Raw genomic sequence first — 57,671 nt, 5'->3', positions numbered from 1 at the left:
GGCGCTGGTGCGGCAGCTGGGGGGTGAGCAGGTGGACTGGCAACTTGAGTATGCACAGCCTTTGATGCGTGGGGTGGATACCTTCCGTGCCTATGTGCAGGGCTGGTATAGCGGTGAGCTGCAGGATGTGATTTTTTTTGAGCGGCCAGACCCTGGTATCAAACAAAAGGTATGCTCGATTCTGGCGGGTTACGCCTGGGATATCGACAACCCTTATGTGGCTCAGCCCCAGAGACGGTTAAAGACGCTGGCGGAGGTGTGCCGGCAGGCGAATTGACTTTTACTGCGCTTGATTACGCATTGATAAAATAAAAGGAGAGCCTGGGCTCTCCTTTTTGCTGTGCATCAGCGGCAGTCAGTGTCAGTTGCGAATCGTGATGCTGTCTATCTGCGCCGGATCGCGTTGTGGCTTGGGCAGCTTGAGTGCTGCCAGTTTGGCCAGACCTGCCTGAGTGATACCGCCTTCAAATTGTGGTGTGCTGTCACCCGGGTAAATCACCGCCTTGCTGCCCGGATTCCAGTCTCTGAAGAAGTCGCTCAGATCGGTTTGCGCGGCGTAGGAGGCGCACAACATCAGCTGATCACTCTTGCCCAGACTTTTGTCGGCAGACAGTCCATGACACAGGTTGTTGCCCGGCAGGATAAACTCACCATCGTCGGCATTGCGGCTTAAACGGTGCATCAGCTTGAACAGGTTCCAGCCTTTCACGCCCTGAGTTTCATCATAGTAGGCAGGCAGGTTGCCGGCGTACCAGGCGGTAATATCGAACTCGGTTTCGGCCCACTCTTTAAGCTGGGCAAACATCACCAGACGCTCACCGGCGCCGCCCATGGCCCAGGCATGGCCCCGCTCGGCGGCCACAAAGTCAGGCGCGATACGGATATCCTGCTCCACCCGGCTCATCCTGCCATGGTGCTTGTCCTGCATATACAGCGCCAGCAGGTTGTTGACCACTTCGGTGGCACCATCCACATTGAATGGCGCTTCGGCGGCGTTATGACCCACTTCGTGCCACAGCAGCCAGGAGTTCAGCGGTGCCAGACGAATGTTGCTGCCTTTGCTGTCAAAGCTGCTGTTCATCACCGGATAGCCGGAATGCGCGGCGCCGACACTGATAGCCACATCGTTGACGAAGTGATGACGGTTGTTCGGGATACTGGCGTCGGTGGCCTTGCGGTTGGCCTTACCGGTCAGCCCTTCATCTCTGGCATAGAAGTCATTCAAATCGGCGGCGAAAATATCCAGCTCGTTGGCAAAGGTAGCCACATTGCCCTGATAGTTCTGTGCCAACAGGTTGGCTTTGGGGGCGGTATACACAAAGCTGTCAGACACCACTTCACCGATTGGCGCCGGAGAGTTTTGCGGGTTGACCCAGCGACCGTCTTTGAACAGCGGCGCATCCACAGTGCCGGTGAAGGTCAGGGTAACGGTATCCTGACGGCCCTGCACATAGATCAGTCCGCCATAAGGCACTGTCATGGTGTGACTGTTACCCAGCTCTCCTGAGTTCAGGGTAAAGCTTTGGGTCATACGCGGTGGCCGTTTCAGGCCCAGCTCATGTTTTTCCCGGCCGGTCAGGTCGTCGGCCAGAGCCACGGTCACAGTAACAGGTGCACTGGTGCCGGACACCGACACGGTAAAGGGTTCATGAGCCACGGCCCACTGGCCGGTTGGCTGGCGGTTACCGGCAAACCAGGCAGCGGTGCGATTGCTCAGATCCAGCGTGATCTGGCCTCCGCCCTGAGTACCGCTGGCTTCACCCGGGAACTGACGGATATCTGCCTTGATATCCAGATCCCAGAAGGTCCGGCCCAGCATCAGACGGGTCAGAGGTTTTTCCATGTAATTCAGCGGATAACCGGGGTTCATATAACCCTGGTACTGGCCCTGATCGTCACCCCAAATCATCTTGTGACTCAGCAGCTGCTGTTTCAGCTCATCCGGGCAGAAAGTGCCGCCACCGGCACGGTTGTCACTGTAACAGTTGAGGAACTCGGTAAAGCGTTTGAAGCCCAGTTCATCCTCTGCGGTGGCTTCATAGCGGTAATCCAGATTGTTCCACAGCCATACTGTCATGTTCTGATAGATGCGGGTCAGATCCACGCTCGACAGACGCTCACCCTGTTTGCCCTTGCTGCGGAAGTACAGCTCGTGCTGATACAGGCGCTCGATATTGGTGCCCAGATCGGCGGCTTTCACCATGGCGCGGGCCTGAGCATCGCCCAGATCCAGTTCGGTATAACGGGGCACAAACATGCCGCCGGTGACCGGGATGCCATTACCTGGACGATACTCCAGACAGTTGATTTCATAGTGATAGTTTGGATCTTCACACTCAGCATAAGCCTGGCTGCCATCCGCTTTGGTGAACGCCGCCAGGATGCGGGCTTTTTCTGCGGCGATTTGCTCGTCAGTCTTGCCTTCTTCATCGATAAAGGCGGTGTAAGTGACCGGCTGCTCTTCGGCATTGAGCTCAGTCCATTTAGCGACTTCCAGCCTGGGCTTGTCATCCGGTTTGTTCTGCTCCTGATACAGCCAGATCACCTTGCCCTCGCCATCGATACGATAGGGCAGCGTCGGGGTACCATCTTCGCCCTGCACCGCGGCGTAGCGCTCAATCACCCAGATGCCCTGGCCGCGCTGGCTTCTTACCCGATCCGGATAACCGCCGCTTGGGCCGTTACCGTTGGCCACCACTGAGCCACCCATGCCAAAGGCGATACCGGCGCTGTCCAGCAGGCGCGCGACCGCTCCGGCATCCTGGGTATTTTGAATGGTCTCTATCAGCAGTATGTTGCCGCCCTTGCTGACATACTCAATCAGCGCCGTGGCATCATCCTGAGTCAGCTTGGGACGGCTTAAGTCGGCGCGCATCGGCAACTCATAATGGTTGCCATTGGGGTTAATCAGATACTCAAAACCATTGATGATCAGCAATGGCATGGACACGGGATCCAGACCGGCAAAGCTGCTCAACTGCTCTGTGGTCACACCAAAGTCATCGGCAATCACAAAGGCTTCCTGTTCACCGGCCACCTGGCCGTGACGCTTGAAGTACACATGGGGAATGTTGGTGCCCACGGTAAAGCCGGTTTGTTTGCCGGTCAGGTAACGGAAGCTGTTCTGGAAGAAGTGCTTCATGTCGTTGCTGTCACTGGTTTTACGACACTGGCCTTTATCGTCGATGCCGCCTTCCCAGCTGAAGCCGTTCGGACATACCAGCACAGAGTTGTATCTGGCGTTGCCCATCACCATCACTTTGCCCTGACCGATTTCACCTATGCTGATGAAAGGCAGGTTATAGGTTGCCGTCTGCCCACCGACACGTTCAGGGACCACTGTGGATGGCGCTTCGGTGATATAGGCGAGGGAATCTTTATCCCAGGCTTTGTTGGCGCCAAAAGGCAGCCAGTAGTTATTGTCATTGCGCGCCATCAACACCGGAAAGGCAGTATTGGCGATATTCACTGCGGCCTGACCACGGGCACTGCCGGTGCTGCCGTAGAAGTTGGTGCTGTCGTGGAACACGTGGAAGCGTTCAACCTGCTGCCAGCCATCGGCCAGCGCCTGTGGGCTGCTGCCCCACAGTTTTTGAATGTCCGCGAGGATCTGGCTGTTGTCGTCAGCCAGGCCGGTAGCGGTGCGCGCCCGGGCGGCAGGCTCGCTGGCATAGCTGACCGCAGCCGTGCACTGGTTGAGGCACAACCGGGCGTCGATATCGGCGGCCAGACCCTGTTCAAACTGACGGGTAAATTCCGCCGGGATCAGCTGACTGGTGCCGTCGCCCAGATCCAGGGATCGGCTTTCACTGCTCAAAGAGAGCGAGATGATCTCGTTGATCACATTCGGATACGTTGCAAAAACCTCAGTGACCTGGGCAGGCAGTTCCCAGCGATCGCCTTGATCCTGGGCATAACGGCTGATGAGAGCCTGGGCGTTGCGGCCACGATCGCCGTCGGCCAGCTGGGTCAGCGTAAAGCTTTGCTGATTACCGCGCACACTGCCCAGTTCAAAGGTATCGATACCGAAACTGACGCTGTCGCCCCAGATAAACTCAAATTCACCCAGGGCGTTGGTCACCCCACGACTGCCGCGACTGAAATAGGCGATACCGGCGACAGGTTTGCCCTGCTCATCGGTCAGCACGGCTTTGGTGGGAATGGCTTCCTTGGGCTGGTATTGATAGTTGGACTCGGCATCGGCGGCCACAAATCCGGCATTCAGATCCGGGGATGCGCCCGGGGTCACCGAAGGCTTGATGTCCGGTACATGGGTGGAAGGCTGTTTGTCGGTCTGGCTGTCGTTTTCCTGCTGCTGCATCAGCTCGGCAAAGGCCGGGGCCGGCATATCCAGATCATGCTGCCAGTGGTTTTCAAACTTGAGCGTTTGCAGAGAATCCAGCTGCAAATCCACCTGTTGACCGCGATTTACCCCCAGAGTGTTGATCAGGGTAATGGCGTTGCCGGCGGCATCCGGGCGTTCGATAAATTCATTGGCCTGGCTCAGGTGCAGGGTTTTGCGCTGGGTCGGGGTGACTTCGCGGGCGGCAGCATCAGGCTGCACATCGGTGAAGCTGGCGAGGGTCACATTGTTCAAGTGACAGCTGACATCGTCACCGGCCTTGATCTCAAACTGACTGGCGCTCTGGCCATTACAGCTGACGCCTTTGCCCAGCAGCAGTTTACCGTCCAGCGACAGACTGGCCGCCAGCGTTTGTGGAATTTCAGGTTCAGGAATTTCCGGACCTGGCGGCTCAGGAATTTCCGGGCCGGGAGGGGTGACGGGAGCGTCATCGCTGCCGCCACAACCGCCAAGCAGGGTCAGCAGTGACAGTGCCAGAATAGATTTTTTCATGATTTTCCTCGGTTGAAGCGGCCAAAGGCCATGGCTCAGGTTCAGTTGTTGATATGTGAATAAGGCGGATGAAGAAACCGCGAACTTGAGCCGGGTAACACGCAGCGGCGGAATTTTACATTGAGGCAGGGATTATCACTACTTATTTAATTAAATCATGGTGTTAAATTATTTGTTGGTGAGGTGGAAAACTGCTTGAAACTTGACACTCTGTAAACAGAGTGTCATCGGACCTGCTCTGTGATAGAGCATTATTGGTTTTGGCGCTGCCGCTCAATAGCCGGGATCGTTGCCGGCGATTTGCGGGTAGCCGGGCAGGCAGGAGAAAAAGCTGTCTGACCAGACCGGAGTTATCACCCCGGCAACAAGGGGTACAGATGAGATATCGTGCTGATCTGTGGTTTGCTGACCGGAGGGTTTTGATGCTTCCGCACCATGCTCTGCATGGGCATGTCTGAATTGGCCTGCGATGCCGGGTTGCGCTTGCTGCTGACTGCCTGAATCGGTTGGTATGGTCATGATTATTTTCCCTTTTTATATTCGTTTCCCCGATGTTTGGCATCACCGGTAATGCCTGCTTTGGTGATGAATTCCCTGTGCCGGGGCGCTCATGGGTTATGGCGTTGCCTGTGCTGCCACGAAAAAAATGTGCCAATAATTTTTATCTTTAAAAACAGTAAATTAACTACATTGTCTGGTTGGGCAGGGTGTTATTGACGTGTCAGTGACAAGCCGGTGACGGGTTATAACCAGCAAAACCGTCTGCAGTCGGTTTTGTTTGTGGGTTTTGATTCTGGTTTGTCAGGAGATGTTGGTGAGATAGTTTGGTTGTTGCATTGCTCAGTGGCGTTTTAAGGTGTTAGGTTGAAGTGCTGGGGCAATGATGTGCTGCGATGCAAGGAGGAAGTATGGTTGACGTACAAACACTGAATTTCAGACCGGCCAATCTACGCCATATCGGGCATCGTCAGGTGCTGACTGCGACCGTTATTTTTCACCCAGAGCCTGCAATGATTGGTGCTGTGAGCCAGCTTGGCGTCAGTCAGGAGCGCCTGGATATCAGCAGGCTGACACCTGAGTTTCAGTTGCCCTGCGGCGCACGACAGGCGCTGGCCGATCCTTATCTCAGCCGTTCACCGGTTTGTTTGACCAAAGTTGCTGCAGGCTGGCAACTGGATGCTCAGGGCAGCAGCACCCAAGTGACAGATGCTCAGGGTCATAGTGTTGATTTTATGCAGCTTAAAGATGATGCGTTACGTTTGGGGATAGTGCTGACGCTGTCCGGACGCATAGTGCTGCTGCTTCATTCCTGCCTGCCCAAAGAACCTGTGCCTGCCGATCTGGTTCCTGAGTTACTGGGCTGCAGCGACAATATTCATCAGGTTCGGCGGCTGATCGGCAATGTCGCCAATCTCAAATTGCCGGTACTTGTCCGTGGTGAGTCGGGGACGGGCAAAGAGGTGGTGGCTCAGGGGATTCACCGGGCGGGTCTGCGTTGTCACAAGCCATTTATCAGCGTCAATATGGCCTGCATCCCGCGGGAATTGGCCAGCAGTGAACTGTTTGGCAGCGTGAAGGGAGCATTTACCGGTGCCGCCAGTCGTGACGGCAATTTTCAGCAGGCCGATGGCGGCACTCTGTTTCTGGATGAACTGGGAGAAGCACCGCTGGAGGTGCAGACCGCGCTGCTGCGGGCGCTGGAAACCGGCATAGTGCAGCCGGTGGGCAGTGAAAAACACCGCCAGCTGGATGTCAGGTTTGTGGCCGCCACCGATGCCAATCTGGAAAAGCTCATTGGGGCAGAATCTTTCAAGCTGCCTTTGCTGCAGCGCTTGTCGGGGCTCGTGATTGAACTGTTGCCGCTCAGGCAGCGACCCGAGGATCTGGGCATATTGTTCAGTCATTTCCTGATCCGCGCTTTGCTTGATACCGGGCAGGAACACAAGTTAATCAATGCTGAGGATGATTCCTACAGTTATTGGGCCTGGCTGTTTGCGCGCTGTGTCCGCCTCAACTGGCCCGGCAATGTGCGTCAGTTAAGGCATACCGCTAATCAGCTGGCACTGGGATTGATGAGCTGTGATCGGCTGGCCACCTTTGACTGGCTGACATTTGTTGATGGTATCGCCGATGAACTGACTTTAGGTGAGAGTCCAGTGACACAGCTGAACGCCCGGTGTGAGGTTAAGCCTCTGCGGCGCAAACCCCGTGATGTGGCTGATGAGGAGATCGTCGAGGCACTGCAGTCCAGTCACTGGCAGATCAAGCTGGCGGCTGACGCTCTTGGGATCTCCCGCGCTGCCCTGTATTTACGAATCGATGCCAGCCCTGAACTGCAGCGGGCCAGTAAGCTGTCTGAGGGGGAGCTGCACAAGTGTTTTCGCCAGTGCGATGGTGACCTGGAGCTGATGGTGGAAAGATTGCAGGTATCCAAACAGGCACTGAGAAGACGTTTAAATGAAATTGGAGTGGATTGTCCCTGATGCAGGCGCAGCCGGAATCTATCGGTCCTTATCTACTTGAAACAGAACTTGGCAGCGGCAGTCATGGACGGGTCTACAAAGCCTGGGATCCCAGGCTTTCCCGCTGGGTGGCGATTAAGCTGCTTTATGATTTTCAGGCAGATTCACTTACCTCAGAGGCGAAACTCCTCGCTGAACTTAATCACCCCAATATTGTGGTGGTATATGACCTGATCCTGGATAAGGGGTTGCCTGCACTGGTGATGGAGTATTTGCCCGGTGACAATCTGGCTGCCCGTTTACGACGGCTTGGGCCGCTGAGCTGGCAGCAGTCGATGGAGTATCTGTGTCAGTTGCTTGCCGGGTTGGCGGCAGCCCACGGGCGGCAGATTATTCATGGCGATCTCAAACCAGAAAATCTGCTGTTTGATACTCAGGACAGACTCAAGATTGGCGATTTTGGTATTGCCCGGCGGGAATGGCAGCCGGGACAGGCGTTTGGCAGTTGCCTGAGTGTCAGCCCGGAGCAGATCCGCGGCGAATCTGCCGGACAGAAGAGTGATATCTATGCCGTTGGTCTGCTGCTGTATCGCATGCTCACCGGCAAGCACCCCTTTGATGAGGGGGATGATCAGGCGCAGATGTTCGCCCGTATGCTCAGCCAGCCTTGTCCCAAGGTGCCGGGAGTTCCCTCCGATATCAATCAATTGCTGAGTGAGTTGCTGACGGTGAATGCTGAGGCGCGCCCCTCTGCTGCGGTGTTGCTGGCTCGGTTGCGGCCTCCTGTCAGTCAGGATCCCACACTGAAACAAATCCCTGTGATACCACAGCAAAAGCCTGTTTCCCGACACTTTGGCCGGTATGGACTGGGAATCGTCGTGGTCGCGCTGGTGCTGGCCTGTGTCTGGTTTTGGCCGGTGACGCCGGCTTATGTATTGGTGCCAAGACCGAGGGTGATCGACGGCGCTGAGCTTGCGGATATGCCGCTTATCCGCGCTGCTGTATTTCAGGGACTGACAGAGGCTCTGAGTCGACAGGATAATGTTCGTATGCTTGAGGTGCTTGATGAGAGCCGGGAGAGCTCTGAGTTATTCAAACAAACTGCCGCCGATCAGATGTTGATCAGCGAACTGGCCTGTCAACGGGATGAATGCGCTCTGACACTCAGCCATGTCGATGCTGAATCCCGGTTGATCAAGCGGGATACTCTCAGGTTTCCTACTGATAACCTGCTGTTTATCGGTGACTATGTGCAAAGTTACTGGCAGGTAGAAAAGAGCCCGCAGGCTCAGGCAAGCAATGAGGTGGATTACCGTAACTTGTTGACTCTGCATGAGTCTTATCAGGCCAAAGAGATAGGGAGCAGCGATTATCTGAGCTTGTTGGAGCCCTATGGCTGTCGCTTTCAGCTCAGTTGCGGGGAATTGCTTAGCTTGTACCGGAAGCAGGCCAGAAGCCAGCGGCAGTCAGAGTGGCTAGATAGAGCTGACCAGTTGATTGAGAGCGCTGATTTTGGTTTTCCCCCCCGGTTTTTGGACATTGAATCCATCAAGTTAGCTTTAATAAGACAGGATTTTGAAAAAGCCGACGAGTTGCTGACTTCGTTGGAGGGGCTCTTTTACACTGACGATCTGGTTTTAGGGCTAAGGGCTCGGTGGTATTTTCAGCAGGGATTTGACGTTAAAGGCATTGCGATGATGGCTAGACTCGCAGAACAACGGCCCTCGGCATCCAATCGATTTAACTATGCGTTAATGCACTATCGATTGGGACAGTATGATGAGGCAGTTAAAGTGTTACGGTACCTCAACACAGATATGCCTGGTTACACTGGATCTAAAGAGTTGTTGGCCGATATTTTATTTAAGCAAGGGAGGTGGGCGGAAGCTGCAGCACAATATAGAGAGTTACTTGGCATCAAAGAACTAAGAACTTGGACAAACTACGTGAATTTAGGTGCAGCATTGGCGATGCAAAACCAACTGGTAGAAGCTCAACAAGTTCTCAATAGTGCCTATCAATTGGGGCCAAATATTCCTGTGGTGTTGCTAAATCTTGCTGACGTCAGTTTTCTTCGAGAGCAGAAGCAAAAATCCAGCGAGTATTACAACAAGATTTTTGAGCTTTATAAGGATGAGTCACCTAAAGATAGTTGGGACTATATAATTATTGCTTTGGCTCATGCACGCCTGAATCAGGTTGAGGGAGCCAGGACTGCCCTTTTGAAGGCTATAAAAGACTCTACTGGGGAGCCCTTACTGAGCTTTAACATTGCTTTGGTTTATCTTTTTCTTGGAGAAAAAGAAATCTGTTATGACTATTTGGAGCAGGCCATTGACGCTGGCCTGCCTGTAAATTGGCTACAGTCTCCGTGGTTGGTTTCTTTGGCGGGCGAAGACAAATTTAACCATCTCAGATTATCTATGCAGGCTAATTTAGACTAGTGTTTCGGCACGTTTTTAAAGTTCTGCCGAAACACTGGTTTTACTACTAACCTTCATCCCAATCACGACCTGCAATCACAGGATCATGTGAAAAGTAGATCTGACCCTGAGGATCTCGGACCACAAATCTGAACCCAACCTTGTTGCCATCGTGTGGACCATATTTGCCATCCGGATGTCGCCAGAATACCGAGGGGCGAACCTGGATTTGCAGCAGGTAAGGCTCCACCAGTTTGGTGGCCACCGCATCCTGATACGCTATGGTGCGGTTACCGGTGACAAACAGCATGCCATCAAATACCTGACGTTTTTCCACTGAGCCCGCCGGAGCAAACTCAAGGTCGTTATACTTGTCTTCCAGTTTAACCAGAATATCTATGGGGTCATGCAGTATGGTCTCGATCAGCTCCAGCTGGAAGTCGTTATACATTAGCCGCCAACTGTCGGGATCTTTGGGATGACCGATATTCAGCACCAGATTGGGTGTGGTATTGCCATCCTTGGGGCAGTTATCCAGCACCAGCTTGGTGACAGTGTTCGATTTCAGATATGTCGTCATGGTTTCCCTCCTGATTGAGTTCATCACGCTGCCAGCTTTTAGCTGAAAGCAGTTACAACTCCCGTGCCAACCTCTAAAAATGGCGCACTTCGTGGGGATTTTTCATTGTACTGGTGTAATGGTCTAAGTAATAGGCGTGTTATGTGACAAACTGACATGTCAGTTTCTGTGGCTGACACGCTATTCTGAATTTATCCGGACTGAGATAGACTGCCGCCACGAAATGACAAATAAATACAACAGATAACACTGCTATGCCTTACCAATGGATCCTGTTTGACGCCGATGAAACCCTGTTCAGTTTTGATGCTCTCAAAGGGCTTAAGCTGATGTTCTCCCGCCATGGTGTCGACTTTACCGATAATGATTACCGCGACTATCAGGCGCTGAATCAGCCGCTGTGGCAGGCCTATAACGCGGGTGATATCGATGCCATTACACTGCAAACGACCCGTTTTACTGCCTGGGGCGATAAACTGGGGACCACGGGGCAGCAGTTGAACTCAGACTTTTTGCAGTCCATGGCCGATATCTGCGCGCCACTGCCTGGCGTGCGTGAGCTGCTGGATTCGCTCCATGGCAAGGCCCGTCTTGGCATTATCACCAATGGCTTTACCGAGCTGCAGCGCGTCCGCCTGGAGCGCACTGGTTTGGCCGATGCTTTTGAGCTGCTGGTGATCTCCGAAGAGGTGGGGGTTACCAAGCCCAATGTTGGCATCTTCCAGCATGCACTTGAGAAAATGGGACAGCCTGATAACAACAGGGTGTTGATGGTGGGGGATAACCTGCATACCGATATCCTGGGTGGCATCAATGCCGGGCTGCACACCTGCTGGTACAACCCGCATCAGCAGCAGGGTGACGAAGCCATCGCCCCGACTATGGTGACTGAGCACCATGATGAGCTTCGCCAGCGGCTGGTGGCCTGATATAGATACTAGGCACTAGGTACTAGGCCCTAGAACCTAGAACCTAGAACCTAGAACCTAGAGCCTGATCTTTAAAACTCCGCCATCATGGCTTTGTAACGGCAGTCATCTTCATACATCTGCTGGAATACCCGGTATTTGGCATCGTAGAAGCGTTTGCTGCGGTCGGCCTGTGGCGTTACTGTCTTGCCGATGCGGCTCATGGCGTTCATGGCATCCGGAATATCAGCATAGAAACCGGCGGCCACTGCGCCCAGCATGGCACTGCCCAGCAGCACGGCTTCTGATTCTTCCGGCAGCAACATGGCGCAGCCGGTGGCGTTGGCGTGTTCCTGAATAAACACCGGGTTCTTGGTGCCACCACCGCAGCCCATAATGGTATCTATCTGATAACCCGCGACATTCTTCTCTTCGATGATATGCCGTGTGCCCAGCGCAATGGCCTGAATGGTCGCCAGATACTGCAGCGCCATATCTTCCAGGGTTTTGTTCATGGTCAGGCCGGTCATGGTGCCGGTCAGATGCGGATTGGCCCGGGGCGAGCGGTTACCGTGGAAGTAGGGCAGTACATGCCTGTCTTTGGTCAGAAAGGCGATCTCTTCCTTGCTGCCCGCCAGCATCAGCAGCTGATCATTGAGCAGTTCATAGATGGTCTGCCCCTTGGCCTGCGCCTGAGTCAGCGCCTGCTGGTGGAACGGATGAGCCGTAATCACATGGTCGATCAGTGCGCCGGTGGCTGACTGACCGCCTTCGTTCAGCCAGTAACCCGGGATCATGGCACTGTAATAAGCGCCCCAGATACCATCGATAAAACGGGCGGTTTTGGAGACTGTCATATGGCAGGTTGAGGTGCCGCCGATCAGCGCCAGACGCTTGTTGAAGTCGGCCGCTTCACCTGTCATGCCGGCCGCGCCGAGCACACCGATGCCACCTGCGTGGGCATCGATGATCGAGGTGCCGACTTTAGTGCCGGTCGCCAGTCCCAGCTCCTGGGCGGCATGCAATGTCAGGCCGTTGCCTATGGGTTCACCCATGGGACGGATATCCGAGCCAATCGCCTGCGCGTTGTCAGTCAGCAGATCATCAAGATCGATGGATTCAAAGTAGCTCTTGTCCCACTTGCCTTCATGGCCCAGATAGGTCCACTTGCATACGGTGGAGCACAGGGAGCGGCTGTCCTGGCCGGTGGCTTTCCAGGTCAGAAAGTCAGGCAGGTCGAAGAAGTAACCGGCATTGCTCCAGGTGGAGGGCATATTCTCTTTCAGCCACAGCAGTTTGGGTGTTTGCATCTCAGGGGAGATGGTATTGCCCACAAACGCCAGCACCGGATGCTTACCGGCATTGATGCGGTCGGCCTGAGCAATGGCGCGGTGATCCATCCACATAATGATGTTCTGCTCGCGGCGTCCTGTCGGGCTGACAGTCAGTGGCTGGCCACGCTTGTCCAGCACCACCATGGAGCAGGTGGCATCGAAGCCGATGCCTTTTACCTGGATCGGATCGATGTTGGCCTGAGATACCGCGTCGCGCACTGCCATGCACACGCACTGCCAGATATCGTCCGATGATTGTTCCACGAAATTGGCTTTGGGTTTGAAGATTTGAATGTCGCGCTTGGCTTCGCCTGCCTTGCGTCCCTGACTGTCGAACACGCCGGCCCGTGCGCTGCCACTGCCGACGTCCACTCCGATAAAATAGCTGCTCATGACCAATTCCTATGCGTTGTCACTGATGTTGTAAAAAGCAATCTGCTTCACTTGTTGTTCCCGTTGCAGCGCAAATTATTTTTTGGCTGTGGGCAGTTGCAGGGCAATAAACAGAATAAGGATGCCGCCCCACAGTGCCATAGTCAGATAGCTGGAAACCCCCAGCAGGTTCAGGCCACTTTCCAGTGTCTGCAATACCACCAGTGCCAGACAGATACCGATAATCCGGCCAAAACCGCCATCCGGGTTAATCCCCCCCAGCACGGATGCCAGAATGGCGACCAGCAGGTAGGACTCGCCGTAGCCTGCCTTGGCCGAGTTGAATTTGGCCATCATGATAATTGCCGCCACCCAGCACAGGATGGAGGACAGGATATACACATACACCAGGGATTTTTGGGTGTTGATACCGGAAAAGCGGCTGGCCTTTTCATTGGAACCAATCAGGTAAATGGTGCGCCCCAGTGGGGTGTGCTCCAGAATGGCCCACAGACCCAGGGCAAACATGCCGAACAGAATAAGCGGCATAGGGATGCCCGCCAGCGAGCCGTTGCCCAGCGTCTGTAGCGCATCCGGGAAACCGGAAATCACGCTGCCCTCGGAGATCAGCACGTTCAGACCATTGATAAAGGTCATCATGCCCAGGGTTGCCAGAATCGGGGACACGCCGATATAGGCAATCAAAAAGCCATTGGCCAGCCCCACCAGTACCGCGGTAATCAGACCGGCAGCCAGCGCGGCCAGCAGCATGATGGCACTGTCCGGGTTCTGGGTAATGATGCTGGCCATCACCAGCGCACAGGCGTTGGTGGTGGCAATGATCGACAGGTTGATACCACCGGTCAGCATACACACGGCCATTGCCAGCGCCAGAATACCCAGCAGTGGCATTTGCGAGGACATGGACTGCAGGTTCGCCAGCGAGAAGAAAGTGCTGCCTGAGGTAAACGCCATCAGCAGCAGGATTGCCGCCAGGATCACCAGCAGATAACGGATGTTTTTGTCCGTCGGCAGTTTCAGGGAATTCATTATCGCGTCCATCAGGCCTCCTGCTTCGCCTGTTGTTTTTCATTCAGCGCAGTAATGCTGATACTCAAAAGGATGATGAGACCGGTAACCACTGTGTGCCAGTAAGACGGCACACCCAGCAGTGTCAGGCCGTTTTTCAGAATGGCCAGCAACGCCACCCCCAGCACTACGCCCAGCAGCGTGCCTTTGCCACCTGTCATGCTGGTCCCACCCAGCACCACAGCTGCCAGCACGGTCAGCTCAAAGCCCATCAGGGAGTTGGGGGCAACCGACTGGGTGATTTGGGTTTGCACCACGGCGGCAATGCCCGCCAGTGCGCCCATGTAGCCGTACACAAACAGGTTCAGGCCAAACAGGTTGATACCGATACGACCGGCGGCATCGCTGTTGCCGCCCATGGCATAGATCTGACGGCCGATGCGGGTCTTGTTCATCAGCAACGCGGTGAGGGCGATACAGGCCAGCAGCATCAGAATGGGCAGATTCAGGCCATAGTCGTAGCCATCGCTGCCGGTGAAGCTGAGCAGCTCCACGCCATTCATAAACCAGTCGGGGAAGCCATACAGCCACTCGCCATCGGTGAAGTAAATCAACAGGCCGAAATACACATTCAGCATGGCGATGGTGATGATAATGGCCGGTACTTTCAGCTTGTACACCAGGGTGGCGTTCAGCATGCCCAGTACCATGCCCACGACTGCTGCCATGGCAAAGGCCAGCGGGAAGTTGCCGCCATTGGCCAGAATGTAGCTGGCGGTCAGGTATTGGGCGATAGCAGCCGTGGCCGGGAAGGAGATATCAATGCCTCCGGCAATCAGCACCACAAACAGACCACAGGCCATAATGCCCAGAATGGCCGAGCTGACGGTCATATCGAAGATATTGCCCAGGGTCAGAAAGTCCTCTGTGCCGGTGCTCAGCCCGGCGACCAGCAGCAGGATCAGCGCCGCCAGATAGAATTCATGTTGTTTCAGCAGATGCTTCATCTTATTCAGGCCAGCAGCGCCTTGCATACAATCAGGCATTCACGGCCTCCATAATGTCTTGCTCGGTGCAGCAGGAGGGTTTGAACTCATGGGTAAAGCGTCCTTCCTTCATCACAATCACTCTGTGGCTGTTGTAGAAAACTTCAGGAATTTCATCGCTTACCATCAAAATTGCCATGCCTTTGGCGGCCAGATCTCTGGCGATTTGGTAGATGCTTTCCTTGTTGGCGATATCCACGCCCACGGTTGGCGCATCCAAAATCAGTACCTGAGGCTCGGCGGCAATCCACTTGGCAATGGCGATACGCTGGGCGTTACCGCCGGACAGGCTGGTAACCGGCAGCTTTGGATCTGACACCTTGATTGACAGCGACGAAATCAACTTGCTCACCAGTGATCTGGCTTTGCCATGATCCAGCACGCCATTGCGCGACAGCCTGGGCAGAATCGCCGCCGTGGTGTTGTCGCTGATGCTCTGGGCCATCACCAAACCTGTGGTCATTCTGTCTTCGGTGACATAACCAATGCCATGCTCAATGGCATCGCGGTTGTGGCGGAAAAATACCTGCTCACCATTGATACAAATTGCGCCCCGATCCGGGCGGGTCATACCGAACAGTGACAGACACAGCTCGCTGCGACCCGAGCCCAAAAGGCCGGTAATCGACACGATTTCGCCGGCGCGCAGCGTCAGATCGATATCTTCAAACTGACCTTTCCTGGTGAGCTTGCTGGTGGACAGGCGGATGTCGCTGCCATCGGCTTTCGGCGTAAAGTCACCAATGGGGCTGAACTCGAAGCGCTGGCCTGTCATCAGGAACGCCAGTTCATCACTGTCCACTTCATCAGCCTGGTAGGTGCCTATGGTGACGCCATCGCGGATCACGGTAATGCGGTCAGAAATCTCCATCACCTCATCCAGCTTGTGGCTGACAAATACCACGGTAATGCCGCGGGATTTAAGGTCGGCCACCACTTTGATGAGGTTATTCACCTCGGTGCGGGTCAGTGACGCTGTGGGCTCATCCATAATCACCAGCTTGGCGTCCGCCGCCATGGCGCGGCAGATGGCAACCAGCTGACACTGGGCAATCGACAGCTGCTCCACCCGTTTCTCCAGCGGCAGCTCTACGCCCACGCTTGCCATCGCCTGTTTGGCTATGGCCTTCAGGCGGGCAGTGCTGGCAAAGCCTTTGTGCCACTGCATGTGGTCCTGAATGGCGATGTTTTCATACACGGTCAGGTTGGGGAACAGCGACAAATCCTGATAGATCACTTGAATACCGTGATCGATGGACTGCTGGGGCGTCAGGCGACTGTACTGTTTGCCATCGATACAGATCTGCGCGCCTTTCTCCGGCGCATGCACACCGGAAATCACCTTAAACAAAGTGCTTTTGCCACAACCATTTTTACCCGCCAGACAATGAACCTCACCCCGCTTGAAACTGAGGTTGATATTGGTCAGTGCCTTCACGCTGCCAAAGTGTTTGGAGACATTGTTGAGCGTGATGAATTCAGCGGACTGTGGAGTAGACTGTTGTTCGTTAGACTGTTCGTCAGACATAGAAGATATCCCGCAGGGTAACGAATGAGATAGATATGGACTGCGGCAGCCGGTTAACCCGCGTCGCAGAAAAGATGGCGAAGCTCTGCGCTCCCTGCACCAGGCCAAGGGTTGAAGGCCTGGCGGTGAGCTTCGCCATACAGAGGTAAAGGTTACACCCCGTTGTTAGAAGCCCAGGCTGCGGGCGTTGTCTTTATCGACTTCGAGGATCTTGTTGAACTTAATCACTTTGGTGTCCATGTTCACTTCGGCGGCGCCCAGGTTCTGGATTGCCAGACCGTCTTTGACTTCCTGGCCATCCAGCATCATCTTGGCCACAGACACCAGCGCATAACCCGCATCAGCCGGGTTCCACAGGAAGCCCTTGTCGATTTCGCCGCGCATCAGATAAGGCGCTGCCTGACTTGGCATCAGAATACCGACAGTGTTGATCTTGTCCTTGGCGCGCTTTTTCTTGATGGCTTCACCGGCACCAATCAGACCCAGTGAGCCGTAGGACACAATGCCCTTCATATCCGGGTGGGCTTTCATCAGATCGTTGGTGGCGGCGTAAGAGGCATCCACACTTTCGGCAACCGGCATGCGGCTGGTCACTTCGTACATTTCAGGGTAGGCCTGCTTCTGATAAGCAATCGCCAGATCCGCCCAGTTGTTGTGCAAAGGGACGGTCAGCGAGCCAACGTAAACCGCGTAACCGCCTTTGCCGCCCATGTGTTTGGCCAGCTCATCCATGGTGGCTTTGGCGTAGGCAGTGTTATCCAGAGTTTCGATATCCCAGTCGGCGCCGTGCTTGTCAGGTGATTCATGGGTCAGTACCACAATGCCCTTGTCACGGGCTTTCTTGAATACCGGCTCCAGTACAGTTACGTCGTTGGGCACCACGGTAATGGCATCTACGCCTTTGGCGATCAGATCTTCAATAATCTTGACCTGCTGCGCTGGATCCGGGGTAGAAGGGCCCACCTGACGGGCATTCACACCCAGATCGGTGGCAGCCTGCTCCACACCTTTGTTCATCTGGTTGAACCAAGGGATGCCCGACACTTTGACCACGTTGACGATTTCGTAATCTTTGGCAGCAACACCGGCGGACAGCATTGCCAGAGACAGAGCGGCCACTTTGAAGATGGATTTTTTCACCTTGGTTTACCTCGACTGAAATAGGGTAAGGAGTTGCAGGATGTGTCCTGCTTATTTAGTGACGCAAATATAAGTTTCAGCGGGCAATAAATCCGTCAGGGGGGTAAATAATGTGAGCTGTATCCGCGAATGTGACGACAGCGAAAAATTGAGGAAAAACTGAGGTTAACCAGCGGGTTTGGTGAAATAAAACTACCAAAATCAAGGCTTGATTTAACGGGGTGATAACGCCTGGTAACTGTTTTGCAGCGGCGAAATAAGAGCTGTGGGCCAATGTCTGACCCGTTTCTTATTATGGCTGAATCCCGGGTGTCAGAAATCTGAAGTGGCTCACAAAGTGTAGCCGGAGGGGGTTGGTCAGTGGCGGAAAGGTGGTGGGAAATCGCTTTGTCGGAGCGTAAAAAATGCCAAACCAGGCACTGAGTTGTTGTTGCGTTACGTTATCCGGTAACGAAAAGCCCGCAACTGCGGGCTTGATTTGCTGTCAGGAAAAAGATCAGTTCGATGTGACCTTCTGCCAGATTTCGCTCCATACTTCGCCGGCACTGCCGTCCATCTGCGACCAATCCGCTTCTTCGGAGAAGCCTTTGATGGAAATCTCTTCGTCCCGGGCGGCAATCAGGCTCAGATAGAAGCGGGCCACCACCGCATCACTGTCATCCACGACCTGCGCGGCAATTTCGCTGTTGTCATTGATGCTCCAGCTGAATGGCGTGGTCTCCTCAGTGCCGTCATCATTGTAGTCGGTGAAGTAGCCACCCTGAGCATTGAACACTACCAGGGTATCCAGCGTGCCATCATCCTCATAGATGCCAAACTGGCTGCCAGCCACATCCGCTGTGGTGAAGGCTGGGCTGCTGTCACCCTGACAGGCTGCGACCAGCGCCCGATACTGGCTCAGTGATTTGAGGGTGGTCAGATCCGGCCTGTCGTTGGCATCATCCCAGTTTGAGTCACCCTGACTGCAGGGGGTCAGTGCTGACGGTGGGATAACCGGCTCAAGCAGTGACAGGTCGAGGTGATTGAGAATGTCGTTTTTGGCTGTCTGGTTAAAGACCACTTCATCGTCGAAGCTGCTGCCTGCCACCACAAATTCGCCCTGACGCACGGCGCCTTCATATACGGCCAGCAGGTATTCGCCGTCGTCGTCTCGGTTGCCGAAGTCTTTGACATCATCCGGCAGATCGATGAGCAACAGGGTCTGGGAGGCAACTGTGGTCTGGCGCCAAGTGCCGCTGCCATAGGCGTGTGCCGATTGGGAGTACTGACCACTGCTGTCAGCCCGCCACTTCACCAGATAGTAATTGACGCTGCCGCCTTCCACTAACTCAGCCAGGATATTGTCCTGACCGTCCCAGGCGACATAGGGGCCAACCAGGCTGGCAATATTGCCACCCGAAGCGGTTGCCGAGATCAATGACGCCAGAGAGGTCGCCGGACCGTCCTGACCATCAGCCAGTTTTGACCAGACAGTGTTGCACAGGCCACCGATTCGCTGCTCTGCTTCGCAGTCTTCCCACATATACAGGCTGTACAGATCATTGACTGTGGTGGCATGCAGCTCAAAAGCTTTGGCGCCGGAGGAAAAGCTGATATCCGTCGGTATGGCTTTGTGCCAGGCGCGGGTATTGTCATGATCTTTGAGAAACAGCCGGACATTGAGGGTATCCAGAGTGATTTCCTCAGCTGTCAGTTTTTCACTGTCCTGTGGAAAATCGGGATTGGCCAGGGTGATACTGCCATCATCGCCCAATGCGCTGATTTCAATATGATCAGTGACTAATTGCCAGCCATCAGCAGCCAACAGCAGATCCCGGTAGCTGCTGCCTGCTTCCACAAACTCGCCATCGATCAGGGTGTACTCGGTTTCCGAGGTGGTTGCCGCCGTGGCGTCGTAATGTACGCTGCCATAATCAAGCCAGAAATCGTTATCCTCATGCTCACCGTCAAACCAGTAAATCCCGGTCGTGCTGACTTCGGTAACCAGGTTGGCCGCGGCCGTATTGGCCTGGGCATTCATCACTGCGACCTGCTCCTGCAGGGTTTCAGCGTCCATGCCGGTGGCCGCCGTAACCGCAGAAGACCCGGCAATGGCATCCGGGTCGAACTCACCTTCTGTCGCCGCGACCTGATCCACTATGGTGGGCAGCGAGTTCACCAGCGTATCGACAATCAGATTCAACAAGTCATCGGTGGAGATATTGGCGGCGGTTGCCGCTGCCTGAACTGCCGCCAGATTGCTGGCCATTACCCGCGCGGTAACCTGAGCAACCTGATGTATTTGCTGGTATTGTGCCTGAGTTTCGACGGGCACAGAGGTATCGTTTTGGGCGGCGATAAAGTCAGTGCTGAGCGCCAGCGTGGTATTCAGCAGATTCTGGATTAACGCCTCGGCATCAGCCTGGGTACTCCCCAGCTCGACCTGACTTTGCACCATGGTCGTCAGTGGACTGACAAACCCGTAACCAGCCGGTGCGGTCAGCGAATAGGGGGCTGTCACGGTTTCGCCAGTGTCTTCATCGACCACTGACGCGGTGACTTCCACCAGCAGCGGATAGCTGTCCAGTTGCTCCTGAGTTGCGCTGATTTCAAAGCTGCCACCGGCACCTGAGGTGGCGCTGGGCTCGCCATCGTCACACTGTTTGTTATCGTTCAGATCCAGACAGACAGTCGCGCCAACCAAATAACCATCCGCAACTTTACCGGTCAGGCTGGGAGTAGGGGTTGGCTCGGGTGTTGGGGTGGGTTCCGGCGTCGGGGTGTCGGTGTTGTCACTGCCTCCGCAGGCGACAAGTATGGTGGCCAGTGAGCAGGCCAGAGCTAACTTACGATATTCCATGTTGTGCTGAACTCCTTTGGGTAATGATTAAAATCCCTGTTTCCGGCGCGTCAGAGGGTTATTCCTTAAAAGTGGTTATTGGTGTTGCAGAGGGCGGCGGAAACCCATTAATACTAGTCGAGGATCCCTGAAACTGTGTTTGAAGCTTTGTGAATCTTCTTGTGAGTGCGGGCGCACAGCGGGGTTCTCATACTGCTATGCGGATTGGTATCAATCGGTTCCGGCAGTCCTGTGGAGTCTGTACAGTTATGATTGTTAGCGCCTGATCTGCGGAATATTTTCTCTGCGTGCGGATTGCCGGAAGGCGCAACATTGCACATAATTAGCGCAAAAATTCACCGCCACATCTGATGAAGTCGATGCAGGTTTCTCCCGCGTGTTCCAAACAAAGGCGCAGCAGTCGTTGTGCCTGGCTGAGATTGACGTTAAAACGCAGCCAGCAGGAGGCGGTGGCGTCGTCGGCCATGACGGCAACCAGTGATAATTTCTTCAATGCCTTTGCTATTTTTCTCGGTGCCACTCTGGGGCAGATGGGCTGGGTCAGCGGCCTGCCGCAACTGTTTGGCGCCATCAATCAATTACTGTCGGTCTGGCTGGCCAGCCATTTCTCCCGCAAGTGGTTTATTACCCTGTGTGCTTCGCTGCAGGCGCTGGTGGTACTGGGGATGGGGGCCCTGGCCGCATTTCGGCCTGATCATGGGGTGTGGCTGTTCATCGCGCTGGCGGCGCTGTACCACGGTTTTCTGAACCTGATCCAGCCCCACTGGCGAGCCTGGATGGGCAGTATCGTGCCGGAGCGGCGGCGCGGCACCTTCTTTGCTGCCCGCACCCGGCTGACTATGGGCGCTTCCCTGAGTGTGTTCTTCCTCGGCGGTGGCATTTTGAGCCTGACCGACAGCGCGGGTATGGCCTGGCTGGGGTTCAGCCTGATGTTTTCCATTGCCGCCATGGGGCGCTGGGTGTCGGCCTGGTTACTGTGGCAGATGCATGATCCTGTGCCGACCGAGCAACGTATCCCCGGCGTGTTTACCCGCACTCTGGGGAACTTCCGGCAGGCGTGGAAGGATGTCACCTTCAGGCAATACAGCCTGTTTGTGGCGGGGATGCAGGCCATGGTGGCGATTTCTGCGCCGTTCTTCGCGGTATATATGCTGGAGAATCTGCATTTCAGTTATCTGGAGTATGTCGGCGCCAGCGTGGCTTCGATCCTCACTCAATTCATCACCCTGAGGTATTGGGGTAAATTCAGCGACAAATACGGTAATCGGCTGGTGATGATCATCACCTCCAGCCTTATCCCAAGTCTGCCGCTGATGTGGCTGTTTTCCGATAACTATTTGTATATTTTGGCGATTCAGGCGTTCTCCGGGTTTGCCTGGAGTGGTTTTACCCTGAGCACGGCCAACTATCTGTATGACATCCGGCCGTTTCGTTCCGACTTTGCCACCTATGCCGCCATGCAGGCGGCGCTGAGTGCGGCACTGGTGTTTGTCGGGGCGATCAGTGGCGGCTTGATTGCCAGCCATGCCCAGTCGTTTCTTGATTGGAGTCAGCTGCCGGGGAATCCGATATTCGTGGTGTTTGTGGTATCAACCCTGCTGCGGGCCCTGGTGACCCTGTGGTTTATTCCCCGTTCGGTCGAGCCCAATGTCCGGCCCAGGCCGGGACTGCTCAAGCTGGTGTTCCGTATCCGCGGCTTTAATGCCATTTCCGGGGTGGCGCTGGACTTTCTGACGGTGGCCAGAAGGCGCAATGGCAGGCGACCAAAGCCGCCTGCGCAGGAGTAATCTCAGGCGGTTTTCCGCTCTGCAGGCTGTAACAGCAGCAACACCATCATGCCAAACAGCACGGCACCGAGAATGGAGCCAAAGCGCACGGCATCTTCGCTGATGCCGCTGAATCCTGTGGTTGTGATGCCGTAGAAAATCAGCACCACATAGCTGGAATACATCAGCTGAATGCCGTTGTAGCTGGCCTTGCGCTCAACTGCCCGGCACCCCATCAACAGGGAACAGATCACCGCCGAGCCCATGGTAGCGACAATATTGGCCTGTAAAATACTGAACAGCAGTGGCGGCACCGCATACAGCACACTGGCATAGGTCACCACCAGGCGGCGCAGGCCATAAATGTGGCCTGCAATCGGATCAGGATCTTTGAGGATCAGCGCCACTACCACGGTAATGATGGTGCTCTGCGCCAGGTTGAGATTAATGGTCACCACCAGGGTGAGCATGATAAATCCGGTCTTGAGCAGAATGATCAGTGCCGGAATATCGCGCTTGCGGGCTTCTGCGGCCTTGGGGAAGGTCGACAGCGGCTCGCCACCCGGAAACAGAAAATACGCCAGATAGGCAGTAAAGCCGGCGATCAGCAGATTCTTCAGCAAGGCCCAGGGGATATCGCTGACATCAATGCCTTTTTGCTTGAAGAACACGGCAATCATGGCGGTGGACACAATCAGCAAAATGGCCAGCAGATCCTGAGGGTTTTCATGGGTACGCTGCATGCACCAGTAAAAGGCTCCAAACAGCGCGAAATAGTAAACCACCGGCTGATCAAACAGCACCACGCTGAGCGCCCCCTGGATCCAGGCGGTGACAAACAGCACCACCCCCATCAGGATCACCATGATCAGTGGCGGCGGCTCATGGGTGGTGGTGAGAAACACCGCACACATGGCCGGTCCGAGCAGGGGCAGATCTGTGCCGAATACATACTGCCAGAACAGCAGCAGTACCGGAAACACAGCAACCCTGATCAGCGCATTGGCAGGCCTACGAGACATAAGTCAGGTAACTCCATATCCAGGTCCAGACGTCCAGCAGACGCTCACCGATATAGGATTCACCGGGATAGAAGCTCACCGTCACCCGGCCGCTGTAACGCAGATCCACACCCTCGGGCAGCGGGTCCAGTTTCACATTCACCGGAAAACGCTGGGCATCCGGGCTGGATGTTGGGGAGTTGAGCAGGCCATTGCTGTTATCCACCTGCAAACCGCCATTACCACTGCTACCCCAGCCAATGGTGGTGACTTCACCGGTAAAAATTTGCCCGGGGTAAGCATCAAACACCAGCTTCACCGGAATGCCTTTTTTCAGGTGAGCCAGCGAGTTTTCGGTCACCATAGCGGTCACCCACAGATGCTGATTATTGACAAAGGTCATCAGTGGCTGGCCATTGCTGGCATAGTTGCCGGCCGCCAGATTCATGTTGGTGATCACCCCTTTGCCCGGCGCATTGATATCTGTGTAGGACAGATCCAGCAGCGCCTGCTCCAGCTTGTTCAGTGCAGATTGGATCTGTGGATTGTTCTCGGTTTGTGGTCCCAGTTCCTGCTTGGCTTTTTCCAGTGCTGCGGTTGCCTGGTTCAGATTGGCCTGCGCGGTTTCCAGCGAGGCGGCGCTGTCATCCAGATCGGCCTGGCTCACCAGTCCACTTTTGGCCAGTTCCTGATAGCGCTCAAAGTGTTGTCTGGCGTTATCGACCTTGACCCGGGCGGCGACTTCGGTGGCTTTGGCGGCATCGATGGCAGCAGAGTCGGCATGGAATGACTGGGTCGTTTGCTGCAGCGCCAGTTTGGCTGCCTTCACATTCAACTCAAACGGATGTTTCTCAATCACCACCAGAGGCTGACCCCGATCCACTTCTGTGTTGTCGGTCACCAGCACCTGAGAAATCGGGCCTGAGATCTGCGGCGTGATACGGACTATCTGACCATTCACCCGGCCTTCGTCCGTCATCGGGGTCATGCGGTCGGTCCACAGGGTGTACAACCACAGACACAGCACCGCCAGAAAAATGTAATAGGTAAATTTACGTGCCTGACTGGTGCCTTCTGACTTGTCTTTACTGGCGTCAGGCTTGTCCTTGCTGTTGACCTCAGGCTTGGCGTCGGTAGTCTCAGTCATTGTGTTGCTCCATAGTCGATTGGTTATCAGCAAAGATACTGGTTTTTTTGAATACGATACTCTTTTTGGTTCTGACTTCTACCACCAGGGTGACCACCATGGCGAACAGGCCGACCAGCACGGCCGCGAGCAGAGTAGAAACCCTGACTTCACCGAATATCCGGGTCCAGATAACGGCCAGTACCACAAACCAGCCAAACAATGCCGCTGCATTATTGATGGCAATGCCAAACAAGGTGGGAAACAGCGGCAGAGATAACTGCTCAGATTGTGCCGGATGCTGCTTCTTCATTTGATTGCAAAAGATTTTGGCGGTGATCAGCGTCAGAATTACCCCCAGTCCAAAGGTCAGCGACACAGCCTGTCCCCATACAGAGACTTCACTGGCAGCAATGCTGTTTAGTGATACTGCGACATCTGGGTGATTTTTAAAAAGAAAATAGGCAATTATGCCATTGATGACACCATTGATGATGCCGGAAACAACGGAGTCCTGAAGGCGGATTTGAACATCGCTCATAGTGCTTCCATCTGCTTGGGTGAAATAGATCTAAGTGGAGATATCTTCCGGCATGCTGAGTGTGTGATACCGCTGGAGTGCACTGCGGCGAGGCCTCAATCTCACTTTGTTAAATAAAATGACAGACTCCCGTTAAGGTATCCAGCACATCGTGCCGAAAATACCCGTCGAACCGGGCAATTCTTCCTCTGGACTGACTGAGAGCCATTGTAAATTCTACACAAGATCAGATGGTTGTATGCTTTTTGGGGGATTAAGAGTTGTTAAGATTCAGTCACTTTTTCAGTGATACTGACGAGTGTCGTTTCACTGTTTACCTGCATCCTATGGAGGCTGGCCCTATTGCTTTGAATGTACGGATGCAATCGCTTCCTTTGCTCGGATATACGCGTCGCTTAACGTCCATTCCAGTCCTGAATCCCAGATACAATCATTGTGGCTGATGTGCCAGGTCAAACCTTCCCGGAAGCGGTCTGGATTGGGCTCGATATAGATAGTCCAACCGTTTGCCAGCGTTTCTTCATATTCGTTTGAGTCTTGTGGGAGCATCACTGAACCTCATTGGGTAAGCACTGAGGTCAGTATTGGGGAAAATGTAGGGATGGTCTACGGACTATGAGTCACATTGGTAGGCTTTTTGCGCTTGCTGGCGTGTGAATAAAAAATACCGCAAGCAGTTAAAGTCGTGGGATAGGTACATCCATGTACCTTGCCAGTTCGTCATCCCTGACTCTCGCTCGTAAGCTCATCGCTGCGCGATACTTGCCAACCCACACCTGGGGAAAGGGGACCGTTTCGAAAGGCCCCTTATCCAATCCCCCTGCGACCCGCGACGAAGCGGATAACTCATTGTGCATGTGGCTTCCTTAAACAATCACGTCAGACGCTAATCCCTGATTCGACTGACGTTGTCTCGATATCCTTATCTCGACCACGTTACAGAAGCCAATGCACTGCAGCCGCTTCGAGCGGGAGTGGTGTGATCTGTTATTGTGTGTGCACAAGTCTATGTTTTTATAAACAAAGTATTGTGTTCATTTAATAGGCTATGTAGCGTACAGAGTACTTGGATATTGATAAACGAACGTTGGAGGGGACATGGAAGTGTCTATTGGTGAGGTTTTGAGGTACACCAAGCAGGCCAGTAACTCAAATATGTATCAAGACGGTCTCCTGAATTTTCATTTTTTGACCCATTGTAAACCTTCCCTTCAAGCCATATTTTAAGTTGGACTGTTACTCTATTTTTTGGGAAGAGGATTGCAGCTTTTCCTGTGTATGCAAAATTTTACAAATTTTATTTCAGCCAATTTCCAGGATAGCAGAGGTAAGTTAACAGTAAACAATAATGCTTTTGTTGCAATACATGTAAAAGTTAGTACATCGGTATACTTTAACAAAGCATTTTTTCATTTGGTATGCTAAGGGCAAGACTACAATTGACTAGCTGATTGATTTGATGAGTAAAAATCTATAGTCTAGGTGTACTAATAAAGGATGAGACTTTCAAAAATGATAACCAGTACTTCATTTAGAGCCAATGCCCATCTTCTTAAACTTCTCGGTGATGAATTAATTGGTGATGACCGACTTGCTGTATTTGAGTTAGTGAAAAATGCATATGATTCTGATGCAAAGAGGGTCGATGTACAACTAAACCTCAATGTAGATATGCCTAATATTGTTGTATGGGACTATTCTGGTTGTGGAATGACTTATGATGACATTGTCAATAAGTGGATGGTAATTGGCACAAAAAGTAAAAGATATGAGAATAGAGTTCGTACAAAACGGTTTAATCGAATGCCTCTTGGCGAGAAAGGGGTCGGCAGGTTAGCTGTACACAAGTTAGGTGAAAAGCTGGTTATTAATACCAGAGCTGAAAACTCTGATGAGTATAGGGTAGTAATTGACTGGGCAGAAGTGCTAAATAATTCTAATTTTATCGAAGATACAGTTGTAAAAGTAGAGAAATTAGAAAAACCAGAGTTTTTCTCTGAAGATACTGGGACTAGAATTGAAATATCAAGGTTAAATAATAAGACATGGACTAGAGGTGAGCTTAGGAAACTCAAAAGGCTTATTACTAGTTTAGTTTCTCCTTTTAAAGAAGTTTCAGATTTCGAGGTTAATTATATTGTCCCCGGTAGAGAAAAGGAGTTATATGACGTATTGGATGCGAATGACATTTTAAGCAAAGCGATCTGGAAATATTCTTTTGAAATTGATGAAGATGGACGATTTAGCTATAAATATAATTTTTCGCCACCATCTTCATTCAAAACTTTGATAGATGTTGAAAAGTCAGGTGATGATGGACTCCTAAAGTTACTTCAACCAACGAAGGAAGAAAAAGCGGCTAGAGGAGATAATTCTGAAAGATTAACGCTAAGCAAATCGGAACTTGATGGGATTGGTCCAATTTCAGGTACTTTTTATGTATTTCTTAAGTCAACATCTGTTTTAAATGCCTTTGGAGCTGCACAATCGATAAAAGACTATCTGAAGGAACAGTCTGGGATTAGGATCTATCGAGATGGAATCAGAGTTTTTAACTATGGCGAGACAAATGATGACTGGCTGGAGTTAAATGCAGGAAGAATTAACTTGCCAGGTCTAAAAATTGATACAGGAATGGTTGTCGGGTCAATTGATTTAAATTTAAGCAAGAGTACTGGTCTCAAGGAGAAAACTAATCGAGAAGGGTTTGATGATAATAAATTTTATCGTTTGTTTAAATTGATTTCTACTAGTGTTGTTGAACATTTTCATATTACACATAGAAATGACAGAGAGAGTATTTCTAAGTATTTGAATAATGATGCGATTGATATATCGCCCGCGACCTATAGATTTTCTGAAAATATAGCATCTCTTAAAAATGTAGCTAAGAAGCATAATCTTGGTGATCGCGTAGTGCACAAGATATCCCAAATTGAAAATGATTATATTCAGATGAGGGAGGTTACGCTCAGCTCAGGAGTTGCTGGGCTTAATTTAGCAGTAATATTTCATGAAGTGGAAAGAGGTGTCGATGATCTCAATGATTCGATCAAACGAAGTGATGATTACGCTACTCTGTTAAAAAGAGCTGAACACCTATCTGAATTATTAGAAGGATTTGCACCATTACTTCGGAGAAATGAGCAACGAACATTTAAAGCTAAATCGTTAATTAGTAAAACATTAGGATTGGCAAAGCACAGATTCGAATATCACAATATCATATTATCGAGCCCAATATTAAATGATGAGTCTTCAGATTTTGACATTCATGCACCATTCGGATTATTACAAGCAACATTAACTAATTTAGTTGATAATGCCATTCACTGGACGAAGTTAAAAAGAGAAGAATTAGAGGAAGACTATCAGCCAGCTATTTATGTAGATAGTTTAATTGACTGGTTTAAAGAAGGTCCTGCAATTGTGATTGGTGATAACGGCCCTGGCTTTAGTATTTCACCTGAGGAGGCAGTGCAGCCATTCAAGACCACAAGGCCAGGTGGTATGGGTGTTGGACTCTATTATGCTGACAAGGTGATGGAAAGTATTGGTGGAAGCCTTATCTTACTTTCACCTGATGATGTGGAATTACCGGAAGCCTATGGAGGGGCTATAGCTGTTATGTTATTTAAAAATGGAGATATGAAGTAATGAATTTTTCCGGGTATGTTGTTATTGATGATAATGAACAAGAACTTAATGAAATTCATCAATGTTTGGTAGCTTCAGGTGTCCCATGTTTGTCCATTCAGTATCAGAATGATGATAGTAACTTGAGTGGAATAGATCATGTTGACTTAAGTAGGTTTATACCGAGAGTAATTATCACTGACTTGAACTTAACTGAGGGGAGCCTGGAGCCTGTAAATTTAGCTGGTGCGATAGCTTCTCTTTTGGAAACTTTGATCAAAAGTGGTCCATACATATTGTTTTTCTGGTCTAAAAATAAAGCTAGAGTTGAGCCGGTTGTAGAAATATTGCTAACGCGTTTTGCCGGCAGGTTCCCCTTTCCTTTACATTGGGGGGTTATTGATAAGACTGAAGTCAGATCGAGTCCAGGATTACTTAAAGAAAAGCTTGATTCAATTATCCAGGAAAATCCGATTTTTCATGGATTACTGGATTGGGAATCTCGTATCACTAAAGCTGCTCTAGAAGCAAGCAGATCATTATATGAACTATCAATCCCTGAGGTCATTGATGAAAATTATTTCATAAATCATTCACAAAGGTTATCTGACTTACTTGTTGCTATATCTCATGAGTCAATAGGTAAAAGGAATGCAGAGTCATTTCCAGAAGCTGCCGTTTATAGTGGACTATATCCAGTCTTGAGCGATCTTTTGACGAAGGGTAGTACTCCAACAAGTATTTGGCGGGATGCACTTACAAATATATCAAGTCGAATTACATTGGATGAAAAGCAGAAAGCTGCTTTGAACTCATTTTATCATATTGAAGAAGTTCCGGCTGAGCACTCTAAGTCATGTAAAGGCGTTTTTGTGGAGATATGTTCAGATTTACTTTCTGATGATACTGCAAAAAGAAAACTTGAATTAAAGTTGGGGAGAACGCTTAGTGATATTTTTGAACAAGAATTCATTTCAACCAGTAATATCCAAGGAGATAAAACTTTTCGTGCCGAGAGATTGCAAACCGCTAAGGATAATATTACTTTAGGTTTTGTCGAGTTATCTCCTGACTGTGACCAAGCACAAAAAAAGGTCAAGCTTAACCGTTATCTGATTGCTGCGTTGGTTCCGGAAGAGTTTCGGGAGTTGACAATTTATAAATTTGGTGGAAATATAAAAGATCGTGCACATGATGGTATTTATAGACTTCCTGACATATTGCTTGGCGGAAAAATTTATACAATTCTGTTGAGTTATAAATATCAAATAGGTACAAACCCAAGTGGTGAAATATGTGGACAAGAATATCATAATAAGTGGTTTGGAATTCCTAAGTTCAGATTGAAAGAGCAAATCTTAAATGATATTTCTTATCGATGCTCTCAGCATCTGAGTAGACCAGGAATAGTCGCATTCTTTTGATTAATTTGGGCTACCAGTAGAAGTTGGTAGCTCTTGTTATATCCATTTTTCAATCGTGTCTAAACTACCGATATGCTTTCTTAGTATGTTACATATATCAACTGCAGAAATAATAATTATGGGATGTTTGTCTTCGTTTATTTCTTGATAAGCTTGTTTAGCAACATAGGAAGTAGTCACTAATATACCAAATTGACGATGTCTTAGGCGCGAAATTAATCTAGACAATTCTTTCACTCCTACGCCATTTTTAACCGAATAGCATTTGGCTTCTAATGCGAAATCTATCGATAGTCCTGCTTGGGAGTTTCCTATTCGATATTGGCCGATAGCATCTCGGCCGCCATCCACTGAAGGTCTAGTAACATCACATGTCGTTATATTAGTTATATAAAGCTTTGCAATTTTAACTGCACAATACTCGAAGTCTGTAGGTGAGTATTTATATTTTGAATAGATGGCATCTATTATTTTTTTGTCTTGCAGTTGTAATGGTAATTGCTGTTCTTTAGACCTTATTTTGCTTATTCGCGGTGCCTTAAGGGATCTATATTTTCTATTCTGTAACCAATCTAGCCACAGTTTCGGCGCATGTGAAGAACTTACGGCATTCCCTTGCTTTATATCTTTTAACCAATCTTCTGATATTGCCGGAATATCTAGTATCGTAAATTTTGATTTATAATTCTGGAATCTGAGATTTTCTTTCCCTGTGGCGCGCCAGATGGCAACAAGATCTTCGTCTTCGTTTAGACTTTCTGTTCCCGGCACAGCTAAGCCTAAGAACCTTACATCTCGATAGACCCCTGTTCCTGCGAACACAAATATTGGAGGAAAGTGTTCTAATGACTCTTCACTGTGCGCAGCGTTGAACAGGTTTCGCAGCATTAAGTTGCCTTGCCGTGGAGTGTCGTGGAGTTCTCTGCCCGGTCTTCGATTGTCACCATAGTAGGTGAATACACCTGTCTCGGTATCAAGATGGTCGGGCCAATCAACTTCAGTGAAACTCGTTTTTAAAACTAGAAGTTTCAATGTTTCTACATTTGGGCGTTTACCCAGATGCCTGAATCCCGCACCGTTATCTACGCCAAGTAAACTTGGCAATGGATCATCTGAAGCGTTTCCATTCCTGGAGCCTCGGTATACTTGATCCACAATAAGAACTTTCTGGTAAGTGGTCACAATCCTTTGCCTTACGATCCTGCAGCATCTATGAAACCTTATCTAGTGTTGAGTATTCTATAGATTTGATTTTATTAAATAAAGTCTCAATAACAGTGGAGCAGACTCCGTTGCCGCACATTTTTACTTTGTCTCTCCTATTTCCCACTGCCAACTGGTGACGCTTGGTTGCTCCCATAGCGAGTTTTAACTCTTCTGGCTGGAGCATTCTCAAGTAGGGAATGTCCTCCTTCCATGTTACCAAGCCAAATCGATCAACTGTTGTGATGGTGCGCAAGGGCTCGTCAATACGTTGCCATCCTCCGGCATAATCAGTGCTGTAGTAAACGATTAAAAAATTGACACCTTTGCCAAGTGCTGAGATCCCCCTCTCTGCACGTTCTAAAGTCGCTTTTGCCCTTTTCTCGGTGTAGAGAGGTGTTGACTTGTATTTGCCTGAAAAGTCGATAAACGACTTTGCAGCAGCTTTCTTTGAGCCAAATTCTTCGAAAAGCTCGTCTCGGGTAAAAACGTGCTGGTTTTTGCTGCATACCAAAAACATACGCAGTCTGGATTGTGGGGCGCCGAAATCAGCAGCATTCAATACCAATGGACTGACTGCATAGCCAGCCTGCTCTATGTCAGCAACAAGTTGGTCGTGTTTTTCCCATTTTTTCATACGGGGTACGTTTTCTACGATGACCCAACGAGGCTTGAGAGCGTTGATCCATGGCTGGATTCCCAGTGCGGTTTCACGGCTTTTCTCACAACCAGGTTTCGCGCCACGTGCTATCGAGTGTGATGTACACTCGGGAGAAGTCAGCAAAACATCTGGCTTGTATTTGGCCGCGTACTCGATCGGATCAACGTCTTCAATTTTAGCTGCAAGAACTTCAGCATCTGGAAAGTTGGCTTGGTAATTTTGTGCAGCCAGATCCCAGTAGTCTACAGCTAGTAGTGGTTTACCACCTGCATTAACTGCTCCTCTGGCACCAAAGCCTCCTCCGCAGAAGAGGTCAATAAAAGTCAACATTTCAACGCCTTAAATAAAAACAAAATGCACCTATAAAGGTGCTTCAAAGATTACTACATGATTATCTCAGATATCTGAGTTAGCCGGATTATATAGGCTTGAAACATAAAGTGCATTGGGTATGGTGTTAAGGGACATGCGGTCACGATTTTCCACATATGGCAGTGAATACAAGCAGTCGTTCATATAAATGTCCCGCATTCGGGGTGAGGATACTCGCCCCGAGATGTGGTTGAGAAAGAGGCTCCATGCTTTGGGGTTTCGCTATCGGTTGCATGACAAGCGCTTACCGGGGAAGCCGGATCTGGTTTTCTCCAAGCTTCACGCTGTGGTTTTGATCAATGGTTGCTTTTGGCACATGCATCAGTGCCGCTATTTTCAGTTTCCGGCTTCATCTCAGGTCGAAGACAGAGGGCCGGATTGGTGGCGGGATAAGTTAATCGGTAATCGTCAACGGGACCTGCAGAACCATGAAAAACTGCGTGAATTGGGTTGGCGTGTGCTGGTGCTGTGGGAGTGTGCGATCAAAGGTAAACACAAAATGCCTGAAGATACGGTAATGACGGGCGTTATAGATTGGCTGAAAAGCGATAGTCACTATCTTGAAATACCTTTCCCTGAGGCGTTGAGCAGGCCTTATCTTCCTGACTGATGCCACTTGCCTCCCCCTGTCTGGCTAACAAATTTCTATCCGCTTTCCATATGGTTACAAGGTGATCACTGAACTAACAATCTATTAATGAGCGTTCATCTTTATTGACTGACATGGGCTTGAGGCATAGATAGGGAAGTGTTAGGGAAGGTTTGCCGTACATTTCACTGAAGGGGTTTCAGGGGGATATTTGCCTTTCCGGGGAAGTCAAAAAGAGGTACTAAAACAATGAGAAACCTTGAGCTATACAGCACCGCAGCAATAGACCATCTACTTTGGGCCACTGACGAAGACATCACTAAACGCAATGCGCCGGCCCTGTCCATCTTCACCGATTTTGACCATTCTCAACCTCTGGTTATCGATGTGCATACCAGTGCTCCCAACGCGCTGGAAATCATGGAAAAAACTCACACTTATATGCGTCTGGTAGTGGATGCAGAGAACAAGTTTCTGGGCGTGATTACCCGGCATGAATTTCATCAAAACATGGTTAAGCTGGCGACCAAACAACATTCCAGCATTGATGATTTGAGCGTAAAAGATCTGATGATCCCCAGAGAGAATGTGCTGTCGCTGGATTTTGAACAGTTATCTTCGGCGACGGTGGGAGACGTAGTGCGGGCACTGCAGGAAAATGGTTTGCACCATATTCTGGTGATTGACCACCAGCAGCATCACATTCGCGGCATGATTTCGGCCAATGATCTGGCCAGAAAGTTAAAAGTGCCCATTGATATCAAGCAGCCACCTTCATTCATGCATATTTTTAACTATCTGTCTTAGCGATATTGCTGTTACCGGCCGGGGCAGGCAAGGCTACTGCGCATCATGCCCCGGGCCTGAGCGGGCCGGTTTACTGCGCTGCTGTCGGCAAGTTTGCAGCGCGGATCCGCCGCCAGACTTCTTCCTCTTTCAATACGCCATTTTCAATTCTTTGGGTACGCCATTCATCCCCCTGCAGCTGGATGTGGAATCTGAATCCCTGGCCTTTGGGAACGTTGAAGGAATTGAGTGTGGGGTACTCAACATAGTGATCGCCATCCAGTTCAAAGTGACCACTGCCAGCCGCCCAGAGTTTGGTGCCTTTGCCTTTTTTATCCGGCGCGACTGTGGTGAAGCTGAAATGACCATCGGCGACCACTTTGATGGCCTCCAATCCCAGGCTTTGATATTCCACCCACTGACCATTGCCATCCAGGTAGCGGCCGGATACCAACTCCCAACTGCCCTGTAACTCAGCAGTATCTGCTGCGAGCACTGTGATTGGCAGCAGCAACAGCGCGCCAAAAAGCCGGGTTGCCAATGTTATTCCAAACCTGAAATTCATACTCAACATCCTGTTTTTACTCTGATTATTAGCCTAGTGATAATTGCCTGTGATGGCAATGGCTGCCGGAGTGGAGGCGGAGCGGTGAGTGGCAGCGAAAGATGACGGGCGCACCAAAGATGATGCGCCTGAGATATGTTGTGGGTGATGTTGTATTTGGTGGATGCAGAGTTGCCCGGGTAAGCCGGGATCAGTGCGCTGCGGTGGCGGATTTTGTCAGTTGGCTGGAGAGGATGGCGAACAGGCAATAGCCGGTGAAAAACCAGAAGCCGCTCTGCAGTTGGGCATTCATGATAATCAGGTCACCCATCTGGCCTGAGGCATTGCCAGCCAGATAGCTGACGATGATAGCGACCACAAACACATCGACCATGCTCCACTTGCTGATGGCGCGGATCAGTCCATGCAGAGCCGATGAGATTTCTCCGGGTTTGACAAACAGCAGTGCTGCCTGTGATAGCAGTTTCAAGGTCGGCACCATCACTGAAAAGGTGGCGATAAGCAGGCCAACCAGCAGGTTGCCGCTGTGCAGTAAATCTTCCACTGTGCCCAGAATGCTGCGGCTTTTATGGAAAATCTGCACCTGCCCCTGCATTTGATCAAACCCCATAAACGCGGAAATCGACCCCAGCAGGCCGCGCACTTCTTTGTCGCTGGTCATCAGGTCAATAGTGGTTTTGGCAAATTGTGCTTTATCGGCATCGGCGGTCAGGCTCAGCATTGGCTGGCTGACACCCGGAATGAGCAGCGCCAGGGCAATGATGATAAGCAGCAGATGCGCCAGCTTGTGTTTGGCGGACATGAAGGCTCCCGTTGAATGAAGATCGCTGTGGATACTACCAGACCCTCCCGGATTGCGACATCCGGGAGGAGGGGCAACTTACTGTGCCTGTGTGTTGAGTAACGGCAGCAGGGACGGGAATCCCCAGCCCTCTTCACCAACCACCACAGGGCGCTTGCTCAGATAGTGATACAAAGTCGGTGCCAGCGAGCCATTCACCCGGGAATCGATTGGTATTTGATTGGTTACCGGCGTTCCCCAAAAGCCGATAAAGGCATCTTTCTCGTGGAAGTGTTCACCGGCGTGGCGACCCGGCACCTTAGTGTTGTAGCCAATGCCCTGAGCCGGAAACAGGTTGATGGTACCGGCTCGGTCTTCATCGTACAGATGCGCCAGCTGGTTTACGCTGTCGGGCCTTGGGGTGAGCCGGGTCAGCTGGCGCCATTGACTGGCATCACACCAGCTGTCGGGCTTTTGTATATCGGCATCCTGCAGGCAGCGTGTCAGCAGCGCGGCTTTTTCCTGCTGCTCCCTGGCCGACAGTGACGGCACATAGGGATTGCTGTGGCTCAGTTGCAGCAGCGTCGCGGGCAGGCCGGAAACGCTGTGATAATAGCTGCGGTCGCCATGACGGATGATGCGCTCATCGCGCAACTCGCCGCCCTGGTGGTTGATCAGCCTCAGGGTGCAGGCGGCAGGGCTGCAGTCGCTTTCACGCACCACCAGATAATCCAGGCTGTCGCCCAGACGCTGACTGATTTGCTCAACCAGATTGATTGTGACATCCGGCGCTGCCAGTGGACGCCAGTTCACCAGTTCGCTGTGCAGCGGCTGGGTTTGCCATCCTCTGGCTGAATTAAACAAATCAATCATATAGTTACCGCCTGCGGTGGAGGCGACAATCATATCCAGTCCCTGGTTATCGGGATAATTGAACGGATGAGTGATCTTGGGACCTTCACCTTCATCGGAGGAGATCTTGCGGATCTTAAGCTCGACGCCAAGTTCACCGGCGATAGCGTCAAACACCTGAGCTTCAGGATTGACTATGTGGTAGATGGGCGTCAGGCCATGATCGCCTGCCATGCCCCACAGCACTCTGTCGTACACCCCGGCCTCTCGGTAGCTGCGGGTGATTTCTCCCAGCCAGTAATCAAGCCGGTTCAGCTCGCCGGTGGGGGCGATAATTTCATTGGCAAAGGGGCCGGTGAAGTGGGCAAAGTGATCCGGCCAGGGATTGTAGATCAGTACAAAATCCGGCATGCCCTGCTGCGAGATAGCGGCATATTCGTGCAGCAACTGTTTCACTCTCAACCCCTTGGTGACACGGGTAACCGGCGTCCACCAGGAAATATCATCGTGATCCCGAATGGCCGTCAGCAGATGGCTTCGCGCCTGCTGCAGTTTCACTTCCTGCGAGGCACGGCCTTTCAGCTCCCGCAGACAGCGTTGCTCGCCGAAATCGCGGATAGCCTCGCCGATCCCCAGATTGATCAGCGGCTCCAGGGTGGTCTCGGCATACCAGTCATACTGGGCGTTGCAATTGAGGGTCACCATGGGCACCAGCCGCTCAAATTGCGTTTTGGCACCGTGATTGGCAAATAACCTGTCCAGTTGCAGTGCATCGTTGCCGAAGAAGTAATAAGCCCTGTCCTGCCGGCGATCGACAAAATGGAAGTTGGGGATCCCGGTGCCGCCATCACCGGCGACATCCGCCCCAGTTTTGATGATCGGCAGATTGCGCACGCTGATGGTCGGGGTGGTGGATACGCCGTACTGCACTATGCCGTTGGGATATTGCTGATAAAGATGCCTGAAGAAAGGCAGATAGCGCGGGTCCTGCAGCGGCTGCTGACTTATCTGTGCCAGAAAGCTGTTGTCGGGTTGATGCTGTGGTGCACTGACAGGTATGCCCGATGGCGCCATTTGAGCGGCGTTTTGCTCATCCTGCCACAGCTGGCGCAGGAAGGGCGAAGGCGTGGTGCTGACCAATCCCTGCATCAGTTGCTGCTGCAGACCATCCACTGTGATTTGCACTGCCAGCGGCCGCCGATTCTGGTGCTGCAGATAATTGAGCAGCTTTTGCGGATCATCATCAAACAGTTGCTGCATCCAGTCATTCAGTGCTTCGGCCTTGGCCTGCGACAACAGGTACTGACGGTAACCTTTGAGCACGGTCAGACGCACAAAATCCACCAGACTGATGGTGATGGCCTGCGCTTTGTTGTTCTGTTTGTGCTGATGTTCGGGTTTGCCATCCTCAATAATTGCCAGTACGGCCGCCTTGATATCACCTTCGGGCAGATTGTCACTGTACTGTTTGAGGGTACCAATCAGTATGTCCTGCACCCGGCCAACGGTCTGCCGGTCGGTTTCGTTGTCACCCAAATACTGGTATTGCTCTGGAATATCATCGCCGTAGAGCAATTTGTCTTTGCCAAACAGAGCGTCGTACAAAGTTACCAGCGCGGCAATGAAATGTCGGTTGAGGGTAAGGGCGGCATCATCCTGCGATGTACTCTGGTGGTCCGCCGTGTTGCCCGGGTTTTCGCCCGACTGATCAAATGGATTGTCGCTCGGCGCTGAGCCGGTGTGGTTTTCGTTGAGTTTGAACAGCGAGTGCTGCCACTGTTTGAGCTCCCGGGTATCGTACACACTCAGCAGATGGCGGCGAAAGATATCCTCATTGCTCACTTCTCCCGTGTACCTGTCGTAAAAACTGTAAAGCAGGTGTGCCAGCTGAATGGCATATCTGGGATTGCTGAGCTGGCCCATGACTCTGGCCTTGACGCCCGCGTCCAGTGGCAGCGTCAGGATCAGGGTATCCAGAGTGACACTGCCGGCGGTGAACAGGGTCAGATCCCGGGAGGTCGTGACGCCCAGCTGCATTGATTTGAAGATACCGGAGTAAAGCAACTGACTGCTGTTATACAGACTGCCGATCACAGGTTGATTGCCCAGCTGCTCCGTGTCACCGGCGGTGACTGTGGTCACTGGCAGCAGCGACAGCAGGGCACTCAGGGAAATTTTTTTGAGGTTCATCAGAGGTATATTTGTTCTGTTTTTGTACAGCATACTGCAGCCGCTCTGAGGGATAAAGCATCCTGCACTCTGACTGATATCACGGAAAAGGGTGTTCAGTGACTATCGCAATACCTGGCTCAGCACTTGGCTCAGTATCTGGCTCAGCGCTGGAGTCTGCACCGTTGCCACCGTCAGTGTACCGGGTGGGTTGCGGTATCGCGGCCAATATACCCTGCAGGTCTGCGCAGCGAATGGCGCAGTGGTGCGGGTTGGGCTGTGGTCGGGCAAATGCGGAACTAGAGGCTAATCACCAGTAGCAGGGCGATGGAAAACAGCACCAGCCCCAGCAGGTTATAGCCGCGGTTATCATTGGCGCGACGACTGCGCTGTCTGAGCAGGGAGAAGGTCGCCAGACTCATCATGGTGCACACCATCAGGATGACATACAGCAGAGGTTTGGTGCCGCTCAGCCAGTCCTCCCGGACGTCAATGTGCAGGTAACGCAGTACGCCATAGTCAATCTGTGGGCGACCATAGTGGTACAGCATGAGTGCGGCAAAGAAAATGGCCCAGCAAAGCAGGTTGGTAATGCGAATAAAGCGACTGAGCGGGTCGAACCCTGGATGGCGTCTTTCTGCCTTCATAAGCCTGCTCCCGTGATTCGTTCCTTCCGCTGAAGGTTCGGGGGTTAAAACAGAACGCAAAACCTCCTGTCTGCTTCTTAACATTCAATAAGTTGGTCGGTGTGAGAGGATTCGAACCTCCGACCTTTTCGTCCCGAACGAAATGCGCTACCGGGCTGCGCTACACACCGAGCCTGCGCCACTGAATCCGGTCAAAATTCAATTAGCGTATAAATAACAAGCTATTGGGAGTTTGATTTTGGGTCAAGCAATTTTCGTGGCGTCTCAGCTGCAAGCCTGAGACCCACTCCGACTCCGGCGGCCCGTAAAAGCCGAGTCTGCAGCGGCGTGGGGCATTGCGGCCCGTGAAACGTCATGATTGTCGCAGATGGCGGGTGGAGTTCAGTGGCGGTATTGCATGGCAGGAGGCAGGATTACACCGGCTTGATGGTGACATCCCCAAGCAGACTGCACTGGCAGGCCAGACGGCGGTTATGACCGTTTTGGCCGATATTGTCGAGCACATCATGCTCATCGTCATTTTTGGGGCTGAGATTGGCCGCACCCTCGATGACTTCCATGGCGCAGGTGCCACAGGCGGCAGAGCAGCAACCAAAGGGCAGGGTATCCTGGCTGAATTGCAGTTCCTGCAGTGAAGTCCCCTGGCTTAACTCAAAGGTTTTTGCAGCGCCGATAATAGTCACTCTGGGCATGGCGTTCTCCTTTCCTGTTACCTGCACACCGGCCTGAAGGGGGCCTGGGTGCTCTCGGTAATGTTTGCTGACGTTTTGTTGCTGGTGCTTATTTATACAGTTAAGCATACTGGGACAGATATGGTTCGAAAGGAGATTAATGATGAATCCAGGTACTCTGGCGCTGCTTATCCCTATTATTGCCATCATTGGCGGACTGTTGCTGGGCGCGATGCGGATCCGTCAGCAGCATGGTGAGCTGAACAAACAACAGGAAGCCCGGTTGGCGCAGATGCAGCAGGAAATTACCGCGCTTAAGGGCAGAATTGAGGTGCTGGAGGCGCTGGCCACTGATGAAAAGGAAAATCTGAAACGGGATATCAATAACCTCAGACAAGCCTGAGGGCAGATCCCCACAAAAGGGGCCGACACGAATGGGTGGGGCGGTGCCGGCCCGAAAACAGCGGTGAAACCGTTCCTGCTCAGGCCTCTTTCAGACCCATGGTGCTGGTTTCTGACAAGGACATTCCTTTGGTTTCTGGCGCCATAACGACAGAGACCACCAATCCCAGCAGGGAAATTGCTGCACCGGCCATCATGGTGGCGGAAATTCCATAGCTGCTCATGAAAATCGGCAGTGCATAGGTTGAAATAATGGTGCCTATGCGACTGAACGACATCACAGCGCCCACGGCAGAAGCCCGGATTTCGGTGGGAAACAGCTCGTTGGGATACAGCCATTGCAGAATGCCAGGTCCACCTGAGAAGAAGGCGTACAGCGCAAAGGCGCCCACCACCATCCAGATCCCCGGATTATCAAACAGTCCCAGCAAGGCCAGTGATGCTGTCATGATGGCGAAACTGCCGATAAGCAGTGGTCTGCGACCGATGGAGTTAAGCCAGAATACCGCCGGCAGACATCCCGCCATAAAGAAGGCGCTGATGATGATGTTGCCAAGTGCCGCGTCGCGGCCATCCTGCAGGCCGAACAGGCTGATGATCTGTGGGCCAAAGGTGTAAATGGCGAACATGGGGATCACCTGGCAGCTCCAGATGGTGCCAATAAACAGGATGTTTTTCAGGTGTCTGGGTTCAAACAAGGTGCGATAGGAGGTCTGGGTGGCCTCTTCATTTTCCAGGGTGACACCTTTGCCGAAGTATTTGTGCATGATCGCCTGGGCTTCGGCGTAGCGGCCTTTTTTCATCAGCCAGCGGGGAGATTCCGGCAGATTGTAACGGCCAAAGAAAATGATCACACAGGGGATCAGCGCGCTGCCGAACATCCAGCGCCAGCCATCGGCCATGTCATAGCACAGGTAGCCGACGAAGTTGGCCACAGTGGCACCCACGTACCACATGGCAGCAATGAAGCCCATGGTAAAGGCGCGTTGTTTGGTGCTGGAAAACTCTGCGACCATGCTGGTGGCGATGGGGTAATCGGCACCGATCACAATGCCTATTAAAAATCTCAGTACGATGAGCTCGAGGGGGGAGGAGACGAACATGGTGGCCAGTGACAGTGCCGCAATAGCCACCACATTCACCATAATCATCAGCTTGCGACCGATGAGGTCCGCTACATAGCCAAACAGCGCCGTCCCGATAAACAAACCGGCGAGGGTGGCTGCGCCAACCAGGCCAATCATCTGCGCATCCAGTTGCAGAGTCGGGATCAATTGTTCCAGTGCGATGCCGATAATGACCAGTACAAAGCCATCGAGAAATGGCCCGCCGCTCCCCCACAGCATGATTTTTCTGTGCAGTGACGTGAACTCCAGGTCATCAAAACTCTTTCTCTTTTCCATAATCAGTTACCTGCGAATAGCGGTATTGAAATGTTTTCTGGGAATAATTTTCAGATGGGGAAAGGGCAACTGCATGGCTGCAGTTGCCCTGATGGCTGGATATCAGCCGTATCTGTATTCAATACCGAAGGTGCCGCGGGGAAATTCCCACTTTTCCAGAATGGTGTCGCCGCAGAGGATTTTGCAGGTGCCACATTCCAGACAACCGGCGTAATCGAAGCGAATTGAACCGTCGTCCAGCAGTTTGTACAGACCTGCAGGGCAGGCGATCATCAGCTTGCGGAACTCCTGCATGTCAGGATGTTCCTTGATGACGATATGGGGCTGCTCTTCGTCCACATAGAACTTGTTGACCCCAAGTTTGACATCCACATTGACTGCGTCGCTCATATTGCCTGTACTCCCTTAATGCCATCCTTAATCAGGTTCATGTAGCCCACTTCTTTACAACGCTTCATGATCTTCTTGCGAAGAGGCTCGGAAGGGCTGCCGTCGACGGTAAACATATCTGCCATAATGTTGGCGACCATTTTGGGATAAGCGTTGAAAATCCTGGGATTTTCCATAAATGACGGGGCGTTTTTGTAGAGTTTCATGTCCTTCATCACGAAACTGTCATCCAGCAATGTCTGATAGCTGGCCAGGCCCGCGGCGCTGAAGTCATTGGTGGCTTTGGCCTGCAATACGGCTTTGGCCGCAGCTTCACCGGCAGCGATTGCCAGATCCATACCGCGCACGTTAAAGCCCAGGTTCATACACAAGCCTGCGGCATCACCGGTCAGCAGCACGCCATCACGGATAAGTTCAGGCAGCATGTTGATACCGGCTTCCGGTACTACGTGCGCCGAGTATTCGGTCATCTTGCCGCCGGCGATCAGTGGCTTAATCACAGGATGGTTTTTAAAATCTTCCATCATCTGCGGCACGGTTTTGTCTGAGTCTTCGATATGTCCCAAACCACACACCAGCCCCAGTGAGATGGAGGATTCGTTGGTATACAGGAAACCACCGCCCATCAGGCCGTTGGAAGGATTACCGGCAAACAGCCAGGCTACACCTTCATCGTCGGTGATGTTGAATCTGTCCTGCAGCTGACCTTTTGGCAGCTCAATCAGCTCTTTGACACACACAGCCGTGGCATGGGCAGAGACTCTGGGCTTCACCATGCCCAGCTTTTCACCGAGGATAGAGGTCACACCGTCGGCCAGAATCACCACTTTGGCTTCCAGCTCATCACCATCGGCTTCGACACCCACCACTTTACCGTCGCGCATCAGCAGGTTATCCACCCGGATACCGGTAATGAACTGGGCACCGGCATTTTCAGCCTGCTCGGCCAGCCATTGGTCGAACTTGCCGCGCAGTACTGTGTAGGACTCTTTTACCGGCGCATCGGGTGCGACTGTGTGGTAATCCATGGTGACGCCGGTATCGTCGGTCATGAAAGAGATCTTCTCTTTGGTAACCAGGCGCTCCAGCGGTGCCTTTTTGGCAAAGCCGGGCATGACTTTTTCCAGGCTGTGGGCATACAGGCGACCGCCTGTCATGTTTTTGCTGCCGGCGTAATTGCCGCGTTCGATCACCAGCACGTCGGCACCCGCCTGAGCCAGCACATAGGCGGCGGTACAGCCGGCCAGACCGGCCCCGACGATGATCGCGTCAAAAGCTTCTTCGGACATAATCAACTCACTTTTCGGGAAGAGGAGGAGGCCCGGAACATTGTTGCTGCCCGGGCCGAGCCGTTATCAGGCTTGCAGTGCCTTAACCAGTGCTGGCAGGACTTTGTTGATGTCGCCTACCAGGCCATAGTCGGCATACTGGAAAATTGGCGCGTTCTTGTCTTTGTTGACGGCCAGAATAGTCTGGGCGGTGTTCACGCCCACCACGTGCTGGATCTGACCGGACACGCCCAGCGCCAGATAGGTTTCAGGCTTGAGCATGACGCCGGTCACGCCGATGTAGCGCTCTTTTTCCATCCACTTTTCAGTTTCAGCGATAGGACGGGTACAACCCAGTTCGGCGCCCATCAGTTCGGCCAGCTTGCCGGCGACGGCCAGATTTTCCTGGCTGCCGATACCGTTACCGATACCAATCACTTTCTTGGCGACACTCAAGTCCACGCTTTCGCCTTCTTTCACACGGCGCTCGATGCATTTGATTTGGCCTTTGGGCTCAACGAAGGCGACATTGACCGCTTCGCCCTGGGCTTCACCTGCCTGAGCCGGTTCAAATACACCGGCAGTCAGGGTGACCACTTTGATATCTGAAGTCAGGCGTTCTTCGCCCAGCGCCAGACCACCATACACCATGTGTTTGGCCTGGATGGCTACACCGTCCAGCGCGATTTCGCTGGCATCGTTGAATACTGCAGCATTCAGCTTGATGCCCAGACGGGAGGCCAGGGCTTTGCAGCGACGGCTGTTGGCCATCAGCACCAGACCGGCACCGTCGATGGCACTGGCCATGGTATCGGCATAGTCTTCAACGATGCGGCTTGCGTCTTTGTCACCCAGATACAGCACCTTGTCGGCACCCAGAACTTGCGCCTGAGTGATCTTGTCTTCGCCGCCCACTACAAACACATTTACTTTGTCTGCCAGAGCCTTGGCACCGGCAATCACATCAGCCAGACGGGCATCGCTGTCACAAAATACCCAGGCGTTGGTTAATTTAGTCATGATAATTCTCCCCGAAATCAGTTGATGGCGTTGCGCAGGTGGGCCACGAAGGCGGCGATTTGTTCATCGTCATCACCTTCGATAACGACTTGTTGACGCTGCTTCTGCTTGGGCGCGTTGATGGCCACGATCTCTGCCAGGGCAGGGATTGGCGCCATGTCGATATCGGCGACAGTCATGGCGGTTACCGGCTTTTTGGCCGCGCCCAGAATGGCTTTCATCGATGGGATTTTAGGGTTGTTGATGTCGGCAGAGACCGCAATCACTGCTGGCAGGGTAATTTCCAGTACTTCGACTTCTTCATCCAGTGCGCGTTCAACTGTGATGCTGGTGGCTGTGGCGGCCAGGATTTTGCTGACGCCGTTAATGGTGGCGACATTGAGCAGTTCACCGGCCAGCAAACCGACCTGCTGAGCGTACAGATCGCCTGAGCCATCACCACAGATGATCAGATCAAAACCTGTCTTTTGGGCGGCTGCGGCCACTGCGCGGGCAGTCTGGTGTGGCAGGGCGTGTTCGAACTGTTCGTCGACCACCAGTGCCAGCGCATCCGGGCCACGGGACAGCACGTCTTTACGGGCTTTCACGGCTTCCAGGGCTTTGCCGCCAACGCTCAGGGCGGTAATGGTGGCCTCGCCCAGCATGGCTTTAATGTCCACTGCTGCTTCGATGGCATTCAGGTCAAAGGTGTTGATTTTGAATTCAGCTCTGGCGGTGTCCAGGCTGCCGTCAGCGTTGACAGTGATGTCCTGATCTTCAGGAACCAATTTGTAGCAGGCGATAATGTTCATCTTCTCTCCGATTTACATTTCAATGATTCGGTAATCCATGAATATGACTGGAAATAATTTCCGGACATTTATTTGAAAATAAATTCTGGAATTTATTTCCGGGCACTTGTCGATTAATTATTTCTGGAACTTATTTCCGCTACAAAGTCACTTTTTTTGAAGTGGAAATTTATTCCGGAGATGCTTCAATTAATACGCTGTGCAGGTGTTGTCTTACATCGAAGATATATATTTAAAAATTTAAGGTAAATAGAAAATTTGCTGTAATTGATTAAATGTTAGATCGATCACCAACTTATTTCCGAAGTACGCACCCCGGCCAGCACCAACAAGGCTGTCGCCTTGCTGTGATGCATAACTCATTGTTTTTATGTGTTATTTGTTTTCTTTGAGTCATGTAAAAACGCTTTATTCATCAAATGCTTATGTGCCGTCGATCACACATTGATGGTTAAGCATGATAAGTATCGTTAAACCTATTCCGGACACTCATAAATATAAAAATGCGCTTTCGTATTTAATCGTGATTATTATCACTGAATGTTGTTATTTCTGTCGGCAAGATTATTTTGCAATTTAAATCTGGCTGTTGATTGTTGGGCCAATAAATTCAGTAAGACCTATCACAAAGAATTTAACTGTAAATAGTTAGCTTGGTAATAGTACAGGATTGTTCCTATAGCATGCATGGCCAGTTGCATTCGCGCAGCTCCGCAATGCCAGTGGACATGCCGGGATGGGTGCTAGGGAAACGCCTTAAACATTGTTCTCTGAAATAGAGTAATAAGGAAATGTCAAAGATGAGTGATGCAAACACACCGAAAAAGAAGATTGGCATTGAGCCAAAAGTCTTCTTTCCGCCGCTGATCATCGTAGGTCTCCTCTGTTACCTGACGGTACAGGATCTGGAGGCCTCCAACCGGGTGATTAATGCGTTTTTTACCTATGTAACCCATACCTTCGGTTGGGCCTTTGAGTGGTACATGGTTGCCATGGCTATCGGCTGGGGCTGGCTGCTGTTTGGTCCTTATGCCAACAAGCGCCTGGGTGATGAAAAGCCCGAATTCAATACCGCCAACTGGATCTTCATGTTGTTCGCCTCCTGTACCTCGGCGGCGGTGCTGTTCTGGGCTTCCTACGAAGCCTATTGTTATGTCGCCACCCCACCATTTGGTATGGAGCCGTTCTCCCAGGCGTCCAAAGAGTTTGGTCTGGCTTACTCCCTGTTCCACTGGGGTCCGCTGCCCTGGGCTGTGTTTGCTTTCTTTACCGTGGCTTTCGGTTACTTCCTGTTTGTGAAGAAAGTGGATGTGATCCGTCCAAGTGCCACCCTTGAGCCTTTGGTGGGGCGCAAGCATGCATTTGGTGCGTTCGGTGTGGTCGTGGATAACCTCTATATCGTGGCGCTGATCCTGGCGATGGGTACCAGTCTGGGTCTGGCGACTCCGCTGGTGACTGAATGTCTGCAGTGGATGTTTGGTATTCCTCATACTCTGGGTCTGGATGCTGCCATCATTGCCTTCTGGATTGCCTTTAACGCCATCTGTGTGGCCTTCGGTCTGTCCAGCGGTATCAAGATTGCCAGTGACGTGCGTTCTTACCTGAGCATCTTCGTGCTGGTGTGGGTGCTGCTGATTGGCGCTGCCTCTTTCACCGTTAACTATTTCACCGACTCTGTTGGCATCCTGATCACCAACTTCGGTCGCATGCTGTTCTCCACTGACCCTATCGGTCAGGGCGGCTTCCCACAGGGCTGGACCGTGTTCTACTGGGCCTGGTGGGTCATCTACACCATCCAAACCTGTGTGTTCCTGGCGCGTATTTCCCGCGGTCGTACCGTGCGTGAAGTGTGTCTGGGCATGGTACTGGGTCTGACTCTGTCTACCTGGTTCATGTGGACTGTACTGTCTTCCAACACCATGAATCTGATGCAGCAGGGCCTGATTGACCTGCCGGCACTGGTGGCTGAATACGGCGCGCCACGTGCGGTTATTGAGACCTGGGCGGCGCTGCCATTCAGTGGCTTCACCATCGCCGTGTTCTTTGTACTGTGTTTCGTGGCAACCCTGACGCTGGTTAACGCCTGCTCTTACACCCTGGCGATGTCCACCTGTAAAAACGTGTCTGCCTATGATGAGCCACCAGTGTGGATCCGTGTGGGTTGGTCTGTGCTGGTGGGTGTTATCGGTATCGTGCTGCTGGCACTGGGTGGCCTCAAGCCGCTGCAGACCGCCATTATCGCCGGTGGCTGCCCACTGTTCTTTATCAACATCATGATTATCTGGTCGTTCCTCAAGGACGCCAAGCAAAGCGCCTGGGGTGCCCGTGAAGTTGCCGAGGCACCTGCGCAAGAGCCTGCGGTTGCTGATGCCAAGCCTCAACTGGCCAAAGCCAAGTAATTACCACCGAATTTAACTGAACAATTGGAAGTGAGTTATGGAATTTAAACTGAGTGAAGAACAAGAGCTGTTTGTTGCCGGTGTGCGCGAGCTGATGACCCGTGAAAACTGGGAAGCCTACTTCGCCGAGTGTGATGACAAGCATGAATACCCAATCCGCTGGGTAAAAGAGCTGGCCGACCTGGGTATCGACACCATGACCTTGCCGGAAGAGCACGGCGGCATGGGCGCCGACATGGTGACGCTGGCGGCAATCTGGGAAGAGCTGGGCCGTCACGGCGCGCCAACTTACGTGCTGTTCCACCTGCCTGGTTTCAACACCATTCTGCACTGGGGTACCCAGGAGCAGATCGACAAGATCTTTGAATACCGTGGCACCGGCAAGCAGATGTGGAACTCCGCCATCACTGAACCCAGCGCCGGTTCAGACGTGGGCAGCCTGAAGACCACTTATCAGCGTCGCGACGGCAAGATCTACCTGAATGGTCAGAAGTGCTTTATCACCAGTGCTGCCAACTCTCCCTTCCTGGTGGTCATGGCCCGTGACGCAGACAGCGAAAAGCCCGTGTATTCAGAGTTCTTCGTTGATATGAGCAAACCTGGCATCAAGATGAACAAGCTGGACAAACTGGGTCTGCGCATGGACAGCTGCTGCGAGCTGAGCTTCGACAATGTTGAGCTGGAAGAGAAAGACTTCTTCGGTGAAGAAGGCAATGGCTTCAACCGCGTGAAGGAAGAGTTTGACGCTGAGCGCTGGCTGGTGGCCTGTACCAACTATGGTGTGGCTCTGTGTGCCTTCGAAGATGCGGCCAAGTACGCCAACCAGCGAGTGCAGTTCGGTGAAACCATCGGCCGTACCCAGCTGATCCAGGAGAAGTTTGCTCACATGGCAATGAAGCTGAACGCCATGAAGAACATGATCTATGAAGCTGCCTGGAAGTGCGACAACGGCAACATGACCTCAGGTGACAGCGCCATGTGCAAATACTTCTGCGCCAACATGGCCTTCGAAGTGGTGGATGACGCCATGCAGGTACTGGGTGGTATCGGCGTGACCGGTCACCGCGTGGGTCGCTTCTGGCGTGACCTGCGGGTAGACCGTCTGTCCGGCGGCTCTGATGAAATGCAGATCCTGACTCTGGGCCGCGAAGTGCTGAAGCGCTACCGCTAATTCCCGGTCTGGCCGGGTTGCTGACAGCCCGGCCTCCTCACTGAATTTAAGAAGGATTTTGAGTATGTCCAATTTGAATGTTCCCAAGTTTGGCCCACTGTCTGGCCTGCGCGTGGTGTTCTCGGGTATCGAGATCGCCGGTCCTTTCGCCGGTCAGATGTTTGCCGAGTGGGGCGCCGAGGTGATCTGGATTGAGAACGTGGCCTATGCCGACACCATCCGGGTTCAACCTAACTATCCACAGCTGTCACGCCGTAACCTGCACGCGCTGTCGCTGAACATCTTCAAAGATGAAGGTCGCGATGCTTTCCTTAAGTTGATGGAAACCACCGACATCTTTATCGAAGCCAGTAAAGGCCCTGCCTTTGCCCGCCGCGGTATTACCGATGAGCTGCTGTGGCAGCACAATCCCAAGCTGGTGATCGCGCACCTGTCAGGCTTCGGCCAGTACGGTACCGATGAGTACACCAATCTGCCGGCGTATAACACCATTGCCCAGGCCTTCAGTGGTTATCTGATGCAGAACGGTGATGTGGATCAGCCAATGTCAGCCTTCCCATACACTGCTGACTATTTCTCAGGTCTGACCGTGACCACCGCCGCGCTGGCTGCCCTGCACAAGGCTCAGCAAACCGGCGTGGGTGAGAGCATTGACGTGGCCATGTATGAAGTCATGCTGCGCATGGGCCAGTACTTCATGATGGACTACTTCAACGGCGGCGAAATGGCACCACGCCAGTACAAGGGTCGCGATCCTTACTACGCTGGCTGTGGTCTGTACAAGTGTGAAGACGGCTACATCGTGATGGAAATGGTGGGTGCCAACCAGATCGAAGAGCTGTTCAAGGACATAGGTCTGGCGCACTACCTGCACACTGACGCCGTGCCTACCGGTTGCCAGCTTATTCATCGCATCGAATGTCCACACGGACAGGAAATCGAAGACGCGCTGGAGCGTTATATCGGTCAGCGCACCATTGATCAGGTTCGTGCCCGCTTTGCCGAGCTGAACATCGCCTGTGCCAAGGTGCTGTGTCATGCGGATCTGGAGTCCAACCCTCAGTATATCGCCCGTGAATCCATCACCACCTGGGAAACCATGGATGGCAAGACCTGCAAGGGTCCAAACGTGATGCCCAAGTTCAAGAACAACCCAGGCAAGATCTGGCGCGGCATGCCTACCCACGGCATGGATACCGCGGCCATCCTCAGCGACATCGGTTATGGCGAAGACGCGATTGCCGACCTGGTTGCCAAAGGGCTGGCCAAAGTCGGGGAGTAACCCTTGCGGCTTCCCGGGGCTTTCTCTTCGTGCCCCGGGGGGCTTTTCCCGACACTCAGTGTGTAGCAATAGTCTGGTTGAAGGTGTGAGATGGACATTATTGGAAGGCAGAGTCTGAGACAGACCTGGGATGATTTAGCTGAGCAATACGGCGAGAAGACGGCCCTGATTGTGGAAGACGTTGCCGGTCATACCCAGCAGTATTCTTATCGGGAACTCAACGATGAGATTAACCGCGCGGCCAACCTGTTTACGCTGCAGGGTGTGGTGAAGGGCGACCGGGTTGCTGTGCATCTGCGCAACTGTGCCGAGTTCATCCTGTGCTGGTTTGGCCTGGCGAAAATTGGTGCCATTGTGGTGCCGGTCAATGCCCACTACCTGAAAAATGAGTGCAGCTATCTGCTGCAAAAATGCGGTGTGCGCACTGTGGTGACTGAGCCTGAGTATCTGCATATCTACGAAGAGCTGGCCGATGAGGAAGATTGTCCGCTGGCCTACATTATGCTGGCCCGTTGCCATGATGGTGAGATCTTCGAAGGCACGCTGAATTTCAACCAACTGCTGCACCAACAATCGGCGATTTTGATGTCCGATGTGCCCCTCAGTGCCGAGGACACAGCGGAGATCCTGTTCACCTCAGGGACCACCTCCCGCCCCAAGGGCGTGGTGATCACCCACTATAACCTGCGTTTTGCCGGTTACTACACCGCCTGGCAGGCGGCCATTCGCAGTGATGATGTGTACCTTACTGTGATGCCGGCTTTCCATATCGACTGCCAGTGCACGGCGGCCATGGCGGCCTTCAGTGCCGGGGCGACTTTTGTGCTGCTGGAGAAATACAGCGCCCGCAAGTTCTGGAATCAGATCTGTAAATACCGCGCCACCATCACTGAATGTATTCCCTTGATGGTGCGCACCCTGATGCTGCAGCCCAGAACCCCCTGGGAGCAAAATCACTGCCTGCGGGAAGTGTTCTTCTATCTGACTTTGTCGGATCAGGAAAAACAGGCATTTCTCGACAGGTACAAGGTGAAGTTTCTGACCTCTTACGGCATGACCGAAACCATAGTGGGCATTATTGGCGATCGCCCCGGCGACAAGCGCCGCTGGCCGTCGATTGGCCGCACCGGGCTTTGTTATGAAGCCAAAATCACCGACAGCGAGGGTAATCCTGTGCCTTATGGCGAGGTCGGGGAGATCCGCATCAAAGGTGAGCCGGGCAAGACCATTTTCAAAGAGTACTACCGGGATCCGGAGGCCACAGCCAAAGCGCTGAGCTGTGACGGCTGGCTGCGCACCGGCGATGCCGGTTACATGGATGAAGAAGGCTTCTTCTACTTTGTGGATCGCAATATCAACATGATCAAGCGCTGTGGTGAGAATGTCTCCTGTGTCGAGATCGAGAATGTGATCTCGGCTCATCCCAAGATTTTTGAAGCTGCCGTGGTTGGCGTGGAGGACAGCATGTGCTGTCAGGCCATCAAGGCGTTTGTGATCCCCAAAGAGGGCGTCAAAGTGACTGAAGCAGAGCTGATGGCGTACTGCGAGGCCCATTTGGCCCGTTTCAAGGTGCCTTCCAGCATTGAAATCCGCAAGACCTTTGCCCGTACCAGTACCGGCAAGGTCCAGAAACATTTTTTGTGTGGCATGAACTGAGCCGATCGGCATGGCGCCTGTCGGCAGGTAGATAACTGTGAATGGAGTCAGTTCTGACTCTTTATGGAGAATGAAGATGAGCGAATCGTTACACGTTACCCGCAATGGTCATATTCTGGAGATCGTTCTGGATCGTCCAAAAGCCAACGCTATTGATGCCAAAACCAGCTATGAAATGGGTGAGGTTTTCCTGGCATTCCGTGAAGATCCTGAGCTGCGGGTAGCCATTATCACTGGTGGCGGCGAGAAGTTTTTCTCTGCCGGTTGGGATTTGAAAGCCGCCGCCGAAGGTGAAGCGCCGGATGCGGACTTCGGTCCAGGTGGTTTTGCCGGTCTGACTGAAATTTTTGATCTGGATAAGCCTGTGATTGCTGCCGTTAACGGTTATGCCTTCGGTGGCGGCTTTGAGCTGGCACTGGCGGCTGACATGATTGTCTGCTCCGAAAACGCCAGCTTCGCGCTGCCTGAAGCCAAACTGGGTATCGTACCTGACAGCGGCGGTATGCTGCGTCTGCCTAAGTTGCTGCCTCCAGCCATTGTGAACGAGCTGATGATGACCGGCCGTCGCATGGACGCTCAGGAAGCGCTGCGCTGGGGCGTGGTCAATCAGGTGGTTGAAAGCGACAAGCTGATGGACGCTGCCCGTGAACTGGCGGCTCAAATCGGTCAGAGCGCGCCTCTGGCGCTGGCTGCCATCAAGGAAGTGTACCGTGAGACCAGCGAGTTGTCGGTGGAAGAGGGCTACAAGCATATCCGCAGTGGCAAGCTGAAGAACTATCCTTCTGTGCTGCACTCTGAAGATGCGCTGGAAGGCCCGGCAGCCTTTGCCGAAAAGCGTGAGCCTGTCTGGAAAGGTAAATAAGCAGACAGTCAGCTGATACCAAAATCTGCTCCCGGAGGTGTGCTCCGGGATCAGCGCACGCCGGACGGGTTGCCATCGAACTCCCCAATTCCCCAAACCCCCTTTGGCAACCTGTCCGGTCTGTTTGATGCTGTTTGATAAGGATTCATCATGGCATTGAAACTGGAAATGCAGGGGCAGACCTATGGCCCTTTTATCAACGAGTACAGTCAGCGCGATTTAATGCTGTTTGGTCTGGGCTGCGGCGCAGGCTTTGACGGCCAGACTGACCTGCAATACGTCTACGAAAAACACCTTAAAGTCCTGCCCATGTTCGCCGCTGTGCCCATAGTGGATGGTGAAGTGACCAGAACCATAGATTATGGCTTTGAATGGGGTGGCAGCCTGCACTGGGGCTTTGACTTTCGCATTCATCAACCTCTGACACCAGAAGCCGTCACCGGCAAACTCAGCACCAACGTACTGCTAAAAGCCCTGTATGACAGGGGAGAGGGCAGGGGCTGTCTGGCCCAGCACATTGGCGAAACAGTTAATGAGGCTGGCGAGAAGCTGTTTACCACCGAAAGCTGGGACTGCGCTTTGTATGACGGTGGCTTTGGTGGCCCCAGAGCGCCTGTGGATATCGTTGAGATCCCTGACCGAGAACCGGATGTTGAGATCATCGAGCAGGTGCCACTGAATCAGGCGCTGATCTATCGTCTGTCCGGTGACGACCATCCGCAGCATGTGGACTGGGAGTATGCCCGGCAGTTTGGTCATCCCAAGCCTAATCTGCACGGAGTGAGTACCGCCGGTGTCGCCTGCCGCCATATTATTCAGGCGGTGATCCCGGGGCAGCCAGAGCGCCTGACCCGCTTCAAGACCCGCTTGACCAAGTCTATTTATCCGGGCAGCACCCTGAAAACCCGCATCTGGAAATGGGGAGACAATTGTGTCCATTTCAACGTACAGGATGCCGACAACCCGGACGTTTTCTACCTCAACTATGGCTTGGTTGAATGGCGCTGAATCAGGTTGATTAACAGCGTTCAGCGCAAAGTGGCTGCGGGTCAGTATGGCAATATCCAGGCAGACCAAAGGGCGTCAGAAGATGGGGAGATGGGAGTGTTTTCTTGCCTGTTGCCCCCTTTTTATCAAACCATGATCCGCTTCAGGTTTTTATTTAATTAACCCAAGTAGGACACATTAAATTAATGAAGCATAGTTAATGGTATAAATTAGCAAAGTATTTATCAGTGAAATAAACCCCTACATCAATCACACTTGCAGATAATAAAATCCGCTTGCTGTTGACTGCAAAAACTACCAAGCCAATACTCTTTCGGATGTTAAAGATACTGATTCAGTATTCTGCCAAAGGATGTATTTATGGGTTGCCAGAAGTGCGAACAGGATCGGGAGATCTGTAATGAGATAATGCAGGAAGCAGAAAAGCTCATATTGGAACACGGAGTGTTATCGTTCCCATACACCAGCATTATCAAGAAGAATCTGTGCTCTGCACGGGTGTTCTATAAGCATTTCTCCAGTCGCGAAGACATTTTGGTGTGTACCCTGATGCGTCGCAGTATTACCTGGGACGTTGAGCATTTTCTGGCGGATAATCCGGACCTCTCTAAGAAGGTACGGGTATTCATTCCCACGCTGATCAGCCTTGAAATTTCACGCATTGATCCGGTTTACGTGTCTGCCTGTTTGATCGCCAACAACTCCAGTGTCTGGCAGTTGGCCAGTGAAGAAAAAATGCGACTGCTGCGAATGCTGGATGAGCGTTATTACAAATGCACTCAGGATGCCACCAAACAAGCTGTGGATGCCGGCATTCTGGATGTGACTCAACAGGAATGTGATGCGCTGACCGATGACTTATATTATTACTGCCTGGGTAAACTGGCTGCGGTGCCATTAATTATTACCAACTATCGACCATTGGCCTGTTTGAAAAAGAATGAAGTCCAGAGTTTGATTTCATTAACCAGCCATCACAATTGGAAAGAGCCGATTACCAAAGAAGAATTACAGGAAGCTTATAATCGAGTCATGGAATATTTTCACAATGCCAGAGATGGTATTGATTGTAAGCGTTGTATTTATATCAGAGAAACTCAGGACAGAGTCACTCACTGAGTATTCACCGGCATTAAAAAGCCCCGCACCGCGGGGCTTTTTACTATTTTGTGTGAGCGTTTATTCCATATTCTGGAGTAACCCTTTGTTGTTGCCTGGAGGCTGACAGCCCAATCTACTTTGTTGCAGTTCTTGATAAGGATCATTAACTTCAAACTGCGCCGTGCATCTGGAGGTTGCCAGCACTCGCAGAGCATGCAGGGGGACATATTCGTACCTTACTGAATACCTGTCTGGTTTTTGAACATCAATATCGAAGCGACTGAAAACTCCCTGGCTGAAGCGATACTCCGGCTTGAAGGCTGATATTGTTAGATGAAGTATCAACCTCTAGCGAGCCATTTACTTTCGCATGGTTTGTTTGATGTGTTTTAACTCAAAGTGTCTGCATCGATATCAGAATCAGATAATACGGCTTTGAGCCTGGCAAGCGTCCGCATTTGCTCATTAGCCAGCATTGGTGGGTAGTCAGTGTTTTGTGCGTTCAATTGATAGTTACCATCAGGCAATTTCTGTACATTACGCAGCAAGTATTGGTTGTCACCGGCGTTATCCTGGATCTCAATAGCCATGGTTAAATTTGAGATGCTGCCTGCACTGTTTGGTGTCACCCACTCCAGCAGTAACAAGTCACCATCTTGAATGGCATTTTTGCCTCCATTCATCGAATTACCGCTTGCCGGAGCAATGAAGTGACGAGCAGGGTCTAACTTGCCAAACCCATCAGCGACAGTCACTGTTGAAGTCTTGTCCTGAGTTCCTGTTTTAAAATGCCCGCAGGCGATTTTTAAATCTGGGTAGAAAGGAAGTTGGATGCCTGATGGCGCAGGTGTATTGGCGGCGCGCAAATCAACCACCTCAGCCAGTTGTGTCGGTTCCGTGTTATCAGTGGCTTGTACACAGTTTCTATCCTCAATACGCTGTATGTATTCACTGAGGCGCAAATCCACCAGTTCCTGCACCATTTGGTGGAACTGACCGATGTCATCGGTATCGACATCAAATGTTGCTACAAATCGATTCTGCTCAACGCTGAACCATGGGGCGGAAGATTTGTTGGACGTAGTAAAAGCCTTGATAGGATTACCTTTCCAGTAAGCCAGCCAGGCTTTATCGGTTGCCTGTAAATTTGCCTGCTTTGCGGGTAATTCCGCGGCAAATAAATCCGGACGGCGGGAAAGGACCCTGTGGCTGCGCTCTGCCAGGGCTTCAAGAGTCGGAGGATGTTTGAAGCCATTCAGTTCCAGTAAGGCTTCCAACAAAATTGGCTTAAAGCACTTGGTCATGGCGGTGGTTTCAATGCCATTAAGAAAAAACGCATGGTGTTTTTCAAGTATCAGAGAAATCCCTTCGGCTTCCTTTTCGCCTTTTTCTTTGTCTGCGACCAAATTAAACCAGCTTGTGTGCTGTTTACGAGCTTTGCCAAGGTCATAACCATTTCGGTAAAACTCGGCGGCAGTTGGACGGTGGCCTAACAATGATTTCAGGTCGTCATAATCTTCTTGCGCACTGGCACGGTACTTTTTGGCGAGCGTTTGCCAAAACGCCAAAAGTTCTGGATCAAAATTCACATGGCAGCCAGCTGCAAGCGAGGGTGCATCCAGATTTTCGATGATTTTTGTACTTTGGGTCACGCCAAGGAGTGTTGCAGGGCGGTTGAGAAAGCTTTGGTGATTACCGATAAAGTCCAGCACTACCAATTTACTTTTCCCACTTACCGGAGACTGTCGCAAACCACGGCCAAGTTGCTGCAGAAAAAGAATTTTTGACTCGGTTGGGCGGATCATCAGTACGGTATCAATGGCTGGTAAGTCAGTGCCTTCGTTGAATAAGTCCACCGAGAAAATTATATCGACTTCACCCTTATTGAGTCTGTCCAATGCCTCATTTCGCCGCACTTGCGAGTCACTGTAGACTGAGATGGCTTTGAGCCCTTCACGCCGAAAGCTGCTTGCCATGTAGTCGGCATGGGATTTGGACACACAGAAGGCCAGGGTGCGTGACAGCTTTTTTTCCCGCCAATGTTTCAGAACATGAGCTGCTCGGCGCTTGGTTGCCAGCGCATTATCCAGCGCACTGGGATCAAACTTGCCGTTTCGCCATGGGATTTCCTGATAATCGACGTACTTATCGTAGATGCCGAAGTAGTCAAATGGCACCAGGATGCCGGCATCAATGCCATGCACCAGATTGCGCTCAAACACCAGATTGTTGTCACACAAAGATAGAATATCGGCTTGGTCAGAGCGCTCAGGCGTGGCCGTTAACCCCAACAGGAATCTGGGTTCAAAATACGCAAGCAGGGCTTTATAAGTGGGCGCGCTGGCGTGGTGAAACTCATCCACCACTATGTAGTCAAAGTGATCTGGCGCAAAACCTTCAAGATGTTGCTGCTTGCCAATGGTCGCAATGGAGGCAAACAGAAAATCAGCATCATGCTGTTTATTTTCGCAGTTATACAAACCGCTGCGTGATTCTGGCAATAGCTTGGTAAATGTTGCCTCGGCCTGCAGTAAAATTTCCTCACGATGGGCGACAAACAACACGCGTTTGGCTTCCAGCTGCTTGGCATCAAAGGCGGCAAGCCAGGTTTTGCCCATGCCAGTGGCCAGTACCACCAAACCCCGTTTGAATCCTTGCTGACGACTTTGTGCCAGTGCTTTTAGAGCTTCTTCCTGTACCGCGTTGGGTGTGGGGAGCTCTTCCTGTTCATCGTCCTGGTCAGCAACTATTGCAAGTACAGGGCGTGTGGCTGACTTTTGCTGCTCGTAATGCTGGCGGTACTTACTAATCCAATCATGGCTTAATAGCTGTGTGGCGTCATGGGTGAAAATAGCCTCGAATTGCTCCTTAATATGAAGGAAGGCTTTTGCTGCACGGGAGGTTTCGGGAGCTTGATAGTCATGGCGCAGTGTCCATTCATGGCTCTCCTGCAAGGCGGGTTTACTGATGTTGTTTGAGCCGACCCATGCGCAGCCTTCGGCTATTTCACCTTCTAGCCGGCGCACGAAGATATAGGATTTCATGTGGAAACTATGCTGCTCTTCACAAACGAAGATACGGCATTGTGCACCTCGCTCCATCAGTAACATCAGTCGCTGTAACGCCACAGGGCTGGTGATGGATAGATAATCTGAGGTTAATATCCGCACACGGGTGCCACTTTTTATTGCATCCAGAATGGGGTTAAAAAGCAGGTTGAGCCCAGAGGGTTGGATAAACGAGACTGAGATATCAATCTCAGTCGCATGGTTAATGGCTTTGATCAGTTTGGGCAATAGAGGGTCTTTATGACCACCGGTTGTCAGTATTGGGCCATGGTATAACCGGGTGTTGGTGACGCCCTGCATGGGTTAAATCATTCCTTGAATAAAATAGCATTGAGCCATTTTTCGTTTTCTCGTCCCGGTCTGAGATCTGAGGTTATCCAGGTTTCACGCAATACTAACTGGGCATTATTGATAAATGATTGCAGACGAAGCTCATCACAGTTGGTAAAGGCGCGCCCATCCCGCTCAATATCGTCAGTGCCATATTTGAATGAACAGTAAAATGCCGCCCCTGACTTCAACATACTGGCCAGATGGGAAAAGG

At 51.9% G+C, this 57,671-nt stretch carries 43 protein-coding genes and 1 tRNA gene (2 of these 44 cut by a window edge); 17 read left to right on the top strand and 27 right to left on the bottom strand.

Annotation, left to right across the window (positions count from 1 at the left end):
- Positions 1-277: the 3' end of an NAD(P)/FAD-dependent oxidoreductase gene (locus ACRRUX_RS10250; protein ID WP_432529865.1), read on the top strand. Its footprint begins 968 nt before the window's first position; only the last 277 of its 1,245 coding nucleotides appear in the window; the start codon falls outside the window, past its left edge; its stop codon occupies positions 275-277.
- Positions 278-361: 84 nt separating this feature from the next.
- On the opposite strand, the gene ACRRUX_RS10245 is transcribed toward ACRRUX_RS10250, so the two are convergent.
- Together ACRRUX_RS10245 and ACRRUX_RS10240 are read right to left on the bottom strand one after the other, a co-directional pair.
- Positions 362-4,855, bottom strand: coding sequence for an SslE/AcfD family lipoprotein zinc metalloprotease (locus ACRRUX_RS10245; protein ID WP_432529863.1), 4,494 nt, complete (start codon positions 4,853-4,855; stop codon positions 362-364).
- Between the two features lie 273 nt (positions 4,856-5,128).
- Positions 5,129-5,374, bottom strand: coding sequence for a hypothetical protein (locus ACRRUX_RS10240; protein WP_432529861.1), 246 nt, complete (start codon positions 5,372-5,374; stop codon positions 5,129-5,131).
- A gap of 389 nt (positions 5,375-5,763) precedes the next feature.
- Between ACRRUX_RS10240 and ACRRUX_RS10235 the strand changes: the two genes are divergently transcribed.
- Both ACRRUX_RS10235 and ACRRUX_RS10230 read left to right on the top strand, forming a co-directional pair.
- Entirely contained in the window at positions 5,764-7,338 is a 1,575-nt protein-coding gene (locus ACRRUX_RS10235; RefSeq protein ID WP_432529858.1) for a sigma 54-interacting transcriptional regulator, read from the top strand.
- Positions 7,338-9,761 (top strand): protein kinase domain-containing protein, encoded by a 2,424-nt coding sequence (locus ACRRUX_RS10230; protein ID WP_432529856.1) that lies wholly within the window; start codon positions 7,338-7,340, stop codon positions 9,759-9,761. The genes ACRRUX_RS10235 and ACRRUX_RS10230 overlap by 1 nt, the downstream gene beginning before the upstream one ends.
- 46 nt (positions 9,762-9,807) lie before the next feature.
- Here ACRRUX_RS10230 and ACRRUX_RS10225 read toward each other — a convergent pair whose 3' ends face one another.
- Entirely contained in the window at positions 9,808-10,320 is a 513-nt protein-coding gene (locus ACRRUX_RS10225; protein WP_432529854.1) for a hypothetical protein, read from the bottom strand.
- A 254-nt stretch (positions 10,321-10,574) separates the two neighbouring features.
- Between ACRRUX_RS10225 and yjjG the strand changes: the two genes are divergently transcribed.
- Positions 10,575-11,249: a pyrimidine 5'-nucleotidase gene (yjjG, locus tag ACRRUX_RS10220; protein ID WP_432529852.1), complete on the top strand. Its 675-nt coding sequence runs from the start codon at positions 10,575-10,577 to the stop codon at positions 11,247-11,249.
- A gap of 71 nt (positions 11,250-11,320) precedes the next feature.
- Here yjjG and ACRRUX_RS10215 read toward each other — a convergent pair whose 3' ends face one another.
- The 6 genes from ACRRUX_RS10215 to ACRRUX_RS10190 all read right to left on the bottom strand — a co-directional run bounded on the left by ACRRUX_RS10215 (position 11,321) and on the right by ACRRUX_RS10190 (position 20,516).
- Complete coding sequence (locus tag ACRRUX_RS10215) at positions 11,321-12,955, bottom strand: FGGY-family carbohydrate kinase (protein WP_432529850.1); 1,635 nt, start codon at positions 12,953-12,955, stop codon at positions 11,321-11,323.
- A 75-nt stretch (positions 12,956-13,030) separates the two neighbouring features.
- Positions 13,031-13,984: an ABC transporter permease gene (locus ACRRUX_RS10210; protein WP_432529848.1), complete on the bottom strand. Its 954-nt coding sequence runs from the start codon at positions 13,982-13,984 to the stop codon at positions 13,031-13,033.
- Positions 13,985-13,995: 11 nt separating this feature from the next.
- Positions 13,996-15,009, bottom strand: coding sequence for an ABC transporter permease (locus ACRRUX_RS10205; protein ID WP_432529846.1), 1,014 nt, complete (start codon positions 15,007-15,009; stop codon positions 13,996-13,998).
- Positions 15,002-16,537, bottom strand: coding sequence for a sugar ABC transporter ATP-binding protein (locus ACRRUX_RS10200; protein ID WP_432529844.1), 1,536 nt, complete (start codon positions 16,535-16,537; stop codon positions 15,002-15,004). The genes ACRRUX_RS10205 and ACRRUX_RS10200 overlap by 8 nt, the downstream gene beginning before the upstream one ends.
- Before the next feature lie 165 nt (positions 16,538-16,702).
- The gene (locus ACRRUX_RS10195; RefSeq protein ID WP_432529842.1) at positions 16,703-17,677 is read right to left on the bottom strand and encodes an autoinducer 2 ABC transporter substrate-binding protein; all 975 of its coding nucleotides are present in this window, start codon (positions 17,675-17,677) and stop codon (positions 16,703-16,705) included.
- A 496-nt stretch (positions 17,678-18,173) separates the two neighbouring features.
- Positions 18,174-20,516, bottom strand: a complete 2,343-nt coding sequence (locus tag ACRRUX_RS10190) for a hypothetical protein (RefSeq protein WP_432529840.1) — start codon at positions 20,514-20,516, stop codon at positions 18,174-18,176.
- 359 nt (positions 20,517-20,875) lie between these two features.
- On the opposite strand from ACRRUX_RS10190, the gene ACRRUX_RS10185 reads away from it, so the two are divergent.
- On the top strand, positions 20,876-22,303 hold the full coding sequence (locus ACRRUX_RS10185; RefSeq protein WP_432529838.1) for an MFS transporter: 1,428 nt from the start codon (positions 20,876-20,878) through the stop codon (positions 22,301-22,303).
- A gap of 2 nt (positions 22,304-22,305) precedes the next feature.
- Here the strand turns inward: ACRRUX_RS10185 and ACRRUX_RS10180 are convergent, their stop codons facing one another.
- Genes ACRRUX_RS10180 through ACRRUX_RS10170 form a run of 3 tightly spaced genes read right to left on the bottom strand, consistent with a single transcriptional unit; the run spans position 22,306 to position 24,950 of the window.
- The gene (locus ACRRUX_RS10180) at positions 22,306-23,304 is read right to left on the bottom strand and encodes a DUF2955 domain-containing protein (protein ID WP_432529836.1); all 999 of its coding nucleotides are present in this window, start codon (positions 23,302-23,304) and stop codon (positions 22,306-22,308) included.
- Positions 23,294-24,430 (bottom strand): HlyD family secretion protein, encoded by a 1,137-nt coding sequence (locus tag ACRRUX_RS10175; protein WP_432529834.1) that lies wholly within the window; start codon positions 24,428-24,430, stop codon positions 23,294-23,296. Before ACRRUX_RS10175 ends, ACRRUX_RS10180 begins: the two co-directional genes overlap by 11 nt.
- Positions 24,423-24,950, bottom strand: a complete 528-nt coding sequence (locus ACRRUX_RS10170; protein ID WP_432529832.1) for a hypothetical protein — start codon at positions 24,948-24,950, stop codon at positions 24,423-24,425. The genes ACRRUX_RS10175 and ACRRUX_RS10170 overlap by 8 nt, the downstream gene beginning before the upstream one ends.
- A gap of 1,512 nt (positions 24,951-26,462) precedes the next feature.
- Between ACRRUX_RS10170 and ACRRUX_RS10165 the strand changes: the two genes are divergently transcribed.
- The gene (locus tag ACRRUX_RS10165; RefSeq protein ID WP_432529830.1) at positions 26,463-28,607 is read left to right on the top strand and encodes an ATP-binding protein; all 2,145 of its coding nucleotides are present in this window, start codon (positions 26,463-26,465) and stop codon (positions 28,605-28,607) included.
- A complete protein-coding gene (locus ACRRUX_RS10160; protein WP_432529828.1) occupies positions 28,607-30,010 on the top strand; it encodes a hypothetical protein in 1,404 nt (467 codons plus the stop codon). The genes ACRRUX_RS10165 and ACRRUX_RS10160 overlap by 1 nt, the downstream gene beginning before the upstream one ends.
- A 36-nt stretch (positions 30,011-30,046) precedes the next feature.
- On the opposite strand, the gene ACRRUX_RS10155 is transcribed toward ACRRUX_RS10160, so the two are convergent.
- The gene (locus ACRRUX_RS10155; protein ID WP_432529826.1) at positions 30,047-31,192 is read right to left on the bottom strand and encodes a restriction endonuclease; all 1,146 of its coding nucleotides are present in this window, start codon (positions 31,190-31,192) and stop codon (positions 30,047-30,049) included.
- 28 nt (positions 31,193-31,220) lie between these two features.
- On the bottom strand, positions 31,221-32,204 hold the full coding sequence (locus ACRRUX_RS10150; RefSeq protein WP_432529824.1) for a DNA cytosine methyltransferase: 984 nt from the start codon (positions 32,202-32,204) through the stop codon (positions 31,221-31,223).
- 190 nt (positions 32,205-32,394) lie between these two features.
- Between ACRRUX_RS10150 and ACRRUX_RS10145 the strand changes: the two genes are divergently transcribed.
- Both ACRRUX_RS10145 and ACRRUX_RS10140 read left to right on the top strand, forming a co-directional pair.
- Positions 32,395-32,856 carry a very short patch repair endonuclease gene (locus ACRRUX_RS10145; RefSeq protein WP_432529822.1) on the top strand — a complete coding sequence of 154 codons (462 nt, stop codon included), beginning with the start codon at positions 32,395-32,397 and terminating at the stop codon, positions 32,854-32,856.
- 228 nt (positions 32,857-33,084) lie between these two features.
- On the top strand, positions 33,085-33,642 hold the full coding sequence (locus tag ACRRUX_RS10140; RefSeq protein WP_432529820.1) for a CBS domain-containing protein: 558 nt from the start codon (positions 33,085-33,087) through the stop codon (positions 33,640-33,642).
- A gap of 70 nt (positions 33,643-33,712) precedes the next feature.
- Here ACRRUX_RS10140 and ACRRUX_RS10135 read toward each other — a convergent pair whose 3' ends face one another.
- The 6 genes from ACRRUX_RS10135 to ACRRUX_RS10110 form a co-directional block, all read right to left on the bottom strand.
- Positions 33,713-34,186, bottom strand: a complete 474-nt coding sequence (locus tag ACRRUX_RS10135) for a hypothetical protein (protein WP_432529818.1) — start codon at positions 34,184-34,186, stop codon at positions 33,713-33,715.
- 190 nt (positions 34,187-34,376) lie between these two features.
- Positions 34,377-34,988 carry a paraquat-inducible protein A gene (locus tag ACRRUX_RS10130; RefSeq protein WP_432529816.1) on the bottom strand — a complete coding sequence of 204 codons (612 nt, stop codon included), beginning with the start codon at positions 34,986-34,988 and terminating at the stop codon, positions 34,377-34,379.
- Positions 34,989-35,066: 78 nt separating this feature from the next.
- The gene (locus ACRRUX_RS10125; RefSeq protein ID WP_432529814.1) at positions 35,067-38,009 is read right to left on the bottom strand and encodes an alkaline phosphatase family protein; all 2,943 of its coding nucleotides are present in this window, start codon (positions 38,007-38,009) and stop codon (positions 35,067-35,069) included.
- A gap of 278 nt (positions 38,010-38,287) precedes the next feature.
- Positions 38,288-38,635, bottom strand: a complete 348-nt coding sequence (locus ACRRUX_RS10120; RefSeq protein WP_432529812.1) for a hypothetical protein — start codon at positions 38,633-38,635, stop codon at positions 38,288-38,290.
- Positions 38,636-38,728: 93 nt separating this feature from the next.
- Positions 38,729-38,805, bottom strand: a tRNA-Pro gene (locus ACRRUX_RS10115).
- A gap of 243 nt (positions 38,806-39,048) precedes the next feature.
- The gene (locus ACRRUX_RS10110; RefSeq protein WP_432529810.1) at positions 39,049-39,327 is read right to left on the bottom strand and encodes a 2Fe-2S iron-sulfur cluster-binding protein; all 279 of its coding nucleotides are present in this window, start codon (positions 39,325-39,327) and stop codon (positions 39,049-39,051) included.
- 139 nt (positions 39,328-39,466) lie between these two features.
- Here ACRRUX_RS10110 and ACRRUX_RS10105 point away from each other — a divergent pair, with 139 nt between their 5' ends.
- A complete protein-coding gene (locus tag ACRRUX_RS10105) occupies positions 39,467-39,709 on the top strand; it encodes a hypothetical protein (RefSeq protein WP_432529808.1) in 243 nt (80 codons plus the stop codon).
- Positions 39,710-39,788: 79 nt separating this feature from the next.
- On the opposite strand, the gene ACRRUX_RS10100 is transcribed toward ACRRUX_RS10105, so the two are convergent.
- The 5 genes from ACRRUX_RS10100 to ACRRUX_RS10080 all read right to left on the bottom strand — a co-directional run bounded on the left by ACRRUX_RS10100 (position 39,789) and on the right by ACRRUX_RS10080 (position 44,580).
- Positions 39,789-41,111 carry an MFS transporter gene (locus tag ACRRUX_RS10100; RefSeq protein WP_432529806.1) on the bottom strand — a complete coding sequence of 441 codons (1,323 nt, stop codon included), beginning with the start codon at positions 41,109-41,111 and terminating at the stop codon, positions 39,789-39,791.
- Positions 41,112-41,213: 102 nt separating this feature from the next.
- Positions 41,214-41,501, bottom strand: a complete 288-nt coding sequence (locus ACRRUX_RS10095; protein ID WP_432529804.1) for a ferredoxin family protein — start codon at positions 41,499-41,501, stop codon at positions 41,214-41,216.
- Positions 41,498-42,790: an FAD-dependent oxidoreductase FixC gene (gene fixC, locus ACRRUX_RS10090; protein WP_432529802.1), complete on the bottom strand. Its 1,293-nt coding sequence runs from the start codon at positions 42,788-42,790 to the stop codon at positions 41,498-41,500. The genes ACRRUX_RS10095 and fixC overlap by 4 nt, the downstream gene beginning before the upstream one ends.
- Before the next feature lie 66 nt (positions 42,791-42,856).
- Positions 42,857-43,789, bottom strand: a complete 933-nt coding sequence (locus ACRRUX_RS10085) for an FAD-binding protein (protein WP_432529800.1) — start codon at positions 43,787-43,789, stop codon at positions 42,857-42,859.
- Between the two features lie 17 nt (positions 43,790-43,806).
- Positions 43,807-44,580 (bottom strand): electron transfer flavoprotein, encoded by a 774-nt coding sequence (locus tag ACRRUX_RS10080; protein ID WP_432529798.1) that lies wholly within the window; start codon positions 44,578-44,580, stop codon positions 43,807-43,809.
- Positions 44,581-45,380: 800 nt separating this feature from the next.
- On the opposite strand from ACRRUX_RS10080, the gene caiT reads away from it, so the two are divergent.
- The 7 genes from caiT to ACRRUX_RS10045 all read left to right on the top strand — a co-directional run bounded on the left by caiT (position 45,381) and on the right by ACRRUX_RS10045 (position 54,077).
- On the top strand, positions 45,381-46,979 hold the full coding sequence (caiT, locus tag ACRRUX_RS10075) for an L-carnitine/gamma-butyrobetaine antiporter (protein WP_432529796.1): 1,599 nt from the start codon (positions 45,381-45,383) through the stop codon (positions 46,977-46,979).
- Between the two features lie 37 nt (positions 46,980-47,016).
- Entirely contained in the window at positions 47,017-48,150 is a 1,134-nt protein-coding gene (gene caiA / locus ACRRUX_RS10070; protein WP_432529794.1) for a crotonobetainyl-CoA dehydrogenase, read from the top strand.
- A gap of 64 nt (positions 48,151-48,214) precedes the next feature.
- Positions 48,215-49,432, top strand: coding sequence for an L-carnitine CoA-transferase (caiB, locus tag ACRRUX_RS10065; protein WP_432529792.1), 1,218 nt, complete (start codon positions 48,215-48,217; stop codon positions 49,430-49,432).
- Between the two features lie 90 nt (positions 49,433-49,522).
- On the top strand, positions 49,523-51,088 hold the full coding sequence (gene caiC, locus ACRRUX_RS10060) for a crotonobetaine/carnitine-CoA ligase (protein WP_432529790.1): 1,566 nt from the start codon (positions 49,523-49,525) through the stop codon (positions 51,086-51,088).
- Positions 51,089-51,164: 76 nt separating this feature from the next.
- Positions 51,165-51,950, top strand: a complete 786-nt coding sequence (gene caiD / locus ACRRUX_RS10055) for a crotonobetainyl-CoA hydratase (protein ID WP_432529787.1) — start codon at positions 51,165-51,167, stop codon at positions 51,948-51,950.
- A 150-nt stretch (positions 51,951-52,100) separates the two neighbouring features.
- Positions 52,101-52,958 carry a MaoC/PaaZ C-terminal domain-containing protein gene (locus ACRRUX_RS10050; RefSeq protein ID WP_432529785.1) on the top strand — a complete coding sequence of 286 codons (858 nt, stop codon included), beginning with the start codon at positions 52,101-52,103 and terminating at the stop codon, positions 52,956-52,958.
- A gap of 444 nt (positions 52,959-53,402) precedes the next feature.
- Positions 53,403-54,077 (top strand): hypothetical protein, encoded by a 675-nt coding sequence (locus ACRRUX_RS10045; protein WP_432529783.1) that lies wholly within the window; start codon positions 53,403-53,405, stop codon positions 54,075-54,077.
- A 371-nt stretch (positions 54,078-54,448) separates the two neighbouring features.
- On the opposite strand, the gene ACRRUX_RS10040 is transcribed toward ACRRUX_RS10045, so the two are convergent.
- Both ACRRUX_RS10040 and ACRRUX_RS10035 read right to left on the bottom strand, forming a co-directional pair.
- Entirely contained in the window at positions 54,449-57,427 is a 2,979-nt protein-coding gene (locus ACRRUX_RS10040) for a DEAD/DEAH box helicase family protein (protein ID WP_432529781.1), read from the bottom strand.
- A gap of 8 nt (positions 57,428-57,435) precedes the next feature.
- Positions 57,436-57,671, bottom strand: the 3' portion of a protein-coding gene (locus ACRRUX_RS10035) for a class I SAM-dependent methyltransferase (protein WP_432529779.1). The gene runs 343 nt beyond the window's last position; 236 of the gene's 579 nt are visible here — the last part of the coding sequence; its start codon lies off the right edge, out of view — the gene reads right to left on this strand; its stop codon occupies positions 57,436-57,438.

It is taken from the genome of Shewanella sp. GXUN23E (assembly GCF_050865035.1).
GTDB lineage: Bacteria > Pseudomonadota > Gammaproteobacteria > Enterobacterales > Shewanellaceae > Shewanella.
The sequence above is the reverse complement of the archived record's forward strand: the minus strand, read 5'-3'. Positions and strand labels throughout refer to the sequence as shown.

Excerpts from the sequence above, each read along its gene's own strand:
- ACRRUX_RS10165 (WP_432529830.1), top strand. The coding sequence starts at position 26,463 with ATGATAACCAGTACTTCATTTAGAGCCAATGCCCATCTTCTTAAACTT.
- ACRRUX_RS10040 (WP_432529781.1), bottom strand. The coding sequence starts at position 57,427 with ATGCAGGGCGTCACCAACACCCGGTTATACCATGGCCCAATACTGACA.
- ACRRUX_RS10110 (WP_432529810.1), bottom strand. The coding sequence starts at position 39,327 with ATGCCCAGAGTGACTATTATCGGCGCTGCAAAAACCTTTGAGTTAAGC.
- ACRRUX_RS10130 (WP_432529816.1), bottom strand. The coding sequence starts at position 34,988 with ATGTCCGCCAAACACAAGCTGGCGCATCTGCTGCTTATCATCATTGCC.
- ACRRUX_RS10210 (WP_432529848.1), bottom strand. The coding sequence starts at position 13,984 with ATGAATTCCCTGAAACTGCCGACGGACAAAAACATCCGTTATCTGCTG.
- caiD (WP_432529787.1), top strand. The coding sequence starts at position 51,165 with ATGAGCGAATCGTTACACGTTACCCGCAATGGTCATATTCTGGAGATC.
- ACRRUX_RS10205 (WP_432529846.1), bottom strand. The coding sequence starts at position 15,009 with ATGCCTGATTGTATGCAAGGCGCTGCTGGCCTGAATAAGATGAAGCAT.
- ACRRUX_RS10235 (WP_432529858.1), top strand. The coding sequence starts at position 5,764 with ATGGTTGACGTACAAACACTGAATTTCAGACCGGCCAATCTACGCCAT.
- caiA (WP_432529794.1), top strand. The coding sequence starts at position 47,017 with ATGGAATTTAAACTGAGTGAAGAACAAGAGCTGTTTGTTGCCGGTGTG.
- caiT (WP_432529796.1), top strand. The coding sequence starts at position 45,381 with ATGAGTGATGCAAACACACCGAAAAAGAAGATTGGCATTGAGCCAAAA.
- caiC (WP_432529790.1), top strand. The coding sequence starts at position 49,523 with ATGGACATTATTGGAAGGCAGAGTCTGAGACAGACCTGGGATGATTTA.
- caiB (WP_432529792.1), top strand. The coding sequence starts at position 48,215 with ATGTCCAATTTGAATGTTCCCAAGTTTGGCCCACTGTCTGGCCTGCGC.
- ACRRUX_RS10200 (WP_432529844.1), bottom strand. The coding sequence starts at position 16,537 with ATGTCTGACGAACAGTCTAACGAACAACAGTCTACTCCACAGTCCGCT.
- ACRRUX_RS10135 (WP_432529818.1), bottom strand. The coding sequence starts at position 34,186 with ATGAATTTCAGGTTTGGAATAACATTGGCAACCCGGCTTTTTGGCGCG.
- yjjG (WP_432529852.1), top strand. The coding sequence starts at position 10,575 with ATGCCTTACCAATGGATCCTGTTTGACGCCGATGAAACCCTGTTCAGT.
- ACRRUX_RS10175 (WP_432529834.1), bottom strand. The coding sequence starts at position 24,430 with ATGACTGAGACTACCGACGCCAAGCCTGAGGTCAACAGCAAGGACAAG.
- ACRRUX_RS10120 (WP_432529812.1), bottom strand. The coding sequence starts at position 38,635 with ATGAAGGCAGAAAGACGCCATCCAGGGTTCGACCCGCTCAGTCGCTTT.
- ACRRUX_RS10215 (WP_432529850.1), bottom strand. The coding sequence starts at position 12,955 with ATGAGCAGCTATTTTATCGGAGTGGACGTCGGCAGTGGCAGCGCACGG.
- ACRRUX_RS10245 (WP_432529863.1), bottom strand. The coding sequence starts at position 4,855 with ATGAAAAAATCTATTCTGGCACTGTCACTGCTGACCCTGCTTGGCGGT.
- ACRRUX_RS10190 (WP_432529840.1), bottom strand. The coding sequence starts at position 20,516 with ATGGAATATCGTAAGTTAGCTCTGGCCTGCTCACTGGCCACCATACTT.
- ACRRUX_RS10050 (WP_432529785.1), top strand. The coding sequence starts at position 52,101 with ATGGCATTGAAACTGGAAATGCAGGGGCAGACCTATGGCCCTTTTATC.
- ACRRUX_RS10170 (WP_432529832.1), bottom strand. The coding sequence starts at position 24,950 with ATGAGCGATGTTCAAATCCGCCTTCAGGACTCCGTTGTTTCCGGCATC.
- ACRRUX_RS10100 (WP_432529806.1), bottom strand. The coding sequence starts at position 41,111 with ATGGAAAAGAGAAAGAGTTTTGATGACCTGGAGTTCACGTCACTGCAC.
- ACRRUX_RS10225 (WP_432529854.1), bottom strand. The coding sequence starts at position 10,320 with ATGACGACATATCTGAAATCGAACACTGTCACCAAGCTGGTGCTGGAT.
- fixC (WP_432529802.1), bottom strand. The coding sequence starts at position 42,790 with ATGTCCGAAGAAGCTTTTGACGCGATCATCGTCGGGGCCGGTCTGGCC.
- ACRRUX_RS10185 (WP_432529838.1), top strand. The coding sequence starts at position 20,876 with ATGCAGGTTTCTCCCGCGTGTTCCAAACAAAGGCGCAGCAGTCGTTGT.
- ACRRUX_RS10180 (WP_432529836.1), bottom strand. The coding sequence starts at position 23,304 with ATGTCTCGTAGGCCTGCCAATGCGCTGATCAGGGTTGCTGTGTTTCCG.
- ACRRUX_RS10230 (WP_432529856.1), top strand. The coding sequence starts at position 7,338 with ATGCAGGCGCAGCCGGAATCTATCGGTCCTTATCTACTTGAAACAGAA.
- ACRRUX_RS10095 (WP_432529804.1), bottom strand. The coding sequence starts at position 41,501 with ATGAGCGACGCAGTCAATGTGGATGTCAAACTTGGGGTCAACAAGTTC.
- ACRRUX_RS10085 (WP_432529800.1), bottom strand. The coding sequence starts at position 43,789 with ATGACTAAATTAACCAACGCCTGGGTATTTTGTGACAGCGATGCCCGT.
- ACRRUX_RS10140 (WP_432529820.1), top strand. The coding sequence starts at position 33,085 with ATGAGAAACCTTGAGCTATACAGCACCGCAGCAATAGACCATCTACTT.
- ACRRUX_RS10125 (WP_432529814.1), bottom strand. The coding sequence starts at position 38,009 with ATGAACCTCAAAAAAATTTCCCTGAGTGCCCTGCTGTCGCTGCTGCCA.
- ACRRUX_RS10105 (WP_432529808.1), top strand. The coding sequence starts at position 39,467 with ATGATGAATCCAGGTACTCTGGCGCTGCTTATCCCTATTATTGCCATC.
- ACRRUX_RS10240 (WP_432529861.1), bottom strand. The coding sequence starts at position 5,374 with ATGACCATACCAACCGATTCAGGCAGTCAGCAGCAAGCGCAACCCGGC.
- ACRRUX_RS10080 (WP_432529798.1), bottom strand. The coding sequence starts at position 44,580 with ATGAACATTATCGCCTGCTACAAATTGGTTCCTGAAGATCAGGACATC.
- ACRRUX_RS10145 (WP_432529822.1), top strand. The coding sequence starts at position 32,395 with ATGTCCCGCATTCGGGGTGAGGATACTCGCCCCGAGATGTGGTTGAGA.
- ACRRUX_RS10150 (WP_432529824.1), bottom strand. The coding sequence starts at position 32,204 with ATGTTGACTTTTATTGACCTCTTCTGCGGAGGAGGCTTTGGTGCCAGA.
- ACRRUX_RS10160 (WP_432529828.1), top strand. The coding sequence starts at position 28,607 with ATGAATTTTTCCGGGTATGTTGTTATTGATGATAATGAACAAGAACTT.